We start from the raw sequence: 57,671 nt of genomic DNA on the forward strand, positions 1-57,671 counted from the left end.
GAAGCGGTAATTTCCTCGAAAAATACTCCAAACGGGTTAATCAGAAAGTGAGATTCGAGGCCCGGAATACGCACGGAAAGATGAGTGAAAATCGTATCATCCCAGCCGTAATGAGCGATTAGCCGGTAGGCTGCAGCCAAGTCGACACGTAATTGCCACTCTTCCTCACTGACCTTTCCCTTTAGTGAAGGCATGATTTCCAGTTGCATGATGCTCTCCTGTTTTCTTATTCGAGCCTCGATTCTGGATGAGCCTTACCGCAAAGACTGTCAATTTGTTTACACTTGGCGAATGAATACTATTGCGGCCATTTTAGATGCCTGTCCTCTGCTCTCCGGATTGCCAATTGAGGCCATGGAGCAGCTTGCGCAAGGAGCACAAGTACGGCGCTTCGGCACTGGGGATATGATTTATCCACCTGCCTCTTTACTGGAACGCCTGTCAATTATTGCCGAGGGGCAGGTACGTATTTGCTCGAGTAATATTTCAGGGCGCGAAGCCACACTTGCCATACTGGATTCCGGAGCCTGGTTTGGCGATACGGTATTTTGCCCTGGTACTCCCCGAGTATTTGGCGCCAACGCTCACAGTGACTGCACTATTGTGGATATTCAAGGCGAACAATTACGCGACTTGATGCGCCGCCATCCAGAGGCTTATCCAATAGTATTGGAACAAGTAAGCCTCCGCTTGTGGGCAGTAATGTCGATTATTCAGGACGACGTCCTGCGGGGTACCGAAGCAAGAGTTGCACGGCGCCTGTTCTTTATGGCACAGATGCATCATGGTAAGGATATTAGTGGCGCAGTGAGCTTTCGACTCACCCGTGAACTACTTGCCAACACCATGGGCATGACCCGGCAGGGAGTTCATCGCGTACTAAAAAATATTGAGTCTAAAGGGCTGATCGAGTCCTCTTACGGTCACATCAAAGTACCAGACTTAAGCCGTCTTCATGCCTATATTGAAGAACTTGATTAAATCACAGCCCGAGCAAACATTGGTTGGCCAGGCTATGACTGACAGAGTTTCTACCCAGCCTCTCCAATTTCTTCAGCCTGTTTATCACCTGCCCCTTCCATCTCCCGGGCTTTCTTGCGGCCATAAAGAGCCAGCAACATGCCCGATGGGAACATCAGGACGCCATAGACCGCAGAGGGCACCGACATTTCACTGGAGTGTAGAAGAGTCAAGGTTACCATCAGGCCAATAGTGCCATTTTTAATACCTAATTCAGTAGCTACCGCCAAGCCCTCACGGCTAGGCAAGCCACAAAGCCGGCTGGCCATTAAACCCAACAAAACACCCAGAATATTTAACAGGACTACTGAAGGCCCGGCCTGAGTCGCCAGCTCATCAATACGATCGCGCATGCCCCACACAAGCCCTACCACAAGAATCAGCAACACCAACGCGCCAAAGATGCTGACAATACCCTCTGCACGGCTGGCCAAGTGAGGATTCCAGGCTCGCACCAACATCCCGATAACTACCGGCAGCAATACGATGACTGATAACATCACGACAGTTTTCGCAAACGGCAGCACTATTTCCTGTTCAGCACCGAAGTAGGTTCGCAGTGCATAGTTAGTGAAAAATGGCAGGCTGAGGATAGTGATCAGGCTTGCAGACACAGTAAGAACAATAGACAGGGCTACATTGCCACGGGCGAGCAGGGTGAAAAGATTTGAGGTAGTGCCTCCCGGACATGCCGCGATAATAACGAGGCCTACGGCAATCGCAGGGGGCAGGCTAAGAAGCCAGCACAATGCGAAAGCAACAATCGGCATCAGGAGAATCTGGGTGATAGTACCCACCACCAAACCAGCGGGTTTCACAGTTACCTGATGGAAATCCTTGGCCGTCAGGGTCATCCCTATTCCGACCATAATAATAAACAGCGCAATCGGCAGACCGATTGAGATCATGGGTCCTGATTCCACACTAGCCTCCTGAGATTATTATTATTTTGGTAACCCGGTTAGTAGGTGGCCACTTGCTAGAGCGACACGCATGAAACACCTATGTAAAACCACTATTTCGAGTTACCAGATTTTATTTCGTATTTTTATTGTTTCGCTGTGCGATATTGAACCCTAGCACAGTCCACCGAAGAGTGCCGCCTCTGGTACACTGCCCAGCATTGATTTCAGGGCAGTCACACTTTTTATGTCACAGATTTTCCCTAGTGCACCAGTGGATCACTGGTCCAATTTACTATGGGCTGTGGGGAGTCCGGGTATTACTGGCTCACTTGAATCAAGTTTTTTACCCACAACATTGCCATGGTTGCCGGAGAAAAGACGAGAAAGGCTACTGGAGTATTTCGCTCAGTCACAGGTCAACAAGAAACTTTCACCGCAACTCGAGGCATTCCTGCAGCACTATAGCGAGCGCAAACCCACATCCCGATTGGGTGTGTACTTTGAGAGGCTGTGGGCCTTTGTCTTTGAACATCACCCCGACTACCAACTGCTGCACCACAACTTACCTCTGCGTATCGCTGATAAAACATTGGGTGAACTGGACTTTGTGGTACGACACCTCCCCAGTGATACTTGCGAACACTGGGAGGTTGCAGTGAAATTTTACCTGCAGCTACCTGGCCACTTTTGGATTGGCCCTGGGCTCAGGGATCGTCTGGACATCAAGCTGAGGCGTATGGCGGAGCACCAGCTGCCATTAATCCGGCGCCCTGAGGTAGTGTACCTTCTGCAAGATCTAAATTTAAAAATTGAACAGCAGTGGGCCTTGATACCCGGACGTTTGTTTTACGCATTGGAGGGCCCTGCTAAAGCCAGAGGGAAGCTATCAAAACGACAAATGCAATTCTGGTGGGCCGACCCGGATAGCTTCAACCTCTACTTAAGCACTTTCCCTCAATATCAATCTTTACGCTGGTTTTATTTATCTAAACCTACCTGGCTGGCTCCATTGCAACCGGACCTCACTAGCGAAAGTCACTCTGATGAGCTTCCGAAGGCTTTGGACAAAGCCCCTGTTGACCGCCCTCTCTGTGTTGCGGCAAAGGATAAAAGCGGGGAAGTCTGCCGCGGATTCATTGTTCCAAAACACTGGTATCCAGAGGCACTGGCAAGCCTGCCTGGCCACTGAAAACAGAGGTGAGTGTGGTGTACTCAGCGAGCAGCCCAAACAGCCTCTATCCGAAATATCCCTCCTAAAGTTGTCTCCTTTCCTTCCCTGTAACTCGCCTAAGGCAAACAATTTCCGATTACTTATTGACATAGATCAATTTATATTTACAATTTTCAGAAATTTCTGAAATTTAAGAATTCCATGAAACTTTCCAGTCAAGCCCAGGCGTTCGTACTGCATTTCGGCGAGATGGGCAGCCGGTGGGGCTTTAATCGTACTGTCGGCCAGATGTTTGCGTTGCTCACTATCCACCCATCGCCCCTCAATGCAGAGCAACTTGCCCAGGCTCTCAAAATCAGCCGTGGCAATGTGAGTATGGGGCTTAAGGAGTTACAGGCCTGGCGATTGATCGAACTGCACCACCAGCCGGGAGATCGCAAGGATTACTTCACCGCAGCCGGTTCAATCTGGGACCTGGCACGCACAGTCTTTGAAGAGCGCCGAAAACGGGAACTAGACCCAACCCTGAGCCTACTGCGCCAGCTGTTGCTCAATGAGCCCCAGGATGAGCAGGAAGCCCAGGCCCAGGAAAAGATCCAGGAGGTCTACAGCCTATTGGAGTTACTGGAGGAGTTTGCCAATACACTGAGCAAACTGGAGCATGATGACCTGCTTAAATTGATGAAGCTTGGCTCAGGCATCGTCAAGCTGCTGGAACTCAAAAGCAGACTTACAGGTGGAACGTCAAGCTCCGACTAAAAGTACGCCACGGCAATAAAAGAAATACATAGAAGTAGTCAGCCCGGGGATTGAGAAATCCAGCGGGCTACAGAAAAAGCGGTATAGGGATATACCGCCGCCGACCCAGCGTCGGTAACCGCTCAAAAAATACTGGCAGGTCCATACTTCTGCATTGGTGTTTTTTCGGGCACCCCCGGGTTACTCAGGAAGAGTACCCGGTTATCTGGTTAAAAATAGTTCCGACCAGCAGAGGCACCCATGCTAGATACTCTGATCCTCTCCAGAATACAGTTTGCCGCCAACATCAGTTTTCATATTTTATTTCCCACTATCACTATCGCTCTCGCCTGGATTATCGTCTTTTTCAAGCTCCGCTATGACCAGACGAATAATCCTGTTTGGATGCGCGCATATCGATTTTGGGTGAAGATCTTTGCCCTGACATTTGCCCTTGGGGTTGTCAGCGGTATTACCATGTCATTCCAGTTTGGCACCAACTGGCCAGGCTTTATGGCTCAAGTCGGTAATATCGCAGGGCCATTACTGGGTTATGAAGTACTCACTGCTTTTTTCCTCGAGGCCACATTCCTCGGTATTATGCTGTTTGGCATAAACCGCGTTCCCAGCAAAGTTCACACCTTCTCGGCATTTGTTGTAGCCATAGGCACAACACTCTCCGCCTTCTGGATTATCGCTCTTAACTCCTGGATGCAGACCCCTTCTGGCTTTGAAATGCGCGACGGTGTCGCTTACCCAGAAAGCTGGCTCGCAATTATTTTCAATGCCTCTTTTCCCTACCGCCTGACACATATGCTGCTGGCTTCGGGATTAACGGCAGCCTTCTTTGTCGCTGGAATCTCTGCCTATCGCATTCTGAAAGGCGACCCCAAACGCGCCCCGCGCCTGGCATTGAAAACCGGTCTGGTGCTGGCGGCAGTTCTCATTCCTATCCAGATTTTTGTGGGGGATTTACATGGTCTCAATACCTTTGAGCACCAGCCGCAAAAAGTGGCAGCTATGGAAGGTGTATGGGAAACGGAGAGAGGTGCGCCCTTACTGCTATTCGCAATTCCTGATGGCGAGGAGAAAACCAATCACTTCGAGATTGCCATCCCCAAAATGGCCAGCCTGATCCTAACCCACGAGCTGGATGGCGAAGTACGAGGTATTAATGAATTCCCAGGAGACCACCCCCCAGTAGCGCCGGTATTTTTCGCCTTTCGCATTATGGTGGGTGTAGGCCTGTTGATGCTCGCCGTGGCCTGGGGCGGCTGCTACCTGTTATGGCGGCGAAAAGAACTTCCTCGTTGGGCACTGAAAACCCTGGTGGGAATGACCTTTGCCGGCTGGGTAGCGACACTTGCCGGCTGGTATGTAACAGAGATCGGTCGCCAACCCTGGCTTGTTACAGGTGTATTAAAAACCGCTGACGCAGTCACCCAGCTACCTCCCTCTCATGTCGGCTTCTCGTTAACTCTTTACCTGATTGTCTACGTGATCCTTTTATACGCCTATATACACACCCTGAAAGTAATGGCCTTGAAGTCAGTCAAAGTGGAGGAGTTTGAGACACAAGAACCGCTCGCAGGAGGCAGCCTGACCAACCTGCCTCATTCAACCCAGAAGTCGACAAAGGGGGATTCACAATGAGTGAGGGGGCAACTTCCGCTGCCTATTGGCTGCCCGTAATTTTCATTGGCCTGATGGGGCTCGCAGTACTCGTGTACGCTATTCTCGACGGCTACGACCTGGGAGTCGGTATCCTACTTCCTATGGGCGAAGAGGATGAGCCTCAGCGAGACACTATGATCGCCTCAATTGGCCCCTTCTGGGATGCCAATGAAACCTGGCTGGTACTGGCTGTCGGCCTGCTGCTGATCGCCTTTCCAATCGCCCATAACCTAGTATTAATGCACCTTTATATTCCCGCGGCAATTATGTTGGTCGGGCTAATCATGCGAGGTGTGGCATTCGACTTCCGTGCCAAGGCCGCCGTAGGACACAAACTCGCCTGGGACCGAACTTTCAAAGCGGGCTCCCTCACCACCAGTCTCTCCCAGGGCTACATGCTGGGGCAGTATGTCATGGGTTTTACACCCGGCTGGCAGGCACAACTGTTCTCTGCCGTCAGTGCATTGGGTGTTACCGCCGCATACAGCTATATGGGCTCGGCCTGGCTGGTGTTAAAAACCGAAAATGAGCTACAGGCGCGCTCGGTGCGTTGGGCACGCAGGGCCGGTCGCGCAACCCTGCTCGGTGTTCTCTCGGTATCGGTAATCAACCCCTTGGTCAATCCAACCGTCTTTGATCGCTGGTTTACCTATCCGCTGGTAATGTTTGTGCTGCTGATCCCCACCCTTTGCTTCCTGGCCTTTATCTTTAATGATGTCCTGCTGGCAAGAATGCCGAAGAGTAATGACAGACATAGCGCTCTTCCCTTCACTATGGTGGTGATCATCTTCTTGATGTGCTTTATCGGCTTAGCTTTCAGTTTCTTTCCCGATATCGTGCCGGGACAGCTGAATATTTGGCAGGCGGCCAGCGCCACTGCATCACTCAAGTTCATTTTGGTTGGTGCGCTGATTGTTATACCAGTCATTCTTGCCTATACCGCTTTTTCTTACCGGGTATTTCGCGGCAAAGCAACCGAGCTTCACTATCACTGAAGAAATAGTTTCCACTTTCAAGGGGTAGCAACATCTATTCAAATAAAATTTGGTAGCGCGGAACTACCCCACAAATCAAACAAAATCCCCTTGCTCGCCGAAATTGGTACGATAATAATCATCAATTCCAGAAGACAATTTTTTACAAGGAAGTAAAGCGCATTTCTGGCGCTTTCAGATTGCGCTTGTCTAAGGGGGAGGTGAATTTGAACCAAATCGATCGACGGGCTATCAGCCGGCGCGACACTGCTAGTCCGCGCAAACCACAACGTAAGAACGGCCGCGAGAAATACGAGAAGCTTCTCGATGCGCTGGAAACCTTAATCGCTGAGCAGGATTCAACCGATATCAGCCTCGCAAACCTGAGCCAGGTAGCCGGGGTTCCTGCAGCATCTGTCTACCATTTCTTTCCCAGTGTGGATGCCAGCCTTACTGCCCTGGCAGAACGGCACTACAAGTCTTTCGGAGACGTAGTGCTGGGCCATTCAGACTTTTCACCTGCGGAAAGTTGGCAGGATATGCTCAATCAGCTGTGTGATCTGGTACGCAGCTACTATGAAGACAATATTTCTGCACTGAAGGTACACTACGGACCGCAATCCAGCTGGGCATTGCGTCAACTGCAAATGGAAAATAACTGGCGTTTGGCAGACACCTTGATAAAGAATCTGTCTCGCGAGTTTGAACTGCCTCCATCGCAGGATTGGCGCGACCGCTTTATGTGTGCGATCAATATCAATGACTCTTTCTGCTCCCAGGCTTACTCGCGTTTCGGAAGAATAACCGATGAGTCCGCGGCTGAAGGTAAGCGAGCGGCAGCCGCATACTTGAAGCTTTACCTGGGAGAACTGTTACAGAGGCGCCAACTGCGCTTCGCTCCGCTGGAGGCTTCGGCCTAAACAGTGTACAGGCCTCTTTTAGTAGAGGATTCTCAATCCACTCTTGCTTAAAAAATAAACCCGGCAACAAAATTGCCGGGTTTATTTTTGCCCATCACTTATTCGCCACATCCTATTCTTCAATTCCAACAAACTCAAAAACAAATAACCATCACAACCCAAAACCCCTAAATCATTAGCTTTCCAAAAACGAAGGCCTATTTGAAAAAGAAAAATATCATCAACTTCCCAGGTAAGATAAATCACGGAAACTTCTTTAAAAATCACTCGTTTATTACTACTTATTCTTGATTTTTCATCGATATCTGTCATCACAAATTGCCCATCTCAGCCCTAAAAGGGCAGTATTCAATCGACCCATTTGTGACCATCTGGACCCGAACTAGAATTCGTAGTGAAACTCTTACTGGATTAAGTGGAGGTTCTCATATGCCCATTGCCGCGCACGAGCTGGAATCGGACTTCCCAGAGTATGCAGAAACCATCAAGATACTTCTAAGGGATGACCTGCAATTCAAACTGGAGAACGACCTCTACCGAAAACTTGATAAACAAATTCGCGGTCTTCAAGACAGCGGGATAGGCACTGATGACGACCACTACTCCAGCCTAAAAAAACAGCGTGCTTATCTTAAGCAGCATCTCTATAACCGCATCACAGGAATGATTACCCATCATTAATTTGCGATGGCTATTGTCTGGACATTGCCGGCGCCATTCAGCACACTGAAATCACAAGCAATCAGAACAAGTTGATGGCGCCATGCAACTCTACCTGACTTATTCCTCTCCCTTTTCTCGAACTGCCCGTATTGTCGTTCATGAACATAAACTCCAGTCTGTTATCACTGAGCAATTTTCCCATCCATTTCACAATGAACAGGAATTAATCTCCAGCAATCCCCTTGGCAAAGTGCCCTGCCTGAATCTGGACAATGGCAGTGCCATTATGGACAGCGAAGTTATTTGTGCCTACCTGGACAAACAACTTGGAGATGGCCACCTGAGTAAAGCCATGGAGAATGACTGGGATCTGCGCACACTTTACAGCACGACCTCAGGATTGATGGAAACCCTGGTGCAGCGACAAATGGAAAAACTGCGTAAACACGAAGGATTGCACTCAGAGTTCTGGTGGCAACGTTTTAACGACGCAATCACCAGGGCACTGGACTTCCTTGAGTCAAATGTATCAAAGCTCCCCAAACAGCTCAGCCTGATCCATATTAACCTTGGCTCAGCCCTGTCATATCTGGACTTCCGTCATGATGATTTCGATTGGCGCAATGGACGACCACAGTTAACTGCCCTATCGGAAAACCTTGAAGCTCGTGAAAGCTTTCGTGCCACTCACTTGCACGAATAACCCTAGTTTCCACCCTCAGGCCAGGTTTCAATTCCTGGTCTCATAAATTCTTCTCTAAACTGTCATATCCTATCGATAGCCTGAGCGCTTTTTGAGGCGCCGCCATGTCAAATAGATCGAAGAGCCCTTCGTGGATACTTCTACACGGCGCCGCTGTTGTGGCGGTAACTTGTAGCCTTTTCAGTGGATTGCGTATTGCAACCCTGGATAAGCCTGCGCTTATTACTATTGCAGAGCTTCTCCCCCAAGGAGAGGTCCATACTGTTCACTTTGTCTCCGCAATTTTACTTTCCCTGGCCGCTGCAGGATATTTGATCTCACGCATCCCCTATTTTCGAAACCTGTCTGGAATATCGACGCCCAAGCCTATCAATTATCACAGACTAGTTACCTGGGGTGGTGTTTCCCTGCTTATAACTTCACTGTTGAGCGGTTGGATGCTGTTTAACGGCCTGGGCCCACTCCCCTGGTTTCGCTCGATTCACTTTTGTAGCGCCATCGGACTTGTCTTTTATATTTTTATGCACGGCGGTGTTTACCTTATGCAATTTGGCTTGCGTGCACTTCCATTTATCCTCAAACCATCACTGCCCAAAAGACAATACCTTCCTTTAGTTTCACTATCTCTAGGCACGTTCTCCCTTGGCTTTCTTTTAGTGGGAAGCTGGTATTTAATTCACGGATATTCCCATCACCCCCTGGCAGTCGCCGGGATTTCACCAAATACCATCATCAACATCGATGGCATGGCCTCAGAACCACAATGGCAACAGGCTCAAATACTCACCTTACGTACTGATGGTGGGGCCAATTTTTATAAAGGCCGCTCCGATGTGCAGTTAAAGGCCCTGCAAAATGGTCAGGAAATTTTTTTTCATATCACCTGGCAAGATCCCAATGAGAGCCTCGCCCACCTGCCCTTGAAAAAAACTACAGAAGGTTGGGAAATCTTGCAATCAGGCTATAAGATATTTGATGAAAAACGTCATTACGAAGATAAATTCGCAATACTCCTTTCTGAAAACTGCTCTTTCGCCGCAGCTGGCACCGCCCATTTGGGACAATCCCCACTGGCTGATAAACCCGCAAACTGGCACGGCAAAGGCTACCATTACAGTACCTCCGAGCAGGTACATGACCTCTGGCACTGGAAGGCAGTACGTAGCAATAAGATGCACCTGGCTGATGACAACTTTATCGGCAAACCGGATAAAGTGCGTCCCGGTGCACGTCGCTATACCGCAGGTTACCAGCAGGATAGCAAAGAGTCCGGTGCTTATAGAATGAACTGGAAATGGTATTCTCCCACTACAATCACCCCCAAGCGCCTACCTGCAAAAATAGATCAGCTGGCTCCCTATCAGTATTCTCTCCCCCACAGTCAAAGCCCGGATTGGACTATTTCCTGGTTCGATTACCAACCCTATTCTTCAAGTCACGACCAATTCCCATTGGGTACCTTGATGCCCTCGGTTCTGTATACCTCCAATCGCTTTGAGGGCGACCGTGCAGATGTCCGCGCTCGTGGTATCTGGCGCGATGGCCACTGGTCCCTGGAATTGGTGCGCAAACTGGATACCGGCTCTTCCCAAGATATTCCTATTGTGGACGGCATCTGCATGTGGGTCTCCGCCTTTGACCGTGCACAAATTGCCCATACTCGCCACAGCCGCGCCATTCAACTCAGCTTTGATAAAACCTTATGATACTTCGCCTACTTCTGGTCTTCGCTCTACCTTTCACACTGGTTGCGGCAGCAATAGTCCGTGCCCCACAAAATCCTGAGCCACCGGAACATTACTTGGTCAAGGTCAATATGCAGGGGGAGTTACTCGGCGCCTGGGAAGGTCCCTGGTCCTGCGTCTGTGACAAGCGTAGTGGTCTCTTATGGGAAGTAAAAACCGACAACGAGGACATCCACGATGGACGCTGGACCTACTCCTGGTTTATTGATAGCGAAGGCGTTGCCAATAATGGCGACTGCTACTTTGAGCTGAACCGCTGCGATACTGAAGACCTGATCCGGCACACTAATCGCGAGCGCCTGTGTCAAGCAGGCAACTGGCGCCTGCCCACTCTCAGTGAGATCAATACGATTATCAGCAAAGACAATAAACCGGGCAGTCCCACAATTGAGTCCGAGTACTTTCCAAAAACCATGCGAGGCGATTACTGGACCAGTGAAAATAAACAGAAACTGAGCGGTATTTACCGCTATTTAACAGTCGGCGGTACTGCTGTGAATTTTATTGGTGGGGACAGGGTCACAATTCCCTATCGTAATGCCGCATTCGTCCGCTTGGTAACCAGTCGTTCAACAGCCTGTCACAAAGCTCCTCAATAATGCCTGCGCGTTGCTGCCATGCAATCCACCCCCCCTCCAGGCCGCGACGCTCTCACAAAAATGGTCCCAATTTCCAAAGGATTTCTCTAATGAGACGATATTTTGGCAGTGCTCTTACAATCTCGGCGTTGTTACTTACAATGGGTGCCAGTGCCGCAACCAAACATTACAGGCTCTCTTGGGATGGTGATGCTTCCAGCAGCGCAGTGATTGGCTTTTCACCTGACGGCAGTAGCAATAACCCCTACCTAAACTATGGCTACTCCACCGACGAAAGTAACTGGAATAGTGCCTATGTCAGCAACAGCGAAAGCTTCGATGGCGGTATCACCAGTCACTTCGTGCGCTTACAGGATTTAAATGCAGACTCCCCCGTTTATTTTCGTATCTGTGATCAAGATGGCTGCGGGGATCGTTTTTGGTTCCGGACTGCACCTGCGCACAATTCCCCATTTGTAGTGGTTGCCGGCGGTGATACCCGAACTGGCCATACCACCCGCCGGCAGGGAAATGAGCTGCTCGCAAAAATTCGCCCCCTCGCCGTTATGCACGGTGGAGACTTTACCAACGCGAATAGTGCATCGGAAATGCGTGAGTTTCTGGACGACTGGGAGCTGACTTATTCCAGCGATAATATCGATGGTTACAGTTACAAACGCATCTACCCGTTAATTCCCACACACGGCAATCATGAGGACGATAATTATTCCACCATCTGCCAGGTCTTCGGCGTGGACTTTAATGGCGACGGTGACTGCACTCCCAGCGACACCTATGGTGCTGTGCAGGTTTCTCCCCTATTGCGTGTATATACCCTCAACAGCCAGTTCCAGAACAGTGGCTGGTCCTCCTATGCAACTGCCATGAATAACTGGCTTGAAAGTGACTTATCAGCATCAGGCAGTGCTGCCAGCTGGCGCTTTGCGCAATACCATAAGCCTTTATTTCCCCACTACACAGGCAAGTCTGACAACCCCACCCTGTTCAGCTGGTGGGCACAGCCTTTCTACGATTACGCCATGAACCTGGTAGTGGAGTCCGATACCCACCTCACCAAACTTACCGAGGCAGTCATCCCAAGTGGTAGTAACTTCTCCACAACCACTTCCGGCGGCACTGTCTATGTCGGGGAGGGCAGCTGGGGGGCTCCGGCCCGGTCTGCCAACGATGCCAAGTCCTGGACTATCGACATGGCCAGTATCCAGCAATTCAAAGTAATTCAGGTGAGTGCAGAGGAACTGGTGGTGCGTACTGCCGAATTTAACGATACCGCCAGCACCTTATCGCGAGAAGATCGCACCGCAGATCCACTGGTATTACCCAGTAATGTGAATTGGTGGAGTGCCAACCGTATCGGTGAGGCCATGACTTTAATACGCAACAACGCGGACCGCAGCGTTATTTCTGAAGATGGCAGCGGCAGCAACAACTTTATATTGCCAGTGACTGACGATGTGTTTATTTCTTCACGCTACTCATCCAGTAATTTTGATGGGGATTCCGGTGGGCTGCTTGCCGATGGCAGTGACTCCACTTTTGGTACCCTGTACTCGCTGATCAAGTTCGACCTCTCAGACCTCACCGCCTGTAGCTCGATCAATACCGCCACATTGGAGCTGAATGTCACCAATAGGTCCGGCAATACCTACGGTGTTTACCTGGCCGCAAATGATTGGCAAGAGGAGTCTGTAACCTGGAACTCCGTTGGCGGTTCCTCGGTGCGCGATGACCTGGCAGAGAGTTTTGTCCCGTTCTACACAGGTGTTGAGCGAATCGACCTGACTTCTTCAGGGCTTATAGAAAGCTGGATAAATAGTGGCAATACCGGCCTGGTTATCGCTCCCCGCTCAGGCAGCAACGGGGTCGACTTCACCTCCAAGGAAACCGGTACCTCGGCGAAGTTAACGGTTGAGGCCGACTGCACCACTATTGCCGGACCTCTACCCAAAGCTGTAAAAACCGATGATTTTACTTTGCTATGGCGTAACGAGATTAAAGTTCCGGTCAAACTTATCGAAGAGCCTGCCGAATTTAATCAGGGCCAGGGGATTGCCACTCACCTTCAAGCGGCCCTCCCTGATCATGGTGGGCGCACCTACCAAGCCGCCAAACATCAAACGCAGATCGGTGCTGCTCAAGGCGAGGCTGGCTGAGGGATCATCACTGTGCCGACCGGGATAGCCATGTAACACCCCGTTCTGCACCACGACCAGGTATTTCTCGCTGGTGTCGGTCATATCAATATTCAGGCGGATCTCCGCATCCGCCGCTTTCTCTCCGTTTAGTCGCACGGCCATGGCATCGAATAACAGCTGCAAGGGCACCCTGGCGACTATTTCCTCAGCCGGCAATACCTCTTCTCGAAATTCAACACCATGACGCAATTCTTTCGCACCTGAGAGGTAAAAATTGCGCCAAATACCGGATTCTGCCTGGTAACCCAGCTGCTCCAGGCTGTCGGCTAGCAGGTAACGGGCCTGGTCGTTATCCGGCTCGGCAAAAACCAAATGCTTCAGTACCATGGCCACCCAGCGGTAGTTACCGCGAGCAAAGTCCCGCCGTGCCCGCGCCATAATGCTTTCCTCCCCCCCCATATATTCCACATAGCGCTGAGCCGCCTCTTCCTGGGGAACCGGGTGCAGGTTAGCCGGATTGCCATCGAAATAACCTAAATAGCGATTGTATACAGCCTTGGCACCGACATTAACCGTGCCGTAATACCCTCGGTTAGCCCAGGCCTGTGAAAGGCTTTCAGGCAATTCCAGCCTCTCAGCAACTTCGATCATGTCATAGCCGTGATTGGCGAGGCGCAGCGTTTGGTCGTGGATATATTTGTACAGGTCCCGCTGCTTGGCGAGATAATCCATAGCCTCCCCTTTCCCCCAGGTAGGCCAGTGATGGCTACTGAATACTACTTCTGTCTCCCCACCAAACTTCTCCATCGCAAATTCAATGTAACGACTCCAGGCCAGGGCGTCTCTTGTTTTGGCACCACGCAGGGTATAGATATTGTGCAGTGTATGGTTGGCTATTTCACTCATACATAACGCTTTAAACTGGGGAAAGAAAAATACCATTTCAGTCGGCGCTTCCGCCCCCGGAGTATTAATAAACTCAATCTCCACGCCGTCAATTTTCATTTGTGCACCGGCTTCAGGGATTACAACCGTTGGTGTGGCAATGCCATGCTCACCATCGGATACCCGGTTGCCAAGCCCTGAAGAAACAAACCCATCAGGGCTTGAGGGCAAGAGGTCACCAAACTGGTATAAGGCGCGCCGTTGCATCACATTGCCAGAGCGCACATTCTCGCTGATCGCTTCCTCTGCAAATCCCTCTGGAGCAATAATATCAATCGAACCACTCTGCAGTTGCTCAGCCGTCAGGACCCCCGTCACCCCGGCAAAATGATCCGCGTGGCTATGGGTAAAAATCACCGCGCTGACCGGCCTCTCTCCCAGAGATTTATTGGCCAGGGCGAGCGCCGCAGACGCAGTTTCCGCAGATGTCAGGGGATCGATAACAATCCAGCCGTTATCCCCCTTTACCAGGGTCATATTCGCCAGGTCCAGGGAGCGCACCTGGTAGATACCATCCACCACCTTAAACAACCCATTGTTCAACGCGTTGAGCTGGGCCTGCCGCCATAAGCTGGGGTTTACCGTATGAGCAGAACTACCTTGCAGGAACTGCATCTGGGATAAACCATACACCTCACGTCCCTCAGTATTTTTAATCTGGGCGCCGGGAATAGTGGCAATAAATCCTCGTTTGGCCAGTTCAAAATCTGTCTTATCAGTAAATGGTAAGCGATCAGAAACTGTTTGGTTGTGGACGATAGTTGCCTTCGAGGCAGGCTTTATTTCAGCATTGAAGATATCAATACCGGCTTCGGGTTCACTGCCACAGGCAATGAGGAAAAGTGATAACAATAATATCAATGAACGCATAGAGGCTCCCCCAGGCTGGTTACGCATGACACTCCATTTCCATACTTAAGACAGGAGAGGGTAACCAGATACAAAATGGTCCCCCACTCTAATTCCCTGAAACCTCGGTGGAATTCTGCCAACGAAAGACAGAAAAAGTCACACCATTCAAAAGGAAAGCTATTTGTTGTTTTTGCCGCCGAAATTTAGTTGGCGCAAATTAAGCCAAATCCGCTGTAAGAACCTTGATATTCAAGCGACGAAATAAGTAGTAATTTATATTTCTTCAAGGCGGCAGAAAAAACCGTTACGACCAAGTCAACAAACAATAATTTCCAGCGCCCCTATAAATCAGCTTAAAAATGAAATACGCGAAATTTAACCCTGCTCTTGAGCAACCCTTCACGATTAACAAACAGGATTTAACCAGACGTTGAAAAGACAGGCATATACTGTGCGCTGGCACTTGAGATAGCAGAATAAAGGTAACCAAGTCGCCAATATAGTCTATATAACCCTTTTGACTCCGGCAGTGAAGGACTCACACCCGGTATAGAGCCGAGGTCTGCATTTCAAATGGTATGGAGATAATTTCAATGCTAATAAAAAGACCCCCACTCTGTGGCGCACTGATAATCGCCATGTCACTGCTGACGCTAAAATCCTTTGCCGCCAATGAGGAGGAAGTTGTGACTGATCCTGTAATTCGCCAAGGCCCTGTGGAGGGTCAGCCAAAGTCCAATCAGTTCTGGTGGCCCAACCAGCTGGATCTTAGACCCCTGCGCCAGCACTCACCCAGGTCCAACCCCATGGGGGATGACTTTAACTACGCAGAAGAATTTAAAACGCTGGATTTAAAAGCAGTCAAAAATGATATCGAGGCCCTGCTCAAAACCTCCCAGGACTGGTGGCCTGCAGACTTTGGCCACTACGGCCCATTTATGATTCGCATGGCCTGGCATAGTGCAGGCACTTATCGTATCGACGATGGCCGGGGTGGTGCCGGTGGTGGACAGCAGCGTTTCGATCCCCTTAACAGCTGGCCAGATAATGCCAATCTGGATAAAGCTCGCAGGTTGCTCTGGCCCATCAAACAAAAATACGGTCGCAAGCTGTCCTGGGCAGACCTGATGATTCTCACAGGCAATGTCTCACTGGAATCCATGGGATTTGAAACTTTCGGCTTTGCGGGTGGACGTATCGATGACTGGGAACCTGACCTGGTTTACTGGGGGCCGGAAACCGAGTGGCTCGCAGACGAGCGCTATACGGGTAACCGCCAGCTGGAAAAGCCGCTCGGTGCGGTACAAATGGGGTTGATTTATGTCAACCCTGAGGGGCCGAATGGCAAACCCGATCCGGTAGCTGCCGCCGTAGACATTCGCGAAACCTTTGGCCGTATGGCCATGAACGATGAAGAGACAGTGGCACTAATTGCCGGCGGTCACACCTTCGGTAAAGCTCATGGAGCCGTCAAGGCCGACTGCCTGGGACCAGAGCCTGCCGCAGCTCCCACAGAACAGCAGGGGCTCGGCTGGAAAAACAAGTGTGGTAAAGGCAATGCGGATGACACCATGACTTCTGGCCTGGAAGGTGCCTGGTCTGCAGCACCAATTACCTGGAGCCAACAATACCTGAATAACCTGTTCAACTTTAACTGGGTAAAAACCAAGAGCCCTGCAGGCGCGGTACAGTGGATACCTGATGATTCCGCTGCCGCCAATCTTGTGCCTGACGCCTTCGATAAAAACAAACGTCATGCGCCAATCATGTTTACTACTGATCTGGCACTGAAGTTTGATCCAAGTTACAAGGAAATTGCCCAACGCTTCCAGAAAAACCCTGAGGACTTTAAACGCGCCTTTGCTAAAGCCTGGTTCAAACTGACCCACCGGGATATGGGACCCAAAGCACGCTACCTGGGTATTGAAGTACCCGAGGAGGCCCTAATCTGGCAGGACCCCATTCCCAAAGTGGATTATCCCCTGGTCAATGACAGCGATATTGATAACCTTAAGTCGGCAATCCTCAACTCTGGCTTAACGATTCCTGAACTGGTGAGAACTGCATGGGGATCAGCTTCCACCTTCCGCGGCTCCGATATGCGTGGCGGAGCGAATGGAGCGCGCATTCGCCTGGAGCCACAAAAGCAGTGGCCGGTAAATGATCCCGCCGAATTGGCAAAGGTGCTGACGCAGTTGGAAAAAATTCAACAGGACTTTAATAGCAATCAATCCGGCGGCAAGAAAGTCTCGCTTGCCGACCTGATCGTGCTCGGCGGCTCCGCTGCCATTGAGAAAGCCGCTGCCGAGGGTGGAAACAATATCAAAGTACCCTTCAGGCCTGGCAGGGCTGATGCAAGCCAAGAGCAAACCGATGTGAAATCTGTTGCGGTACTAGAGCCCACCGCCGATGGATTCCGCAACTATTTCGCTAAAGATAACAGCAGAACGCCCACGGAAATGCTGGTGGATCGCGCTAGCCTACTCACCTTAAGCGTGCCCGAGATGACAGTCCTGGTAGGAGGAATGCGTGCGCTCAATGCCAATACCAGCGGATCTCCCAACGGGGTTTTCACCGATCGCCCCGGTGTACTCACTAATGATTTCTTTGTTAACTTACTGGACATGTCCACCGAGTGGAAGAAGTCTGAAAAGTCAGAAGGGCTTTATGAAGGCAAGGATCGTAAAACTGGCAAAGATAAGTGGACTGCCACCTCAGTGGATCTGATATTCGGTTCCAACTCAGAGCTACGAGCAGTGGCTGAAGTCTATGGTTCCAATGACTCCCAGGAAAAATTTACCCAGGATTTCGTCAAAGCCTGGACGAAGGTGATGAATCTGGACAGATTTGATGAAGTTAATCGATAGCTAAAATCTATTTTTTAATTAGTCCCTATTATCCATACCGGGCAGGTATGCCCGGTATGGATTTTGAATTAAGCCATAGAGTATTTCTATACATCCTGAGTGATCGGAAATTTTGCTCCTCTGTAAGTTGGCCCCTAAAAACAACTTCAAAGAAAAAATTAATCAGTAAAAAAGCCAGGGCTAGCCCTGGCTTTTTTACTGATTTACAAATCAATTATAGAAATTTAGCTTCTTTAGTCTGCCTTAACTATCATCGCGAAGGTGTTGATCAAAGAATTCCTTAATCATAGTGTACTGATGAATACGAGTTTGCTTGCCACGTAAACTATGCTTCTTACCTGGATAGGTCATAAGTTCAAACTGTTGGCCATTATCCTGCAACTGTTTAATCAGACGTGTAGTGTTGGTAAACAAAACATTGTCATCTGCCATCCCGTGATAAATCAGCAGAGGACCTTTCAGTCCATTCGAATAGGGAAATACAGAGGAAGCCTGGTAGGCCTCAGCATCTGTATTGGGATTACCCATGTAGCGCTCGGTATAGTGAGTATCATAAAGCATCCAATCGGTCACAGGAGCACCAGAAACGCCAGCTTTAAAATAATCTCCGGCCTTAAACATACTCATTAGTGCCATGTAGCCACCGTAACTGTGGCCATAGATACCAATATTATTGCTATCAACAAAAGGTAGTGTGCGCAGGAATTTAACACCTGTTACCTGGTCCTCTACCTCCGGGCCTCCCATATTTTTGAAAATGGGATTTTCAAACGCTGTACCCCGGTTTGCAGAACCACGGTTATCCAGAGAGAAAACGATGTAACCCTGTTGAGCCATAAATTGGTTGATGTGCTTGTCCCAACTATTGGTTACTACCTGAGCGTGGGGACCACCATAAACAAATACCATGACCGGGTAACGTTTACTCTCATCAAAATTGGCCGGCTTATATAGGCGGTAATTAAGCTTATGTCCCTGTGGAGCTTTGATAGTGCCAAACTCCGGAGTAATCCACTGCTCCATATAAGGAAATAAGGGATGCCCTTCAACAACAGCGTTCTCCTCCAGCCAGGTTATCAGCTCGCCACTTGAGCGGTGTAAACTTACCTGTGGAGGAGTAGTTATGCTGGTGAATTTATCGATGTAACCTGAACCATCCTCAGCAAACTCAATACCGTGCATACCACTGCGTGTGGATATTCTCTGAATACCCCCATCACCTTTTATTGGTACACTATAAAGGTGCCTTTCTATGTCAGAATCCTTACGGCCACTGAAATACACAACATCTTTCTTTTCATCCACAGCTTCCAGCTCATCAACTATCCAATCACCAACAGTTAATTGCTTCTGTAGTTTTCCATTTAAACTGTACAAATAGAGGTGCTTGAAACCATCTCGCTCAGATGACCAGATAAATTGGTCACTGTTTTCCAGGAAAAATAAATCATCGCTGAGGTTTACCCAGGTGTCACTGGATTCTTTTAACAGATTGCGGGTCTTGCCGTTATTGAGATCAAAAACACGAAGCTCAAGTTTCTGCTGATCCCGAGACTGCCATTGAAAAGTCAGTAAATTATCGCGAGCCCAATCTACTCGGGGAATATAAATATCCTGCTCTTCCCCCAGGTTTACCCAACGGGTTTTTCCAGACGCCACCTCCATCACACCCAGGCGAACCTTAACATTAGCTCGCCCTGCTGCGGGATAACGCTGGCTTATCATATCGATGCGATCTGCATATATCTCGCTGCGGATCACTTCATCTACAGGGGACTCATCAACCTGTAGGAAAGCAATATGGCGGTCGTCTGGAGACCACCAATAACCTGTCATACGATCCATTTCTTCCTGGGCAACAAACTCGGCCATGCCATTTTTGATAGGCCCATTTCCATCGCTGGTTAGCGCACGCTCTTTACCACTTTTCAGGTTGACGACAAAAATATCCTGATCACGAATAAAAGAGACATATCGCCCTTTCGGGGAAACACGAACATCGGTCTCAAAAGCTTCGGTTTCAGTCAAGCGCCGCGCGGATTTCTTATCCAAATTGTAATAATAAACATCTCCTGCCAGCGGAAATAACAAGGATTTCCCATCCTCAGACCAGCTGTATTCCATAATACCGCTGCCATAGATTCTTTGACGCTCACGTCGGGCTTTTTCCTCATCGGATAACACTTCATCGCCGCTGTGCAGGCTGTCAGATTTCACCAGGATACGGGACTGCCTATCGGCAATGTTGTACTCCCATAAATCGTAGCGGTTGTAATCTTCATCCCGTCCCTTCAGAAAAGTTACCCGACTACCATCGGGAGAGTACTCAAGGGCACGGGGCGCTGTGCCCCCAAGGGCCGGATCGGAGAATATTCGTTCAATAGTCAACGTATCCGCGGAACAGAGTCCCGCAAAGGTTGTGCAGCTAAGCAGGGCAAGCAGTTTTCTTTTCATAGAAGGGCTCTTTGTTTTAGTGTTTTATGCTAGGCGCAAATCTGCGGTGAGAAGGGCGTAAGACCGCTTTCTCTGCAAGCAACAAAGTCCTTGAATTCTACAATGTAATCTCCAGATAACGGAGGGGATCGAGCTCTCCTTCTGAATTTAACAGAGTGACAATCAAACCTTCTGTAATTGCCTTCCTTTACCGTCATTTACTCTGCACCAAGTATGTTTACAGTGCCTGAAGACAGTCTTGGAGCTGGCTTTTGCGAAACAAAAACAGTGAGAGATGTACCTTGTTTCTTCCATTAAAACAATTCTCACCTCCTTCCATAACAACTCGATCCCAAAGCGAGACTCTTCCCAATGACCACCGCGAACCCAATCACAATCGATTCACTTTCTTATCTAACTTTGAGGCAGACCCTGTAGTCGGGGCAGGCAAGATGATAGAGGGACCATCTAAGTGTGCGACGGTGAAAAGCGTAGGACCCTGCCAAAATGGGCAATTTAAACCCCAAAATAAGCAATCAAATAGCACAATAAGCCGTATATTGAACTCAAACCCCTGAATAAATTTTATTTTGAAAGAGTATTTTGGATTTCAGTGAACCATTGTGTGTGGCCGAATATTACTGGAAGCTTCTATCGAGATCTAAAATCGACCATACGCCCAGTATCATAGGTTGTCGGTGCCGATCTCCCCGTCTAAGTAACCTTTCCCTGATCCCCAGCTTGAAACTACCAAAACAAAACACTCTCCCTTGCATTCCAAGACGATCGGTCATATATTGAACATTAGTTAATAGACGACCGGTCTAATTTTAATGGCTCGACCACGTAAAAGCGGAAACACCAAAGAAGCATTGTTAGAAACAGGCACCGCAATGCTGACCAGCCAGGGATATCACGGCACTGGTATCAAGCAGGTGCTGGATACAGTAGGCGTACCCAAAGGTTCGTTCTACAACTATTTCCCCAGTAAAGAGGCCTTCGTAGCCAGCATTATTCACCGCTACGGCCAACAGATTGATGCGGAACTAGCGCAGACGAAATTAAACATGGATCAGGCACCCGGCTTGATCCAGCTTTGGTGCTGCTTTCAAAACCGTGTTCAGAACAAAGTAAAAGTTGGCCAGTCTTGTGCCTGTCTGCTCGGAGCGATGTCGGCCGAGGTAGCCCAGGCCAGCCCTCTTTGCCGTGAAGCCATTGAGTCTGTAGAGCACAGGTGGCTGGCAAATCTTCAATCGATATTACATTTGGCCCAAGATCAAGGAGATCTACGCAGTGACGTCCCCGCCGATAACCTTGCGACACTGTGTTATAGCGTTTGGCAGGGCAGTATTCTGCAATACCAGGTATCCGGTGATCCCAATGATTTACTCAGACAACTACGGACTTTTTTTAGCACCTTGGTGACGCAACAAGGAGCACAAACACTGGCCAGCATTAAAACTTACAGGCAGGACATTCATTTTGAAAAATAGCACTAGCGCCTTAAAAAACACCGATCGAGCTACACCTCTCGCTCGCCCACTGAGTATTCTGCCGGGAACCAGTGTGAAAAACCGCTTGTTTAAATCTGCTATGAGTGAGCAATTAGCGGATCCCAATCATGCCCCCACCAAGGAGCTGATTCACTTATATCGCACATGGTCAGAAGGGGGCACAGGTTTACTGGTCACCGGTAACGTCATGGTTGATCGTACCGCTCTGGGTGAACCGCGGAATGTGGTATTAGACGAGGAGTCAGACCTTTCTCTGTTCCGGAAATGGGCCGAAGCCGGGCGCCAAAACGGTACGCAAATCTGGATGCAATTAAATCATCCAGGCAAGCAAACACCCAACTTTTTAAGCACTGAACCCGTCGCACCATCTGCAATTCCACTGGCTAACGGCTTAGAGAAGACCTTCAACTGCCCTAGAGAACTCACCGAAAATGAAATAGTTATTATCATTAAAAAATTCGCCTGGGCCGCCGCACAGGCAAAAGAATTTGGATTTACCGGAGTTCAGATACATGCTGCTCATGGTTATCTGATCAATCAGTTTCTATCCCCTCACCACAATCGGCGAAATGATCAGTGGGGAGGTACCTTAGAAAATCGCATACGGTTTTTACGCGAGGTATATAGCGCTATTCGCGAAGCGGTTGGTGAAGATTTTCCGGTAGGCGTAAAACTCAATTCAGCAGATTTTCAAAAGGGTGGATTCAGTGAAGAGGAATCCATGCAGGTTCTAAAAGCCCTGCAGGATGAAGGTATTAACTTAATTGAAATCTCCGGCGGCAACTATGAAAACCCAAGTATGGTTGGTGCCAATGTGAAGGAAAGTACTATAAAGCGAGAGGCCTATTTTCTCGATTATGCAGAAAAGGCACGAGCACAGCTGCAAATTCCCGTCGTAGTCACCGGCGGCTTCCGTTCCGCAGCTGCCATGGAGGCCGCCCTTGTATCAAATGCCGTGGATATGATTGGCCTTGCCCGCCCATTAGCGGTTGACCCACGGCTATCGCACAAACTTTTATCAGATGGCAACCATAAGATAACATTGAAAAAGCTCACCACAGGTATTCCCAACCTGGATTTTATGGCTATGCTGGATGTCACTTGGTACGAACAACAGCTGGCCCTTATTGGCAAGGGAAAGCCAACGAAACCAAATATGAGTGCTTGGACCTCAGTATTAAAAACGCTGACTGCTGTCGGATTACTTTCTTTTCAGAGGCGACGAGCCTGATAAAACTTTATTGCGCCTGGGAGTACTATAGTTCCTCACCGTAAATCACAGCAGATAACTGAGGCAATACAAGGACGTACCGCCGCCGGCCAAAACCAGGGCGAGTTCGTGATAAACAAGGAGTTTTAAATGCCTGTAACAACATTTTGTTGTCAGATTATGGCTTTTCTACAGGTCTTTGTAACTGAGGACACCTTCCTAGCGCTTCAGAAAAATAAGCCTCTCCAGCTGCCGAAGAGACACTGTGCACCCTAAAATCAAACCCAAAAATTTACTCACTATCTCTCCTCTATAAATTGCCATAGAACTACAAAGCCGCTTTATTTTTGACGCTCTTATCCCATTTTCAAGCCACAGATCACAGTAAAAATAATCTGGGCAGGGCTCTACGCACATTTAAAAATACAGGTTTCAAGAATAACTTATTCAGGTAACAAGAAAATAACCTGTAAAGGCCCTTAAGAAAAGAAACACCTTATTGAAGTAATTGGCCTTAACAATTGTTTACTCTGCTTAACCGACATTTGTTCAGGGCGACGGTCATACTTGAACCGAATTACTCACAGGATAACAACAATGAAGGTTCAACTAATTGCCTTTATGGCGACGACCCTGCCCATCAGCGGTTGTAACTCCACCCCAGAGGCTCCCACCACAGAATCTTTTGTTACTAATATTACTGAAGTAGGCCACAAGCGCTTTGTATATAAGGCGAGCCTGGGGACCAGGCCACATGGCCGTGGAGGCCAGAACTCTGGTGGCCCAGGTATAGGAAGTGGAGCCAAGCCGCCGGGAGGCAAACACAGCTCAGGTAAATCTGGACGCAATAAGTCAACCTCAGGCGATATTAGGAAAATGGCTATGGAGCGGATGGAGCTTCTGCTAATCGAAAGCGGCTTCTGCCCTAACGGCTGGTTCCTGATTGAGCAGACATTCCACCAAAACCAGGCAGAAGTCCTCGGTGAATGTCGTGCAGCTGCACCTCAATAAAGGAAAATACCCAGGTAAATTCAATCAATAGCCAGTAACACTGCAACCGGGCCATTCTCCTATGCTCGGTTGCAGCATTGCCCTGCGTGTATTAACTGCCGATTTAGATTGCAGTTTTATCCCGCTTCAATAAGTAATCCGCGTGGAAACGCAGATGCTCTTCAATAAATGAGGCAATAAAGTAATAGCTGTGGTCGTACCCTGCATGATGCTCTAGCCGAAGCGGGTAATTACAAGCTCCTGCAGCCATTTGTAAAGCCTCAGGCCGCAGCTGCTGCTCAAGGAACTCATCATCATCGCCCTGGGATACAAGTATCGGCACATGAGTTGTAGCTCGGCCCAGCAGCACACTCGCGTCGTACTCCTCCCAACTAGTGGTATCTGCCCCCAAATAAGCTCCCAATGCCTTCTCACCCCAGGGACAGGCAATAGGATTGCAAATAGGACTAAAAGCCGAAATTGAGGTATAACGCTCAGGGTTGCGCAAGCCTATTACCAGGGCTCCGTGCCCACCCATAGAATGACCACTGATTGCACGACGCTGACTCACCGGGAAGTGAGCTTCAATAAGTGCAGGAAGCTCATCCACAATATAATCGTACATTCGGTAGTGCAGCTTCCAGGGTTGTTGAGTGGCATTGACATAGAAGCCAGCCCCCTGCCCCAGATCATAGGACGGATCATCGGCCACATCCTTGCCGCGAGGGCTCGTATCAGGAATAACCAGTACGATACCCAGCTCTGCGGCCAGGCGCTGGGCCCCCGCTTTCTGGCTGAAGTTTGTATCGGTACAAGTGAGTCCAGATAGCCAATAGAGCACCGGATAGCGATATTCAGGGTCAATTTCCGCTTCCTGTGGCAAAAAAATAGAAAAGTGCATTGGGCAATTTAAAACATCGGAATCATGCTTATATTGCCGTTGTGAGCCATCGAAAGACCTGGTGCTGCTGACAAGTTCAATAGTCATGGTAACTCCGCTCAAGCTTCACCATAGTGAATAACACTGCGTATACTTTTACCTTCATGCATCAAATCAAATGCATGGTTTATTTTTTCCAGCGGCATGGTGTGGGTAATAAAATCATCCAACTTAAACTCACCAGCGAGATAACGCTCTACATAGTCCGGTAATTCCGAGCGCCCCTTTACCCCTCCAAAAGCCGTGCCTCGCCATACCCGCCCTGTTACCAGTTGGAAGGGGCGAGTACTAATTTCCTGTCCAGCTCCTGCCACACCGATAATTACCGACTCCCCCCAACCTTTATGGCAGCACTCAAGGGCAGAGCGCATTACGTCTACGTTGCCGATACACTCGAAGGAATAATCGACACCACCATCGGTGAGGTCGACGATCACCTCTTGAATCGGCTGCTCATAATTCCGGGGGTTAATGCATTCAGTGGCGCCGAGTTTTTTTGCCAGGGCAAACTTCTCCTCATTCACATCTATGCCAATAATGCGCTCTGCACCCGCCATTTTGGCACCAATCACGGCGGATAAACCAATCCCGCCAAGCCCAAAAATAGCAACGGTCGAACCCGGTTCTACTCTGGCAGTATTCATTACCGCGCCCATTCCGGTAGTGACACCGCAGCCAAGCAGGCAAACCTCCTTCAACGGCGCTTCCGGATTAATTTTTGCCAGCGAAATCTCTGGAAGGACTGTGTACTCCGAAAAAGTGGAAGTACCCATATAGTGATAAATGGGTTGTCCGTTGATAGAGAAACGCGTGGTGCCATCGGGCATCAGCCCCTTACCCTGGGTAGCCCTGATTTTCTGACACAGATTGGTTTTACCAGACAGGCAGAATTTACATTCGCCGCACTCCGGCGTGTACAAAGGAATCACATGGTCACCAACTTTCAAGCCAGTAACCCCCTCCCCTACTGACTCGACAATACCTGCACCCTCGTGGCCGAGAATCGCAGGAAATACTCCTTCAGGGTCTTCGCCAGACAGAGTAAAGGCATCGGTATGACAAACTCCAGTAGCCGTCAGCTTGATACGTACCTCTCCCTTCTGGGGAGGCATCACATCAACTTCCTCTATAGAAAGTGGCTCACCTGCCTTCCAGGCCACCGCAGCTTTACAGCGAATAGTCTCCGCACCCATAGTATTTTTCCTTGGTCATGCTCATTGAATTCAGCAAGGGGCCAGGATAGCCCGGCGCTGGAATAGAGGCAAAGAGGAACAGGGTCAAGGGCAAGCAGATAAAAGGGGGGGGGCTAGGTCTAGCTTCACGGATTGGTTAGTTTTCCACCAGCTCTAATACCTGGGCCTTAAGCTATTTCTCTTTGTCGTTTACGCCACTGTAGTGGTGAGCTGCCATGTAAGGTACGAAAGGCTTTGGAAAAAGCACTGGTGTCGGTATACCCCAAGCTCGCAGAGAGCAGCCCAATATCAATACTGGAAGCGCGCAGATGCCACCGGGCGGTCTCCATACGCGCCTCCTGGAGCAATTGTTTGAAAGAAGTACCCGCCTCACTCAAACGTCGCTGCAATGTACGCACGGGCGTATCCACCAACTGCGCGACCTGAGCCAGACTGTGCTGCTGGGCTCCCAGAGTTTGCAATATCAAAGTACGTATCTGAGAAGCAATATCCCCCTCATATCCCTTGATCAATCCTTGGGTAAACTCTTCAAAATAATTCACCAGGCTCTGGCTAGGGGCATTGAGGGGTCGCTGAAGTAATTCAGCATTAAATGTCAGGCAATCGCCCTGTTGGGCAAACAGGACTTCCGCCTGAAAATAGTCCCGGTATCGTTGCCTGGAAGAAATTGGGGCATGGCAAAACTGTACCTGTAGCGGGCGGATATCTTTACCGGCCAACTCCTGAAATAAGCGGCAGGCGGCACCCATAGCGAGTTCGCTGTACTGCTCCGCAGCGCCAAGCCCACCAGAATGGCTGACTCTCTGTGCCATCAACAGACCATCCCGCTCCGATATTCGCCAGTGATCCGCCTGGTTATGTAGCACCATGTAGCGGTGGCTCACTGTCAGGGCAGCATCCAGGCTCCCTTCATTGAGTAATAGCTTTCCCAGTACCCCAAGCATGCGCAAACCCTGCATCTCTGCCAAACGCAAACCAAAATCTTCACACTGCAGTTCTTCCACACAGAGATTCAGTAAGTCGACAAGGGTCGCGATAGAAATAAGGATATCCGGGCGGCGCACACAGTCTGAAGGTAGGCCAACGCTTCTCAGGAGGGCAGCGGGATTCCCACCCATTTGCGGCACCAGAGTATTGAAACCCGCAAGTGTGCCGCTGCGAATCTCATAAGTGGGCTTCATCGTTCCATCCCCACAGCTTCAACCTCTGCTTTATTGACCACTATCTTCCACAGTGTTTAGCCGCGCCATCAATATGGCCCCGGATCGCGAGCACACAGGGAAAAAGAAATCGGGTAAATTAGAACTGGCATGATATCAGGCCAAATGCCTTCGGGTAACAGAGTTACTTATGGGGATAAATATCCTTACCGATAGAAAAACTAGGCAGCTAAAAGAGATGTCAGCCGCTTTTCTTCACAAATTTCGTCAGAATCACGATACGCTGCCCCTCAACACGTCCCTCAATATGCTCGGGGTTATCGGTAAGGCTGATGCCGCGCACAGCAGTACCGCGCTTGGCCACAAGGCTGGAGCCCTTTACATCCAGGTCTTTGATAATGGTGACATTATCACCGGCCTGCAGTATTGCACCATTGCAGTCGCGATGCACGAGTAGCTCCCCCTCTTCCGGAAAAGTACCCGCCTGGGCCCAATTAACCAGGTCATCATCCAGGTAGAGCATTTCGAATAAATCTTGAGCCCAGGTCTCGACAGATAGACGCTTTAGCAGCCTCCAGGCCAATACTTGCACAGCAGGTTCCTGACTCCACATACTATCTACGAGGCATTGCCAGTGGGCACTGTCTAAATGTGCTGGGTTATCCAGTTGCTCCCGGCAAGTCTGACACAAAAGCACCTGTGGGTTTGCCTGACCCACTGACTCAGCTACCTCATAGACCGCTAGGTTTTTTTGTGCCTTGCAGAGTTCACATTGACCGCCACTGCGCTGTTGCAACTGTTCCTGAGTGATCATGGTTGACCTCAAAAAAGTGCGCAGTATAAGCGCTAATTCGCCCATATGGGCAAACGACGTGGCTATCGAAACTTTGGAATAGCGAGGTGAAAAAAGTTAGCCTGGAGAAATGATAGGGGAAAGGCACATAGCTCTAAGACCGGTATCAACAGGGACCCACGGCCCCTGTTGATAATCCTTCGCTAGTAGCGAGCTCTAATGGTGTGCTGAGATCGCCGAGGCAAAATGGCCACCCTGCTTACTGGCAATGGCCGAAGTAATATCACCCAGGCTAAGAATACCCACCATACGCTTTTCACTGTTCAGTACTGGCATACGGCGAAGTAGCTGCTGCTCCATTTTGTGTACAGCTGAGAGGAGGTCATCTTCCTCCCAACACCACTCAATGCCTTCAGTCATCACGTCGCGGGCAGTTAGCGAGGACAAATTACCACCCTGCACTACACCTCGACATACAATATCGCGGTCAGTAACCATGCCGATCAGGCGATCATTTTCTCCAATCGGGACGGCACCTATATCTTCATCACGCAGGATCTTCGCCACTTCCTGTAGCGGGGTGTCTGGAGTACACCAGGTAGCTCCCTGGTGCATTGCCTGTTTTACTTTCATCACGTACCTCCGCCAATTTCTTAAATATATTCAATGGGTGGCGGCATGGCCGCCACCCATTAGAAAATCAGTGCACTTCAATACGCTTTCGTTGTGGGGGATGCCCCTCATGCTTGGGCACCGTCAGGGTCAGAATACCGTCCTTAAAGTTTGCGTCGATCTCACTCTCACGCACATCATCACCCAGGTTAAAACTGCGTAAAAACTTACCGTAGCGCCGCTCTTGACGAAGCACACGGCCATCTTTTTCTTCCTTCAGTTCGCGATGTACTTCTGCCTCAAGGGTCAGGACACCATTTTCAAGAGTCACATTGATATCGTTCTTACCAACACCTGGCAATTCAGCGCTTATTTCATACTTGTTTTTACGTTCACTCACGTCGATACGCGGAGAGAAGAAACCCTCCCGCTCATTGGTAATGCCACGGCTGGGTGAGAGCATCTGTTCAAACATATTGTCCAGATCCAGTAGGGACCCTCTCGGTATCAGACTCATAATCACAACCTCTTTGCTTCCACTATGTCGCAGGAAGCGCAAGCTCGCTCCTCGGACCCGGCTTGCGCCTCTCACATCTTGACTTCATTCTAGGTAATTCAGCGACACTCGGTAGGAATAAGTGCCCACAGTAGCCATCGCAAATAGCATTAAAAAATATTTTTTATTTACTTTTTATCTATATGGGAATTGCTGGATATCTTGCAGTTAAGGATATTAGTCAGTGGCATCGAATTTAACTACGATAATTACAGGTAAATTAAAGAGGATAAGCGCATGGCTCTAGCATGGGTCCTCGTGGCCAACCAGTCGCAAGCCAGGATTTTCGAAGCAAAAAAACGCGCCGGAAACCTCCACGAAATCGAAGCTCTCCTCCACCCTGAATCCCGCTTATCGGGCCGCGATCTCGAAAGTGACGCCCCTGGACGCACTTTTGACAGCCGTGGCAAGGGTCGCCACACCATGGGTAATTTTTCCGATCTACGCCATCGCAACGGTGAGAAATTTGCCAGAGAGATTGCTCATACCTTAGAGCGGGGGCGACAGGAGGGACGCTACGAAAAACTTTATATCGTAGCCGAGCCATATATGGTGGGTAGCCTACGGGATGCTCTCAAGACTCCAACCCGCGCTACCATTGCGGGTGAGACCGGTAAGAACCTGGTAGAAAGCCAACCAGAAGAAATTCGGGCCCAACTGCCCATCTGGTTGTAATTAAATTTTGTAGCAGAAAAATAAGGGGCTACTTGACTAGCCCCTTTATTGTTTTTCTGGAAAAATCAGACTCTGCCGCTATCGGCAAGCAATTTACCAATCAGCATATCTTTTTCTCGCCACAGCTCATAGACCCATTGATTGAATTCAGCACGAAATACCTGATCATTTACGTAGTCCGCAAGAAAGAACCTTTCCGGAATACGAATCTGCTCAACACGAACAATCACCCTCTTTACTTTCCCACCAAGGAAATCAGCAAATGACGGGATACCATCCGGGTAAACTATGGTTACATTTAACAGGCGGTTTAGTTGCTTACCCATACTTTGCATTGCGAAAGCGATACCCCCGGACTTAGGCTTGAGCAGATGGGCAAAGGGAGATCCCTGCCTGTCGTGTTTGTCTTGCGTAAAACGTGTTCCCTCAAGGAAATTCATAATACTGGTGGGGGTTAATTTAAAGCGTTCACAGGCTTTTTTTGTCGCCTCCAAATCCTTACCGCGCATTTCCGGGTGCTTCTTCAGGAACTCCTTGTTATAGCGTTTCATAAAAGGAAAATCCAACGCCCACCAACAAACCCCCATCACCGGAACCTTGATCAACTCCTGTTTTATGAAAAATTTCAGGAAAGGAATTTTTCGATTGAAAATGGACTGCAGCACAAAAATATCCACCCAGCTCTGGTGGTTTGACGTCACCAGATACCAACCATTCTTATCCAGCGACTCATCGCCCTGTACGTCCCACTGGGTTTTCTGGGTGAGTTTCATCCAGCCTTTATTCAGAGTGAGCCAGGCTTCAGCACAAGAAATAAAAATGATCGCAAAGAACTTGCGCAGCGCAGCAAAGGGCAAAATCAATCGCAGGACCACAAAAAATAATATGGGTATGAAGCACAGAATGGTGCCAATGGCCAACAGAGTCGAGGCCAATATCAGCAAAACAATCGAGGGAAGAAAATTTAACATCTTGCGATTCTTTAATAATTGAATAACGAATGAAGTAATTTACCGCAGCTCCCTCAAAGAACCACATAGTTTCACTCTTGAGCTGACCGAGGCTAACCGGTCAATTCAAGCACTTGGTAGACCACTTCCTGTGAATAAATCCGTTTTACCGGACACACTTATAAGTTGCCAACCTCAATCATCATGGCTGTGTACATTTTTAGATTCAGACGGAATTGTTCCACAGTGATAAATTCATGCTCAGAATGGCCCGTATAAGCACTGCCCGGCATGGAGGGACCAAAACTGACTGCATTCGGCAGCAGTTTGGCATTGGTAGAACCACCTATGGCGACAGGCTTGGCATCTTCCATACCAGTAAAATGGCTGAAAACATCCAGCAATGGTTCAACATGAGGCGCATTGTCTACCCGGTAGGGATTACCCAGGGAAACCTGAGTATCGGCAAATATTATGCCGGTCCGTTCCTGCCAACTTGATAGTGCAGAATGAATTTCTTTTTCCAACTGGGTAGCACTTTTACCCGTGGGGCGGCGCAGGTTCAGGTAACTGGTGAGCCCATTTTCAGTGACTTTCACCATGGTAACAGAAGCGGTCATTGGCCCCATAAATGTATCGTTATAGGCGATATCCCCAAATTTCTCTGCCTCAATACCAGTGCCTACCAGGTCATTCAGGTAACGTACAGTTGCTCCAGCAGCATTAGCCGGCCATTCGTGCACACTAAGAAGATCGGCCAGGAAGGCAATTGCATTGACTCCATGTTCCGGCTCAGAGCTATGGGTGGCTTTTCCACGAGCAGTAACAACTAGCTTGTTTTCACTTTGCGATATTTCAAAAGTCGCTTGGGAGTGTTTGGCTGCTCTGGTGCGAACCGCCTCAACCAGTTCCGGGGTGACATTAGCCAGGGTGGCTCGGGCTTCGTCCGGCACTTGGCTGCGGAAATAACCACCGGAAAAATCCTCAACATAGGGCTTGGCAAAGTCCGCCGGCAAACTTCCAAAAGTGCTAACCTGTATTTCACTCCACCCTTTTTCTGCGGTCACTACCGGGTAGCTAGCATCAATTGTGATGTTGTAAGCGGGAATTGGGTAAGTTTTCAGAAAGTGTCTCAAGGGCTCCCAATCAGACTCTTCAGCCAGGTAAATAAGAAGCTCTATCCTGCGCTTAATAGGCGAGCCCTGGTCCTTAATTGCCTTCATGGCATAGAGTGCAGTTGCGATAGGCCCCTTATCGTCTTCACTGCCTCGGGCAATCAGCTTGCCGGGTTCACTTTCACTATCGAGATAAAAAGGGCTCTTTTGCCACTTCTCAGGGTTTGCCGGCTGTACATCCCCATGAGTAACAATACCGACCTTTTCAGGCCCCTCACCCAAGGCCACTACCAGTACATGACCATAGTCCTGGTATTCAAGCCCTAGCTCCTTCGCTTTTAACTCCAGCACCTTTTTAAATCCTACAAAAGCGGGGTTATCAGCCAAGGGGGTTTCCTCACTTGCAACAGTCTCGAAGCGCACCAGGCTCGCGAGGGTTTTTGTCATGGCCCCTTCGTATTTTTCGACTGCGTAGTCCGCGGTGTCCTGAGCCAGGGAAGAAACTTCAGCCTCTGCTCCAGCAGATAAAAAAGCTGGTAAAAGCAATAACAAGAGAACAGGCTTCAACCTCATAATTCCCCCAAGTGAGTAAAAGCGCCATTGTACATCTCCTCTTATTAGCATGACTCACCTTTTCACCCCAGTCCCAGTGGTATTTATCACCACACGACAACCACCCATCCCCGGCTTGGAAGTACTGACTGCTAAACTATTCAGTGACCATGGGCCCAAACGGGTAACCTAAGCCTGTCTCCCTTTGCTTGCATTCCCATTTAATGAGCCAGCCAGATCCCTGGCTTCAGGGAGGGGGTAAGAAGCAGGCAAATACTTCGGACTATCTATTTCCTAAAATCCTTACCCCACCCGGGAGTAGTGCATGGGAACCGCGATTGGCAAACATTTCCACCGCAAGCAATGGCTGAGTGTTCAACAGGCTGTCAATCACTTGAGCGCCCTCTCGGAGGAGCCCCTAACCAGCGCTCATTTAGCGGACCTTGCTGAGGAGAAGCTCCTTGACCTTTACTGGTATCGCCCTGGGCAAAAGTTAATGTTCCTGGATCAAATCGGCAGCCTCGAACTGGTGGAGCCCCTGCGCCTTTGTACGGATAATCAAAGTGATTGGCGGGCAATTGTCGGCGTATTACGCCACAACCCCGCTCTGCCAGCATATGAACAAGATACCCCCCTGCTTGAAGACGCCCAAGGTAATCGCCTTCGGATTACTTTCGATCATCATCAACTACCTGAACCCTATAGCAGCCGTTGGTATCCCAACCTGGCTGAACTGGTACTCAAACGCAGTGACCTGGAGCAGCTGGAACCCCGTCTGTTCTCACCTCAGGAGGCCAGTATCAACCTGGAGCGCGACTTGCTACTCGACGTTATTTGGCAACTGGAACAACTGGCCCTGGATGGCGAGGAGCACTCTACTAGCTGGCTGGCTGAGCAGCTCGCCAGACGCTCAACATCCCTGGACCGTAATGCCTGTGAGAGGGTTCTTCTAGCCGCGGAACGCGAGCGGACGCAAAGGCAGGCGCATTAGTAAAAATCACTCGAAATACCAATACCACTTGAAGTAACCACTTTTGACCTCCCTCGCAGAGTCTCATTCCAACCATTGGTCATAAGCGACAAAGGCTGTACCCTAGCGCCAGTCATAATAAAGCAATACCAGAGATCTCCGGAGGTAAGCCGTGCAGGCACGGAATAACCAGACTCGCTATGGCTGGGCTGCCATCGCTTTGCACTGGTTGATGGCACCAGCCATCATCGGTCTTTTTGCCTTGGGTTGGTGGATGAGGCAGCTGTCCTACTACGATCCTTGGTACCAGCAGGCGCCAAATATTCATAAGAGTATCGGTGTGTTGCTATTACTGCTGCTGGTGTTACGGCTCTTTTGGCGCCTGATCAATGTTACGCCACAAGCAGAACCCAATACGCCACGCTGGCAAACACTTGTGGCTAAGGGAGCACACCAACTCATTTACCTCCTCCTGTTTGCCATTATGTTTTCCGGCTACTTGATCTCCACCGCTGACGGGCGAGCCATTGAGGTTTTTGGCTGGTTCAGCCTGCCGGCCACTATTCAAAGCATTCCCAACCAGGAAGATATGGCCGGTAGTGTGCATGAAGTTCTGGCTTGGAGCCTGATTATTCTGGTAGCCATTCACGCCTTGGCAGCACTGAAGCATCACTTTATCGACCATGATTCCACCTTGCTGAAAATGCTAGGACTATCCAAAGATTCTGAGCAATCAGAAGAACAAGCCCCCATCACAACCACAAAAAAGGAAACAGCCTTATGAAGAAGCTCACTGCACTTTTATTCGCAGCCCTACTCGGCACCACAGCCCAAGCCGCCGAATATAAAATCGATACTAAAGGTGCCCATGCTTTTGTACAGTTCCGCATCAAACACCTAGGCTACAGCTGGTTGTATGGCCGCTTCGATGATTTCGACGGCTCTTTCTTTTACGACGATAAAGCGCCAGAGAAATCTTCGGTTAACGTCAATATTGATGTTACCAGCCTCAACAGTAACCATGCTGAGCGCGACAAGCACTTGCGCGGGACCGATTTCCTAAACACTGAAAAATTCCCCTCAGCCACCTTTAAAAGCACCAGCTTCGAACCTCTCGCAGATGGCAAGGCTTTGTTAAAAGGTGAACTTACCCTGCACGGCATTACCAAGCCAATTACGATCGACGTAACCAATATTGGCGGTGGTAAAGACCCCTGGGGCGGCTACCGTCAGGGCTTTAGTGGCACTACAGAGTTCGAACTGAAAGACTTTGGTATCGATTACAATCTGGGCCCTGCCTCCCAGAAAGTAGAGATGATTCTGGATATTGAAGGCATCCGTATCTAAGTCCAGACACAATCGCCCAAATACATACAAAGCCAGGGCTCCATAAGCCCTGGCTTTGTTATCACCAGTCTCACTTATCTTTTCAGCCCATCAATTTAAATATCCATCACGAGCTATTTACCAGTGCAAAAAATTAGCATTGTGACAACTGTAATTTAGTCCCAAGTAGCACCTAACCGGTCGATTCAAATTTGAAATTGCGTACTTATTAGGCAGGGTGGCAGGAATTGCCGCTAAGTTGGCATTCTTGATTCGCGGTGATTCTATTAGGTTAGTACCAGTTATAGCTTGGATTTTACTGTAGTAAGTTTGTACAAGTGCTGCTCAGATAAAGATGGCCTGTGGCTTCGAGAGCTTAGCTGGTAGCCCTGATAAGAGAAAGAAGTGCAAATTTTTATTCGATTTCAGCCTCCCCCAAGCTGCAAATAGCAGTAGAAATTCAAACCAGTCCACACTGAGCAAGCACAAATGATTACGGCGCTTTTGACGTCAGAACAACTTTTCAGCGAAAATAGCGGCAATTAGTATCAATCATTGCAATCGTTCCTTAGATCGGTATAAATGGAACGATTATACAGAGCAACTTCAACCTCATAGTGACCACTCACTTAGAGCAGGATTTTAGCACCGGATAAGCTGCCCATCACACTGCCAATATCCGTGGCGGTAGCGGCAATCAACTTGGTTTACTGCAGCTTTCTAGCTGGCGCTTAAAGAGATAAACCTCATTACCTCAGGTTTTCTCTTACTCACTTGAGTAAGTGCTTACCATGTTTTAAGCCTGCTGGAGCCAGATTCGCAAGAAGTTTGAGCATTCTTGCCAGGGTAAAAAGGACAAAAAAATGGCTTGCCTACAGCACCCAGATAGGGAACAACCAGTATATTTAATGGCCCACCACACTATTGGTCGCCGCCAGGGCGCAGTGGACACCCGTATCACCAGTGCTGAGATTTCCGGTATTCACTCGGCAATCCAATGGACCGGCACCCATTGGAATATTCGTGATCTCAGCCGCAACGGAACCTGGCTCAACGGCCAACAACTGGTTCCCGCCAAGAGCTATCCACTACAGACAGGTGACAAGATTTGTTTCGGCCGGGCTGACAACCCAGCCTGGATTATCGAGAATCTTGATGCGCCAGAGAATCTACTCATTGACCTGCAAACCGGGGAAGCACAACCTCTTGAGCAATACCACTTGCTCCCTGATGAGAGTGAACCATTGGCAAGCTTACACTTCAGTCCCGTAACTGCGCAGTGGCAATATGAGTTCACTGGCAATTCCGCTGAAGTCGGCAACAAGAAGCTAGTGAACCATGGCGACCGCATCGACTGCGGCCTTAACAGCTGGCAGTTATTTCTGGCAGATAATCAAGGCGCCACCAAGGAGCTATCCCTACAACAGCTGTCGATCACCGACTTCGGCCTGCGCTTCTCAGTCAGCTCTCACGAAGAGCATGTTCAGCTACAGCTGCAGCGAGAGGGAATGAAGCAATCCCTGCCTGCACGGATCCACAATTATCTGCTGTTATACCTTGCCCGAGCACGCTTCAGGGACATGCAAAACGGCCTAGATATGGATTCGCAGGGCTGGGTCTCGATCCAAGTAGCTACCCACGAGCTGGGTATTACTGTCAATCATCTAAACACCCAGATCTTCCGTGCACGCAAACAGATTTCCGAATCCCTGCCGGACGCAGTTGATACTTCAAACCTGGTTGAACGCCGCTCTTGGGAGATCCGTATTGGCTGCCACCAGTTTGAGATATATAAAGGTACCCAACTGGAAGCAAAGGCTGATTTACAGGAGGCATAACTTGATGCTTACGAGGATAGTTAGGACCAACTATCCTCTCCATCATTAATAATCAGGAACATCCTTGCAAAAGCACCCTTACTCCTGGCAAATCTATAATATCAATTTAACATCTCTAGCTTCCAGACTTTAGGCTGCTCAATACCGGAAAGCATAAAAGCTATCCAGTTTCTACTGTCGAACTCCAAGTCCATTACCAATGTACCCACACCAAATAGAGGCTAGCAAGCCTAATAGTTGATACTTTGTCTTAATCCATTAGAAGCCAACTTACAGCCTTTCAAACCAAAAGATATGGAATAACGTGAACCATTTCCTTCAGAAAGGGGGTAGATAGCTTCACGAAAATGTTCTATCAGGTAGAATGGCTCATCCATCCGAGAAGAACTAGATACAATGGACGTAGTTGCGCTGGAGAAAACTAACGAATACCAAGGCCGTTACAGGGTTGAGCGCACCCTAGGGGCTGGAGGTATGGGGGTTGTTTACCTCGCTGAAGATATCAAACTCGGACGCAAAGTCGCTATCAAGCAGTTGCGCTCAGATATGACAGGTAATTCAGCTGAAGCTCGTTTTCGTAGTGAGGCACAATTATTAGCCAAGCTTAATCACCCAAATATTGTACGTTTGTACGATGTTATTGAGGAAGAACATAAAATAGCTCTTGTCATGGAGCTGGTTGAAGGGGTCACTCTCAAGGAGTGGATGCGCGAACACACCCCCACACTGGCAGAAAAGCTTGAGTTACTAATGCAAGTATCTCTCGGGCTTGATAGGGCACATAGCCTCGGTATTATTCATCGAGATCTCAAACCAGAGAATATACTAGTCACTATTGATGGCGTTGCCAAAATAACTGATTTTGGCATCGCCAAAACTCTCGACTGCGACCAGCAACTGACCAGGGAAGATCATATTGCAGGCAGTGTGCAAGCTATGTCCCCTGAGCAGCTACAAGGAATTCCTCTGGATGCACGTAGCGATTTATTTAGCTTAGGTAGTATTGCTTATGAGTTACTCTGCGGTTGTAAACCTTTTGAACGAGGTAGTATGAGCGCATTGGCTTTCGCTCAGCAAATCACAACCAAACCCCATATACCACCTCAACAAGCTTGGCCTGGTATCCCGAAAACTCTTGGCGCACTTTTGGATAGACTTCTTGGAAAGCGTCCAGATCTGCGACCAGATTCTGCACAACAAGTCTATGAAGCCCTGGAAATAATTTGCAAATACGGCATTGATGCCAATACTAAACAATACTCTGAAACCGTCACTCAACTACTAATCAAACCACGTAAAAAGCATGGCCGTATTATTGCTGCCTTAATGGGATTAGGACTATTGACGATGTCTAGTCTTTGGGGGTGGTATTACTATTCGCAGCTGCCTCCTCAGTATATTGCCGTTTTGCCTGTGAATTTAAATGGTGATATCCATGGCAAGAAAGACTCTGATATGCTACTGAAGGCAATGGTTCGGCAAGCCTTAATGAGTTCCGCTACTCAGCTTAAATCTAGCGCCATAGTTAGTTTTACTCCGGAAGAAAACACTAATCAAGAACAACAACTAGAAGATTTACACAATCGAGGGGTGACAACCGCATTAGCAGCTCAGCTTAACTGTCTTCAACTACGCTGCAATATTGAAATACAAAGAATAAGTACGGCCGATGCAGAAATTCAAAAACAAATTAGCTTTGTTTTCCTAAGCGACAAGCATCAAGAGGCTCAATACACTATTGGTAATAGCACCCTAGAGCTATTCCCAGCCAGCTATAGGAAAAATTTAAACCGTGAAGTGAAAATGGAGTCCGATGACTACAAGCACTACCTATCAATTCTTTCTAAAGATACCTCCAATATAGCTATTACAAAACTTGATCTAGAAATAGTTGAAAACCTTATTGGAAAATATCCTCAAAACACCAATCTATATGCACTATATGCTAGGCTGGCTTCTCGCATGCATAGCATTAATAATGACAGCAAGTTCCTCACGACAGCTTTAGGTATTATTGCTAGTGCAGAGGGATCAGGGGCCGAAGAAACAGCCCTGCTTGAAGCGAAACTACTGATTAAAGCTTCTGGAACAGACAAGAAAGGTTTTGAGGCCACGCTTAAGAAGCTTCAGGCTAAAGGCCATCCATCTGCCCACTTACTAGTCCAGTTTGCACGTTTTCAATATACACAGGGCAATTACGATCAAGGACTAATTTATGCAAAAGAGGCTGCAGCTATGTCTCCGTCAGCCCGCAATCTCTATTTTGTTGCTATCAATCAGTTAGCAATAGGTGACTACGAATCCACAAGAAAAACAACAGTAAAATTAATTGAAAATTATCCCGGTTACTGGCCTGCTTACGCAATTCTTGGAGTGATAGAGTTGGAAACTGGTAATTTAACTCTCGCAGAAAAAGCGATCACTTCAATACCAGAAGATATGCGTTCATGGAGAACTCAATCCAACTTAGGAATTATTTTCTTTTTACAAAAAAAATACTCTGAAGCACTAAAAGTATATCTTAGAATATTAGAAATTTCCCCCAACAATATTCAAATGCATGGTCAAGTTGCTGAAACCTATCTGATGCTAAATGACCGAAAAAATGCAGAAAATAATTTTGATCAAGTGTTACAGCTAACTCTTAATAGCACTGAATTGAGGGCTAGGCGGTGGAGAGCTGAAGCGCTAGCAAACTTGGGGAAAACCTCAGATGCAATAGCTCTAATTAAAGAGCTACTACGTGAGTCTCCTGACGACACTTATGTCAAGTACTCAGCCGCTCAAGTGTATGCTCTTGCGGGAGAGTGGCAATCTGCGGGCTACCACTTAAATGAGCTATTAGCTCTAGGAATGAGTAAAGAGTGGTTCTCATTACATGCATTCAAAGAGCTATGCTCTCAATCTCAAGAATTCAAAGATTCTATTTGCCTGTACCACTAGGAGGATAAGGATCAACCCCAGCTTCAGGATCCCCGGAAACAAAATGCATGCCAGTCTCTGAGTCAACACACATCCATAAAAAGTTAAACCGATCAGGAATTTGCTCTCTATCCCTGATCTTGATAATCAGTGTTGTGTAATCCCCATCCGCTTCCTTGGCACGAGCACGGAACTGGTGACGGAAATCCGGGCTCAATGCAATAATGCCATCGAGTTTATGATTTTGCTTGTAACGAACAAATTCTAACTCTCGTCCAGGCACTTCCGTAAGATCCAGAGAAATCCTTAGGGTAACTACACCCCCCTTATGAATCTTAAAGAGCATATTCCCAAAGTGTTCTTCCGGGTTAGCTGCATTGTAAAGAGGCCAATACTGAGGCTCGCCATCCTTCTGCTCTCTGGGCCGTAAAACCAGATCCAGCTTTAACCCTTCTTTAGGTACCTCGCACTCCAGTACGGGTAAGTCGGCACAAGCGACCATTATTCATCCCTCTCGTAAGAATTTGTTATTTGGTGTCACCAAAAGACGTTTTATCTCATGTAAACTACGTCTGTGACCGCGCAATCATAACCGGTACCGGTTTAAAAAAAAGCCGGCAGTACTGATACTACCGGCCCGGAATGATGGTCCCAACCATCGACGGTTACAACAACACTATCAAGAGCAAAATTTGGCATCCGTGCCCCGGGCAAGCTCATCCAAAAGTTCCGACTAAGACTCTGCACCTGTCGGTTCCAGCTCGACCGTTCAGCTTGCGCTGAATCCTTTTAATCCCACGCTTGCGAAAACGTGAGAAAACCAAATCCATCCGAAGTTATGTTGCGGGGGCTGCCGATCCATGGCAGGGGAACTGCTTAACAATCTCCCGCCCCCCTCAACTGGAACCTACTTTACGGATTTGAGAATTACAGGTCTATCACGCCCAATTACAGAAAATTACGCGCCAAATGTTTTATACGTCGGCATAGGCTGTTAGAGTCGCGATATAACAAAAAGCATCGCTTAGTGAGGATACGATGGAAGCGAATCTCGAAGATGTAAAAATTCTCTCTCCCCGCCGCAACAGTACTGAAGCCACAAATATTGAGGAGTTGGCGCGTGAACAATTACAGCATTTCTGCATCGATTCAGACTCAGAGCACGGCCAATTACTGGAGCAAACTGCAGCACTGCTATATCAGGCCCAGGGGAATCTGAACCAACTGTGGAGCCAGGTTACAGACACCCTGCAGCGCTTGGATCGCTCAGATAAAATTGCTTATTTCAATGCCAAGCGCTTTATGAGTTTCCAACTGGCAAAACTGCTGGATACTCTACAAAACCCATTGCGGGCTAGCTTTCAAAGTCTGCAGGGAGACGATTTCAATATCACCACACGTGGTGGTTATCCACTATTCGACAATATTCCAGCGATTTTTTCCGCAACCCCGGTGATCGCACGCACTGCCACCTACATCTATGCCTGTACCGAGTGGGTAGATGACGCCTTTCGCGGCCGCGAACCCAGCCACGACATTTACTCACGCCTGCTCAACCCGACTTCTATCTCCCTCGCCAATGCCATTGTGGACCTAGAGTGCGGTCCTGCAGCAAACGAATATATGGCCTGGAACTTTAACTCTGGCATGGCAGCCATTGATGCACTGCTTTCCAACCAGCTGCGCCGCGACGATATATTGATTGTCTCGCGTAATATCTACGGCGGCGTACACCAGCTGCTTCAAGATTTTTACGCTCGAAAAGACAAGCTAGCAATCCAGCTGGTTTGGTTTGATGGCACTAGCGGAGAGGATTTTAAAAAGCTTTTAAATGAGACCCAGCAGAATTATGCCGATAATCTTGCTAGGGGGGCGAAGATCCACACCTATATCGAATCACCCTGTAATCCACACGGTATCATGTTGGATGTACCGGGTATCTGTAAGATGGCACATCGGGAAAATATCCTCGTAAGCCTGGATGCCACCTTGGCTACCCCCTTTCTGTATCAACCATTACGCCGGGAGGACCGTGAGGAGCGCCCGGATTTTGTTGTGCACTCCTATACCAAGGATATTGGCGGCACCGGCGCTGCAACAGCTGGCGTGGTTATTGGGGAAAATCACCGCATGTTTATTCCCAAGGGGGATAGTGCCAAAGGGCTCAACTGGGACCAGTGCATGTTCTGGGATGTATATTATATTAAAGGCGCTTTCCTGGATGCGGATAAGGCATGGGAAGTGCACTGCGGCATGCGTACCCTGGAAATGCGTATGCTTACCAAATGTATCAATACATTGAGCCTTAGCCATTTCTTTGCCAGCCACAATAAAATCCGCGTGAATAGCCACGCGGTAGAGAGTCACCCGAATTCAAAAATGCGCGAGTCATTAATGCGCTATGAGTTCCCAACACCGTTGTTCAGTATTGATATGGAGGCGGCACAGATTCCCACCGCGGCCTTCAAGAGCTTCTTTGATGCATTGGAACCGGCCTTTGGGCAAATGGTGAGCCTGGGGCAAACCAATACCATGGTACTCTGCCCTGCACTTACCTCTCATTCGGAGCTCTCTCCTGAAGCGATGGAAGCAGCAGGCATATTCCCAACCACCATCCGTATTTCAGTGGGGGATGAAAATATGGCACAGCTCGCAGCCCACGTGATTAATTGCGCACGTCTACATCTGGACCCTGTGAGTCCAGGGTTCAGTGACGGCTTTATCTCTCCGGAGGAGGCCGATGCACTCTTTACTCACTTCTATATGCAATCCCACCAGAAGGTAGTGGAAGCACAACCGAAAATTGCCGATTACCTGTAAAGGAAATTGATTTAAGGGAATGAATGAAAGTGGCGCAGCCGGTAACTACCGTTGCGCCGCGCTTGTTGCACTACCCTATATCCCGTAGTATCACTATTTCTGTCCATAATTTAATCAAACAAAAATGCCGAAAATTTCCGCATGCCTTCTGGCCTGGGTACTTTGTTGCCTTTCTGCAATGGTGCTGGCCCAGGGATACGAGCAGCTTTACAGCGACTACCGCGGCAGCCTCTACCAGATTCGCCTGATCGAAAAATCCTCCAACTCCAAAGCCGGTCTCGGTTCCGGGTTCCAAATCTCAGCTGATGGGTTACTTGCCACCAATTACCATGTAGTCGCTCAGGCCGTCAGTGATCCTGAAAAATACACTCTGGAGTATCTATCCACTGACGGCACTAAAGGCACTCTGGAGTTGCTGGATATAGATGTAGTGAACGATCTGGCCCTACTGCGCCAGGACAATCCAGGTAAGGAGTATCTTCAACTTGCCACCGACACCCCCAAGAAGGGTGAAACCATTGTTTCACTCGGCAACCCTTTGGATCTGGGTATGACACTGATTCCAGGCACCTACAATGGTATTGCCGGCGGCAGTTTTTATGATCGTATCCACTTCGCCGGTTCCATCAACCCAGGAATGAGTGGCGGCCCAGCAATCAATACCCGAGGCCAAGTGGTAGGTATTAATGTCGCCACTGCTGGAAATCAAGTGAGCTTCCTGGTACCAGTAGATAAGCTATCCACGCTAGTAGAGCACTACCATCAGCGCGACGAAGCCCTGGACTTAAAGGCTGTGACGTACCAGCAGCTTGTCGACAACCAGCAGCGAATTATCAACTCCATCCTGCAGGCCGACTGGAAACGCCGTTCACTTGGTGAAGCAAAGGTAGTTGGGGAAATCGTGCCGGCCATTAAGTGCTGGGGCAATACGCAGGATGATGACGATAGCCCTATAAAGCGCATCGACAAGGGCTGCACTGGGCAAGATGTTATTTTCCTTTCTGACGAGTTCAATACCGGCAGAGTGGAGTATGAATTTTTCTGGCTGGAGGCCGACAACTTGCTGCCTGCACGCTTTTACGCAGAATATGAACAACAAATGAGCACGTTTTATCCTGGCAACAGCGCTGGCGAAGAAGACGTAACTAATTTCCACTGTCGCCAGGGCTTTACTTCGCAACCGCGTACTGGCAATGGCCCGGTATCAAAACCAGACCGCAGTAAAAAACCACTGATTGCGCGTACCAGTTATTGCGTAAGACGTTATAAAGATTTTCCCAATTTATATGACATCTTCTTTCTGAGCCTCAGTGTGGACCAGAAAAACCGTGCACTGGTGAGCCACTTTACCCTCTCTGGTTTTACCCAGGAGTCCGCCGACGCCTTTACCGAGAAGTTCACGAGCGAGATCCAATGGCACTGATTATTGAAGAACTCAACCGTGCCCATCGGGTACAAATGCGTTACTGCATGGATGGGGAAAAATTCACTCTGGGTCGCGCTTTCAGCAACGATGCTATCCTAGAAGATATTCACGCCGATGGCCGCCACGCTGAAATACGCCATGAAGAAGACGGCAGCTACGTTCTGCATGACCTTAATTCAGTTAATGGCAGCCAGCTATTAGGTAACCTGCAGGACAAGTCGGTCAAGCCTGGAGAAATCTCCTCACATCAGATTACCTCTGGGGATATAGTGCAATGTGGCAAATCCCGGCTGCGCCTGTTCTACTCTGATGATGCTGTGCCAGCAGCTACCCCACTGCACTCTCTGGAAAGTTTGTTTTCAGGCCTATCCCGCCCCTTGAACGCCATATTGCTAGTATTGGCTGTGGCCTGCTCCACTGTGCTACTCAGTTACCTCAACTATGCACGTAGCTATGAATGGACACTTGCCATCAATATATTGGCAAGTGCTACCATCGGCCTGGTGATTTATGCCGGTGCATGGGCTTTCATTGGCAGAGTGGTAAAACATGAAACCCACTTCTTTGCCCACCTGTCTATCGCCGCTATAGGCGCCCTAAGCTATACCGTTTGGGAGTGGTTCAGTGGGGTGTTGAACTACAACTTCGCTATCGGCGATATGATGGAGGCTCTCGACTTCCTCGTGCTCGCGATCATTCTGCCAGCCATGCTCTGGTGTGCCTGCTACCTGGCCACCAATCTTGGACGCGGCTGGCGTTGGGCTGTATCGATGGTATTACCCATCGGCTTTTTAGGACTCAGCCTGGTTGAAAGCCTCAGCAAGCTCAATGACTTCAGTGAGGCACCGGAGATTTCCACCGAACTCAAGTACGATAATATGCTGCTACGTAAACCGGTGCCGATGCAGGATTTTATCGCCGGCTCAACAGCACTATTTGATATTCCCATCGAGAAAGAAGAGTCGGAACCGGGGAACATGGACAGCTCTACCGCAGAAGACACAAGCAGCAACGCGGAGGTTGGGCAATGAACAAGTCATTTTGGAGCCCTGGACTGGAGCAACTGGAACCTTATACTCCAGGCGAACAAGCCAATAGTAAAAACCTGGTCAAGCTCAATACTAATGAGAACCCTTACCCTGCCTCGCCGGGGGCGCTCTCACTATTAGCACAAGGCGATTTCGCTGATGCTCTGCGTCGATACCCGGATCCAGAATCCCTTGAGTTACGCGAAGCTATTGCGGAGCGCTACGATCTCAATAGCAATCAAATATTTGTAGGCAATGGCTCAGATGAAGTCCTTGCGCTGAGTTTCTACAGTTTTTTCCGTCGCAGCGACCCTCTGCTATTCCCCGATATCACCTACAGCTTTTATCCGGTGTACTGCCAGCTTTTTGATATAGAACCTAAAACCATCCCTCTACGCGAGGATTTCACCCTTGCTGTAGAGGACTATGCCGGTAATGCCGGGGGTATCATTATTCCCAACCCCAACGCACCAACTGGCCGCTACTTACCACTCGATCAAATCAAAGAGTTATTGCGCCTGCATTCAGAACGGGTAGTAATTATTGACGAAGCCTATATCGATTTTGGCGGAGAAAGTGCCACCCAGTTGATTGATCAATACCCTAATTTATTGGTGATCCACACCCTATCCAAGTCCTATGCCTTGGCCGGCCTGCGCCTCGGTTTTGCAATGGGACAGGAACATTTGATTGAGGGATTGCTTCGCGCCAAGAACTCCTTTAACTCTTATCCAATAGACTCCATTGCCCAACAGGTTGCAACCGCCGCAATACGCGATCGCGCCTGGCATGCAGATAACTGCGGCAAGGTCATCGCTACGCGCCAGCGTAGTGGGGCAGCCTTACAGGAGCTGGGCTTCCAGGTCGTGCCTTCCAAGGCAAATTTCATTCTGGCGAAGCCACCGGAGCCAGGGGCTGAAGCCCTATACCTGGCACTGCGTGAGCGGAATATCCTGGTGCGCTACTTCAACAAGCCCCGTATCAGTGATTACCTGAGAATTTCCATTGGCACAGATGATGAAATGGACCAGCTTATACGGAACTGCAAAGAGATACTTGCGTCACAGAGCTAGCAGGCAACCTGTCTATACTCGTCGGGTCCGCTTAACTGCGATCCGACTACAGTGACTTACCGGTAACATGGGAACTATGTACTTTCCATCAACGTCCCCCTCCATCAAACACCCCAGGTTGATTGCCCGCGCCCTGGCCATTACCTCAATCGTTCTCAGCAGCATCGCCCAGGCCAACCCCTGGGAATATACTGAAAAGCCCAGCGCTCAGGCGGCCTCCAGCATTGGCACCTACACCAATGGCTGCCTTGCGGGGGGAGAAACCCTGCCCTTGCGCGGTGAGGGTTATCAACTGGTGCGCACAGGCCGCGAACGCCATTTTGCGCACCCGGATACTATCGCCTTCCTAAAAGACTTTTCGCAAAGTGTGGCACAGAATGATCTGGGCAGAATCCAGATTGGCGATATGTCCATGGCCCGCGGCGGCCCCTTTGGCAGCGGTGGGCATAGCAGCCACCAAACCGGCCTGGATGTGGATATCTGGTACTCCCAGGATCGGCGTGCTGCCAAGCGACCACTCACGCAGTGGGAGCGCGATAATATCTCCGCTATTCCTCTGGCAGATGCAAAAAAACATCGCCTTATTGACGAAAACTGGGATGAGCGAGTCCCCAAAATCCTGCGTATGGCAGCAGAAGACCAGAGGGTGGAACGTATCTTTGTACATCCCACAATCAAGCGCCAGTTGTGTGAAGTTGTGGGCAGGGATAACGAATGGCTCCGCAAAGTGCGCCCCTGGTGGGGACATAACTATCACTTCCATGTACGCTTGGCTTGCCCCGAGGGAAGCAGCGATTGCAAACCCCAGGCACCGGTGCGAACAGATCCCTGTGGCAACGACCTGGACTGGTGGTTTAGCGAGGAATTCTACGCAATACTAAACGGCACCAAGCCCCAACCGACAAAGCCCAAACCTAAGACGATGCCGCAGCAATGCCAGCAGGTACTATTGGCACCCCCTGCCGGCACCACGACGGAATAAATCTATGATCAACACTTTGCTTATCTGTGGCGGTGGCGGCAGCGAGCACGAAGTGTCCCTGCGTACCGCGGATTTTATTGAAGCGCAGCTGACACAAGCCGAAGATATTGCCCTGAAGCGGGTGGAAATGGATGCAAGTGGCTGCCTCACCGATAAACAGGGCCGGGTTTACCATATCTTTTACGACCGCAAGATTCGTGATGAAGAGGGCAATGCCTGGAACGTCGATTACGTTATTCCCTCCATCCACGGTTACCCCGGTGAGACAGGCGACCTGCAATCCCAGCTGGATATGTTTGGTATCCCCTACTTCGGGTCCGCACCTGAAGCCAGCAAAATTTGCTTTAACAAAATCAAAACCAAGATGTGGCTGAGTGCGCTGGGAATAGACAACACACCCTATCTTTTTTTGCACAGCATGGAAGCTGAGGAGCTGAATAAAGCTCACGCAGCGCTGGAGGAGTGGGAGGCGATATTTGTAAAGGCCTCCAACCAGGGTTCCTCAGTAGGTTGCTTCAAAATTACTCGCAAGGAAGAATTAGTAAGCGCAATTGAAGAAGCCTTTACTCTCTCCCCCTATGTTTTGATAGAAAAAGCCTTGAATGCGCGTGAACTGGAAGTGGCGGTCTATACCTTTGAGCAAGAACTAATCGCCACTCGTCCCGGCGAAGTACGCGCTCCATCAGATACTTTTTACACTTATAAAGAAAAATATGCTGCTGGCAGCCGCGCTGAAACTTTTATTGAAGCGGAGGGACTGAGCGAAGAACAACTGGAATGGATTCGAGAAGTTTCGATGCGTACTTTTAAAGCCTTAAAGCTAAAAGATTTGTCCCGTATCGACTTTTTCCTGACCGATAATAACGAGCTTTACCTCAATGAGGTAAACACTTTTCCAGGTATGACACCCAACTCCATGTTCCCAAAAATGATGGAGAACTATGGCCACGATTTTACCGAATACCTGACAGGCCTGATTCGTGCTGCAGTATCTGAATCGATACAGGATCGGTAGTTAGAAAATAGTTATTAACCGTTCGAAATCTGAAAAACCAAAAGGGGCAATAGGCCCCTTTTTATATCTGACATTTATTTTACTTTTCCAATCTATCTGCCAATCAGAGGTGTAACCATCCCTGCTGCCTGCGCCGAGAGAACTGACCACGCAAGAATTCCATTTGGTCACCTCGAATACGCTCACTGTTAATTAGCGCCAGGTATTCCGCCGCATTTGGGCAAAATGGCAATGCCAATAATTCCATATCAATGTCTTCCAACAAATGACTTCCTTTGTGCTGATTACAACGCCTGCAAGCTGTTACCACATTTTCCCAGGAATCCAAGCCTCCTTTGGATACAGGCATAACATGATCACGGGTCAGATCGATAGATTTAAAGGGCACGCCACAGTACAGGCAGGTGTGAGCATCACGAAAAAATAGCGCCCGGTTTGTCAGTGGAGGTCGGATGCGCGGGCGCGCCATTCTGGCACCACCACAGGCAATGATTGCCGCCAGATCCAATGTGGAACGCTTACCGCTACGATTGAAACCACCACGTACCCGCTGCACAATCCCCCCGAGTGACCATGTGACCAAATCCCGCACATACAGGCAGGAAGCCTCCTGCCATGTAAGCCATTCCAGTGGCTGCCCTGCCAAATTCAGGCGTAAAATTCTTGCTTGCATGACCTCGCCTCCCCGCAGTCAAACGGAAAAACCCGACTCGTACCGAAAGTCATCACAGCCAGCAGGCTAAATAATTTTAAAAATTGGCTGTTTGTATACAGGCAACCTTGATAGGCCGGATAGAAAGGTTTGGGATGGGATTCAATCTGTAAGAGAGATTTCAGTGTTGAAAAAATAAAAACTATGACAGGAAAAGTGCAATAACCTGCAAATAATTTCACCGACAAGAAAACAGCACCCCAACAACTCGATGATGTCTGGGGCAAAATGGGCACTGCTGAAAGTAGATTACTGAATGCGCCACCCTCCGCCAGCCCGAGCAATTTTGGCCGGCCTATCATTATTAAAGCGGATAAATATTACAAATTCCAGACAGCTGAAGCCACCATCAAGAGTAAACTCACTCTCTTAAACCGTCCGAGGAGTGGAACAGAAAAACATTAATAGATTTTATTTAAATAAAAATGTGAGGAAGTTTGGGCACAATAATTAAAACACCGCCCAGGCAATCCGGCCCGGGCGGTGCGTCTCACAGGATGGTGCCCATATCCTTAGGGCGAGCGGCGCAATCCATTTATCCTTTGCCGCAGAGGTGCAGTCCCTTTTGCGTCCCTGCCAGTTAATTATGGACATCAAGCGAGAAAAAAGTAGGGGTAATCTGCTGAAATTTGTGTAAGACATATCTCACAAAGTGAAATATTTCCTTCACAAAGGAGGGGGAGACCCTGTAGACACGCTGTGGTAAAACAAGGGTAATTAGGTGAGCGCGGCCACTATAAACACCTTTATTTCAAGTGCAATCCAATTAGGGAAAATAACGTTGAAATATACGCTAATTTTTTTGCTTATCTTTACCACTGTAGTTTCAGGCGCCTTATCCGCAGTTGCTTCAGGAATAAGTGTTCCTTGGCGCCAACTTTTTGGTGGCATTAAAACTACCGAGCAGCAGGTTTTAAGTGGGCTCTCAAACGCTCAGGGATACAATCTTCAACTATTTGCCGACGATGTTCCCGGGGCACGCTGGCTGGTGATCACCCGCTCAGGCGACATCCTCGTCTCGCAGCCAAAAAAGGGACAGGTATCTCTGCTATCCCCAGACCGTAACGGCGACGGACAAGCGGATGCCCAGCGGGTATTAATCGATAACTTAAACCGGCCCCACGGTCTAGCTCTACATGAAAACTGGCTTTATATCGCAGAGAGCGATGCCGTTGGGCGGGTTCCACTCGATCATTCCGATGGGCGCCTTGCTGGAAGTTACCAAAGGATTATCGAAAACCTGGAGGACAGCGGTCACTGGACCAAAACCATTGAAATGGGTCCAGACGGCTGGCTTTATCTGAGCAGCGGTTCCAGCTGCAACGTCTGCATCGAGAAAGACCCACGGCGCGCCACGATAATGCGTATGCGGCCAGATGGCAGTGACTTCAAAATCCTTGCCACTGGACTTCGCAATAGCGTTGGATTCGACTGGTCCCCAAAAGATGGCGGTTTATATGCCACAGACAATGGCCGCGACTGGCTCGGCGACGACCTCCCACCCGATGAGCTCAACCTAATTCGGCCAGACAAGTTCTATGGCTGGCCCTATGCCTATGGAGACCGGATACCCGACCCAGATTTCATTGGTGATGAAAACCCGACAGTAAAAGAGATGATCGCATCCTCAGTTCCTCCGGTACACGAATTTGCCGCACACAATGCGCCGTTGGGTATTCGCTTCCTGCGCAGCCCGGAGCAATCGGAAGACTACCGGGGGGCAGCTCTCGTAGCCCTGCACGGCTCTTGGAATCGCAGCGTCAAAGACGGTTACAAAGTGGTATCCCTACACTGGGATGAAAGTGGGGATATCACCCAGCGGGATTTCCTTTGGGGGTTTCTCAGTGACGATCGCAAAGAAGTTTCTGGTCGACCAGTGGCCATTGCTGAAGATAGCCAGGGCTCAATTTATATTACCGACGACTACGCCGGGGCGATTTACCACCTGTCTCCCGGTAGCACGCTAAAAGCCTCGGCCCCCTATCCTCTCAAGGTCACTAATAATACTCCCAGAAAACCACCTACAATAGACTCCGACGCCGCTCGCGAAGGCAAAGCCCTCTACCAGGATCATGACTGCGCTCATTGCCACCAACAACAAGTGCTCTTGAAAGAGCTGAGCAAAAAATACACTTTGGAGACACTTGCCAGTTATTTCGATGCACCGACACCTCCTATGCCTAGATACAACTTTACGGATCAGCAGAAAAAAGCACTGGCCCATTACCTGTTATCTCTCGAGGCCCTGAGATAGCTCATCTACTGGGAAGCGAGTGCACTCTAATTGACCCTTGTCGCGCCAGCGGCTAAGGTTGCCTCGGAATTAAGAGGCGATGCTATGGCGGCAAAGAAAAAATCAGCAACTTTTGAAGAAAGCCTGGAGGCCCTGGAAGAATTGGTGGAACGCCTTGAGGCCGGAGACCTGCCTCTTGAAGAGGCCCTGGCTGACTTCGAACGTGGAGTAAAGCTCACCCGTGAGTGCCAGAAAAAACTGGCCAGCGCCGAGCAGAAGGTCAAACTGCTGATGGAAGAGAGCGGTAATATTCGCGAGCTACCATTCGATACCGATGATTCCGCGGATGATGCCTGAGTGAGTAGTAAAACCGCACCCGTAACACTGCGGGCCTTTCTCCATGATGCAGCCACAAGGGTTGAAGCACGAATCAAGGAAGTCCTCAAGCAACCTGCCCCCAATGCCGAAAAACTCTTTGAGGCTATGCGCTATGCCGCATTGGGCCCAGGCAAACGCCTGCGTCCGGCCCTGGTATATGCCAGTGCCAAAGTCTTTTATGGAGTAGATTTTGATCCAGCTAAATGTGATGCAACCGCGGCGGCCCTAGAGTGTATTCACGCCTACTCCCTGGTCCACGATGACCTACCAGCAATGGATGACGACGATCTGCGCCGGGGCCGCCCTACCTGTCATATCGCCTTTGACGAAGCCACAGCAATCCTTGCCGGCGATGCACTTCAAACCCAAGCATTTGAACTGCTACTGGCAGATAACACTGAGCCTGCACTCAAGTTACAACTTTTACAGGAGCTGACGACAGCGTCTGGCAGCCGGGGAATGGTTGCGGGCCAGGCTATCGACCTGGACTCTGTAAACAAAACCCTTACTCTGGAACAACTGGAGCCTATGCATCGCCTGAAAACTGGCATGCTGATCTGCGCCAGTGCACGAATGGGTGCTCTACTCGGTGGCGCCAACAGTGTCCAGCTACAAACTATTAGTCACTATGCGCAAGCTATTGGCCTGGCTTTCCAGGTACAGGACGATATCCTCGATATCACTGCAGATACTGAGGTTTTAGGTAAGCCCCAGGGTGCAGACGCGCTGCTGAACAAACCTACTTATGTCTCCCTTCTTGGCGTAGATGGCGCTCGGGAGAAGTTGCAGGGACTGCACAACCAGGCCCTTGATGCCCTGGTTACACTGCCTGGCGATACCTCATTACTGCGAGAGCTCGCTGATTATATCGTCCAGCGCAGCCACTAGAGTGGGGCGTCCGTCTCCCTTTGGGATGCAATATGCCTGTCACGGGCATACAATCCCCCTCACTATCATTATCTGTAGCCATTGATACGATTGATGCTCGAAGACATTCCACGCTCACGCCCTCATACGCCGCTGCTCGACTCTATCGACGAGCCAGCCCAACTGCGCGCGCTTGACGAACGCCAGTTGCCCGAACTCGCCAACCAGCTGCGCGAATACCTGTTGTACTGTGTCGGCCAAACCGGCGGACACTTCGGCGCCGGTCTCGGCGTGGTGGAACTGACTATCGCCCTCCACTATATCTATAACACTCCAGAAGACCGCTTGGTGTGGGATGTAGGCCACCAGACCTACCCGCACAAGATTCTCACAGGTCGCCGCGAACAGATGCTCACCATGCGCCAGCAGGGCGGCCTATCAGGCTTCCCCAAGCGCAGCGAGAGCCCCTACGACACTTTCGGAGTCGGTCACTCCAGTACCTCTATCGGCGCGGCCCTGGGTATGGCCCTGGGCTCCCCCGATGAGCGTAAAGTCGTAGCGGTTATCGGAGACGGCGCCATGACCGCAGGTATGGCCTTCGAGGCGCTCAATCACGCATCTCATACCGGTCGGGATATGTTGGTTGTTCTCAATGACAACAGTATGTCGATCTCGAAAAACGTCGGCGGACTGGCCACCTATTTTGCCAAGATCCTTGCCAGCAAGACCTACCTCAATATGCGCGAGGGCAGCCGCAAGATCCTGTCTGCGATACCCAAGGCCTGGCAGCTGGCACGACGTACAGAAGAGCACGTCAAGGGCATGATTACCCCTGGTACACTTTTCGAGGAACTGGGATTCAACTATGTCGGCCCACTGGACGGCCATAATATGCACGATCTGGTGCACACCCTGCGCAACCTGCGCAGCCAGCCAGGTCCCCAGCTACTGCATATAGCCACTACCAAGGGCAAGGGCTTCGGTCCGGCGGAGGCCGACCCTGTCGGATACCATGCACTGAACAAACTGGAACCGGAGAGTAAAGTTCAAGTTGCAGTGCCAGGCAAAAAGAAGCTGCCCAAATATCAGGATATCTTCGGCCAGTGGCTGTGTGACACTGCCGCCCAGGATGAGCGGCTTATAGCTATTACACCCGCCATGTGTGAGGGCTCCGGCATGGTGGAGTTTTCCAAACGTTTTCCACAGCGCTTCCAAGACGTAGCCATTGCCGAGCAGCACGCTGTTACTCTCGCCGCCGGCCTCGCCTGCGAGGGCCAAAAGCCGGTTGTAGCCATTTACTCTACTTTCCTGCAGCGCGGCTATGACCAAATGGTGCATGATGTTGCCATCCAAAACCTGGATGTCACCTTCGCCATCGACCGCGCCGGCCTTGTTGGTGAAGATGGCCCAACCCATGCAGGCAGCTTCGATCTGACCTTTATGCGCTGCCTGCCCTATCTCGCCATCGCAGCGCCCAGCGACGAAAACGAGTGCCGCCAGTTACTGTATACCGCCTACTGCCACAATGGCCCCGCCGCTGTGCGTTATCCGCGCGGTACCGGCATGGGCGCTACGATCGAAGAAGAGATGCGAGAGCTTCCCATCGGCAAGGGCCGTTTACTCCGCGAGGGCAGCGGCGTGGCGATATTGAATTTCGGTACCCTGCTAGCCCCCGCTATGGCAGCTGCGGAGCGCCTTGGCGCCACTCTCGCCGATATGCGCTGGGTCAAACCATTGGATGAGTCGCTCATTGACGAGCTGGCGGATAGCCACCAATTGCTGGTGACCATCGAAGAGAACACCATTGCCGGTGGAGCCGGCAGCGCAGTGCTTGAGTACCTTAATACTACTGCCAGAACCATGCCTGTATTGCAGTTAGGTCTGCCAGACCAAATTATCGAGCACGGTAAGCATAAGGACCTGCTTGCCGGAATCGGTCTTGATGCTGCCGGAATTGAAGAGCAGATACATCGCCGACTGCAGATACTTAACCAACACAACTTCAAGGGGCGCACGGCAGCGGCCAACTAATCGGGTTCGTTCCAGGACCTTCCCAGTCCAACGAACCAATAACTTCAATTGTGTGTCCAGCTTTATTCAGGTACTGCGGGCGCGACCGGGGCTTTTTACTGGCCCTTTTTCTATCAATTTCTGCTTGGATTCGGGGGAAAGATGTCGTTTTTTAAAAAAGCCCTTGTCACTTCCATAGGCCTGCTTGCCAGTTTCAGTGCTACCGCCATGGACCAGAAAGCTTTCAGAAAGGCCTTTAAAGCCCTTCCCTCTGAGAATGCCTCGGAGCAGTTGATAGCTTTGCAAGACTTCCGCTACCGGTGGATTATGGAAAGCTATCCCAGCATGGCCACCTACGAAGGCTACCCCGGACAGAATGACCGCTGGGTGGACAACTCAAAGAGAGGCATCGAAGTTCGGCAGGAACAGACCCGTCGACTTTTAGGTGCTACTCGCAATCTAGATGCCAGCGAGTTGCCCGAAAAGCAACAACTGGACTACCAGTTGCTTTACCAGGATTTACTCGGTGAAGTAAAAGGCTTCCAGTTTCCCGATCACCTACAGCCTGTGACCCATATGAGCGGTATCCAGCGCAGCGTGCCAGCTGTGCTAATTAGTATGCCGCGCCGCTCGGTGGCCGATTACGAGGATATCCTGGCTCGATTGGAGAAGCTGCCAACCCTGGTTGAGCAAACCCAGGAATTGATGCGTGAGGGGCTCAGGAGGGAAATTACTCCACCACAGATTACCCTGCGTGATTTACCGAGGCAGATCCGCGCCCTGATTCCAGCAATTCCGGAACAGAGCCCGCTGCTCAAGGTCTTCGCAGACATGCCAAAGGGCATTCCGGTTGCCAGGCAACAGAGCCTGCGCCAACGTGCTCTGGATATTTACAACAAGCAGTTAACGCCGGCCTGGCGGAAAATGGCTGAATTTATCGAGCGTGACTATATCCCCGGTGCGCAGAAAAATATCGCTCTTAGCAGCCGCAATGACGGCCTGCGCTGGTACGCCTATAAGGTTGAGCAAAACACTACTACAGAACTAAGCCCTGAGGAAATCCACCGCATAGGCTTGGCCGAAGTCAAGCGTATCCGTGCAGAGATGCAAGCTGTCATGCAAAAGACTGGCTTCCAGGGAGACTTCAAGGCCTTTACCGAATTCCTGCGCACTGATCCACGCTTTTACCACACCAGCCGTGAGGCCCTGTTAAGAGACTACCGGGATATTGCCAAGCGCATCGATGGCGAGCTGCCCGCGCTGTTTGGCACCCTGCCCAGATTGCCCTATGGAGTTAAACCCATTCCCAGCTACTCGGAGCAGTCACAAACCACGGCCTATTACCTGCCAGGCTCCAACGAGGCTGGCCGCGCAGGTATTTTCTTTGCCAACACCTACAACCTGCCCAGCCGGCCCAAGTGGGAAATGGAGGCGCTGACGGTACACGAGGCAATGCCTGGCCATCACTTACAGATTGCCCTGGCCCAGGAGCAAAGTGATATTCACCCACTGCGACGTATGGCTCTCTATACCGCTTTTGTGGAAGGCTGGGGCCTCTACTCCGAGAGCCTCGGATATGACCTGGGTTTGTACAAAGATCCCTATAGCGAGTTTGGTGCACTGACCTACGATATGTGGCGCGCCGTGCGCCTGGTTGTAGACACCGGCATGCATCAACTGGGCTGGAGTCGTGAACAGGCAATTGGTTATTTTATGGAAAATAGTGCCAAGCCTCTGCACGATGTCACCGTGGAAATTGACCGCTACCTGGTTTGGCCAGGACAGGCACTGGCCTATAAATTAGGGCAGTTAAAAATTAAAGAGCTACGTGCAAAAGCAGAAGAAGAGCTAGACAATAATTTTGACATCCGCAGCTTCCACGACGTCCTTCTTGGCGCCGGCGCGCTGCCCTTAAATATTCTCGAGACACGAATGAACAGCTGGATTGAAAGTCAGGGCTCTGCATCGGCTCAGGCTTCTCCCCCAGCAACATCGCAAGCATCGGCGGGCTAGAGAAACTAAAAGGGCAGGAATTCCCTGCCCTTTTTTTATGACTGAAGTCTCCGCTAAAAGCCCTCTAATCACCACTCGGAAGATACTGACAAATATATTGAGCGTGGCTCCCCTGGAAAGTATCTGTCCCCAACAAAGCTGCTGTAGTCCGCTCGCTCTGCGTAGGCCTTATTGGTAAGGTTTAACGCCCTTATAGAAAGAGCCCAGCGATCAAATACCCACTCGGCCCGCAGGTTCAATAAATTGTGCCCGGAATATTCATGCTGATTTTGGGGATCTGTGAAGTAGCGCGCCTGATGTAACCATTCCAGCTCAGCGGTTATCTCTTGCCGGGGTTGCCATTGCAGGCGATAGCTACCGAAAGCCCTGGGGGCTGAATCCACAAGATTACCATCCAGTAACACTCCCTGCAGCTCTCGCTCATCACGGTAGCGGTGCTCCGCATAACTGGAGGATGTCTCCAGTCGCCAGCTCTGGGCAAATGCATAGCCAAGCGCCATCTCCACACCGCGATGTGAGGTTTTCCCACTGGATTGGTTAAAGTACTCCGTATCCCGAAAAATTACATTGCGCTTGCGCATTCCATAAGCCACAAGTTCATAGGAAAGGTGCTCTTTAAGAATTCGCACCCCCAGTTCAATACTGCTGATTTGTTCAGAATCCAATTCGGCAACAGTTTGTTCTCGCTGTAAACGATAAAGTTCTGTTGCTTGGGGAACCCGATGTCCTTGGGCCATATTGACAAAAAACTGCAAGCCAGGTTTGAGATCGTAAGTAGCTCCTAGTTTGGGCGACCAATTCTGGAAGCTGTCTTTGCGGTCTTCTGGCCGGCTAAACCTACAGCCACCAAAGCCACAAGGGAGACCATCCTCGGCCGTACGGCCAGACAGCATTTTATTGTTGTAGTCATACTGTACCGATTCTAAACGTACGCCGCTGTAGAGCTTTAAAGTATCGGTAGCATTCCAGGTAGCCAAAGTAAAAGGGGCAACGCTATAAGCATCTACTTGATAGTCATAGTGCTTACCTACGGGGATAGTCTCCCGTAAAAAAACCGATCCCTCTGTTGGCTCTTTCTGGAGTTCTCGTAAATAGCCTTGGGTAAATTCCATATCTAGCCCCATTACTATTTCCAGGTTGCCTGCCCTGGTAAAGAAATAGCTGCTTCGCAGGCCGATACTCTCCTGGCCATTTTCTTCCAACGCCTGCCCCGGTAAATAGTGCTGTAGAAAACGCATATCTGTTTTTCTAAGGTAAGGGGCCAGTGATAGCTTTTTTCCCGAGCCCAAATCAATATCGAGAGTAGAGTAAAGCCGTACCGCGGAGGCATCGCGGAATGCTTCTGGGTTCGGGTTTTCCCTGTCCCTCCGATCATCTCGATAGACATTGTGTCCTTCGATATAACCCGCTGTTTCCTGATTTAAATTCGTGACTGCCAGACGAGAACGGATCTG

The 57,671-nt window shown here is 49.6% G+C and carries 47 protein-coding genes and 1 pseudogene (2 of these 48 only partly in view); 32 read left to right on the forward strand and 16 right to left on the reverse strand.

The window, feature by feature from the left end:
• Nucleotides 1-209: the 5' end (the start) of a class II aldolase/adducin family protein gene (locus ACJJJB_RS15840; protein ID WP_445365136.1), read on the reverse strand. The gene continues 559 nt to the left of window position 1, outside the view; 209 of the gene's 768 nt are visible here — the first part of the coding sequence; it begins with the start codon at nucleotides 207-209; the stop codon falls past the left edge of the window.
• On the opposite strand from ACJJJB_RS15840, the gene ACJJJB_RS15845 reads away from it, so the two are divergent.
• The gene (locus tag ACJJJB_RS15845) at nucleotides 193-981 is read left to right on the forward strand and encodes a Crp/Fnr family transcriptional regulator (protein WP_353375675.1); all 789 of its coding nucleotides are present in this window, start codon (nucleotides 193-195) and stop codon (nucleotides 979-981) included. The genes ACJJJB_RS15840 and ACJJJB_RS15845 overlap by 17 nt on opposite strands.
• Before the next feature lie 50 nt (nucleotides 982-1,031).
• Here ACJJJB_RS15845 and ACJJJB_RS15850 read toward each other — a convergent pair whose 3' ends face one another.
• Nucleotides 1,032-1,943: a bile acid:sodium symporter family protein gene (locus ACJJJB_RS15850; protein WP_026305232.1), complete on the reverse strand. Its 912-nt coding sequence runs from the start codon at nucleotides 1,941-1,943 to the stop codon at nucleotides 1,032-1,034.
• Between the two features lie 226 nt (nucleotides 1,944-2,169).
• On the opposite strand from ACJJJB_RS15850, the gene ACJJJB_RS15855 reads away from it, so the two are divergent.
• The 5 genes from ACJJJB_RS15855 (at nucleotide 2,170) to ACJJJB_RS15875 (ending at nucleotide 7,402) form a co-directional block, all read left to right on the forward strand.
• On the forward strand, nucleotides 2,170-3,114 hold the full coding sequence (locus tag ACJJJB_RS15855; RefSeq protein WP_445365137.1) for a DUF1853 family protein: 945 nt from the start codon (nucleotides 2,170-2,172) through the stop codon (nucleotides 3,112-3,114).
• A gap of 183 nt (nucleotides 3,115-3,297) precedes the next feature.
• Nucleotides 3,298-3,855, forward strand: coding sequence for a GbsR/MarR family transcriptional regulator (locus ACJJJB_RS15860; RefSeq protein ID WP_020414562.1), 558 nt, complete (start codon nucleotides 3,298-3,300; stop codon nucleotides 3,853-3,855).
• A gap of 240 nt (nucleotides 3,856-4,095) precedes the next feature.
• Nucleotides 4,096-5,487 (forward strand): cytochrome ubiquinol oxidase subunit I, encoded by a 1,392-nt coding sequence (locus tag ACJJJB_RS15865; RefSeq protein WP_020414561.1) that lies wholly within the window; start codon nucleotides 4,096-4,098, stop codon nucleotides 5,485-5,487.
• The gene (locus tag ACJJJB_RS15870) at nucleotides 5,484-6,503 is read left to right on the forward strand and encodes a cytochrome d ubiquinol oxidase subunit II (RefSeq protein WP_020414560.1); all 1,020 of its coding nucleotides are present in this window, start codon (nucleotides 5,484-5,486) and stop codon (nucleotides 6,501-6,503) included. Before ACJJJB_RS15865 ends, ACJJJB_RS15870 begins: the two co-directional genes overlap by 4 nt.
• Before the next feature lie 206 nt (nucleotides 6,504-6,709).
• Nucleotides 6,710-7,402, forward strand: coding sequence for a TetR/AcrR family transcriptional regulator (locus tag ACJJJB_RS15875; RefSeq protein WP_157533611.1), 693 nt, complete (start codon nucleotides 6,710-6,712; stop codon nucleotides 7,400-7,402).
• A gap of 81 nt (nucleotides 7,403-7,483) precedes the next feature.
• Here ACJJJB_RS15875 and ACJJJB_RS15880 read toward each other — a convergent pair whose 3' ends face one another.
• Nucleotides 7,484-7,714, reverse strand: a complete 231-nt coding sequence (locus tag ACJJJB_RS15880; RefSeq protein ID WP_445365138.1) for a hypothetical protein — start codon at nucleotides 7,712-7,714, stop codon at nucleotides 7,484-7,486.
• A 117-nt stretch (nucleotides 7,715-7,831) separates the two neighbouring features.
• On the opposite strand from ACJJJB_RS15880, the gene ACJJJB_RS15885 reads away from it, so the two are divergent.
• From ACJJJB_RS15885 to ACJJJB_RS15905, 5 genes and pseudogenes are all read left to right on the forward strand, one after another.
• Nucleotides 7,832-8,083, forward strand: coding sequence for an HP1242/YdcH family protein (locus ACJJJB_RS15885; RefSeq protein ID WP_020414557.1), 252 nt, complete (start codon nucleotides 7,832-7,834; stop codon nucleotides 8,081-8,083).
• A gap of 82 nt (nucleotides 8,084-8,165) precedes the next feature.
• Nucleotides 8,166-8,768: a glutathione S-transferase family protein gene (locus tag ACJJJB_RS15890; protein WP_353375672.1), complete on the forward strand. Its 603-nt coding sequence runs from the start codon at nucleotides 8,166-8,168 to the stop codon at nucleotides 8,766-8,768.
• Between the two features lie 104 nt (nucleotides 8,769-8,872).
• Complete coding sequence (locus ACJJJB_RS15895) at nucleotides 8,873-10,474, forward strand: ethylbenzene dehydrogenase-related protein (RefSeq protein WP_445365139.1); 1,602 nt, start codon at nucleotides 8,873-8,875, stop codon at nucleotides 10,472-10,474.
• A complete protein-coding gene (locus ACJJJB_RS15900; RefSeq protein WP_020414554.1) occupies nucleotides 10,471-11,112 on the forward strand; it encodes an Lcl C-terminal domain-containing protein in 642 nt (213 codons plus the stop codon). Before ACJJJB_RS15895 ends, ACJJJB_RS15900 begins: the two co-directional genes overlap by 4 nt.
• Before the next feature lie 140 nt (nucleotides 11,113-11,252).
• Nucleotides 11,253-13,010: pseudogene (locus ACJJJB_RS15905) on the forward strand (DNRLRE domain-containing protein); the annotation flags it as partial.
• A gap of 78 nt (nucleotides 13,011-13,088) precedes the next feature.
• On the opposite strand, the gene ACJJJB_RS15910 reads toward ACJJJB_RS15905, so the two are convergent.
• On the reverse strand, nucleotides 13,089-15,062 hold the full coding sequence (locus ACJJJB_RS15910; protein WP_445365140.1) for an alkyl/aryl-sulfatase: 1,974 nt from the start codon (nucleotides 15,060-15,062) through the stop codon (nucleotides 13,089-13,091).
• A 575-nt stretch (nucleotides 15,063-15,637) separates the two neighbouring features.
• On the opposite strand from ACJJJB_RS15910, the gene katG reads away from it, so the two are divergent.
• A complete protein-coding gene (gene katG, locus ACJJJB_RS15915) occupies nucleotides 15,638-17,911 on the forward strand; it encodes a catalase/peroxidase HPI (protein ID WP_020414551.1) in 2,274 nt (757 codons plus the stop codon).
• A gap of 243 nt (nucleotides 17,912-18,154) precedes the next feature.
• On the opposite strand, the gene ACJJJB_RS15920 is transcribed toward katG, so the two are convergent.
• Nucleotides 18,155-20,365, reverse strand: a complete 2,211-nt coding sequence (locus tag ACJJJB_RS15920) for a S9 family peptidase (protein ID WP_282952439.1) — start codon at nucleotides 20,363-20,365, stop codon at nucleotides 18,155-18,157.
• Nucleotides 20,366-21,177: 812 nt separating this feature from the next.
• On the opposite strand from ACJJJB_RS15920, the gene ACJJJB_RS15925 reads away from it, so the two are divergent.
• From ACJJJB_RS15925 to ACJJJB_RS15935, 3 genes are all read left to right on the forward strand, one after another.
• On the forward strand, nucleotides 21,178-21,837 hold the full coding sequence (locus tag ACJJJB_RS15925; protein WP_444900963.1) for a TetR/AcrR family transcriptional regulator: 660 nt from the start codon (nucleotides 21,178-21,180) through the stop codon (nucleotides 21,835-21,837).
• Nucleotides 21,827-23,089 (forward strand): NADH:flavin oxidoreductase/NADH oxidase family protein, encoded by a 1,263-nt coding sequence (locus tag ACJJJB_RS15930; RefSeq protein ID WP_353375667.1) that lies wholly within the window; start codon nucleotides 21,827-21,829, stop codon nucleotides 23,087-23,089. The genes ACJJJB_RS15925 and ACJJJB_RS15930 overlap by 11 nt, the downstream gene beginning before the upstream one ends.
• Before the next feature lie 576 nt (nucleotides 23,090-23,665).
• The gene (locus ACJJJB_RS15935; RefSeq protein WP_445365141.1) at nucleotides 23,666-24,079 is read left to right on the forward strand and encodes a hypothetical protein; all 414 of its coding nucleotides are present in this window, start codon (nucleotides 23,666-23,668) and stop codon (nucleotides 24,077-24,079) included.
• Nucleotides 24,080-24,182: 103 nt separating this feature from the next.
• On the opposite strand, the gene fghA is transcribed toward ACJJJB_RS15935, so the two are convergent.
• The 6 genes from fghA to ACJJJB_RS15965 form a co-directional block, all read right to left on the reverse strand.
• Nucleotides 24,183-25,046 carry an S-formylglutathione hydrolase gene (gene fghA, locus ACJJJB_RS15940; protein ID WP_353375665.1) on the reverse strand — a complete coding sequence of 288 codons (864 nt, stop codon included), beginning with the start codon at nucleotides 25,044-25,046 and terminating at the stop codon, nucleotides 24,183-24,185.
• Nucleotides 25,047-25,057: 11 nt separating this feature from the next.
• A complete protein-coding gene (locus ACJJJB_RS15945; protein WP_282952436.1) occupies nucleotides 25,058-26,191 on the reverse strand; it encodes an S-(hydroxymethyl)glutathione dehydrogenase/class III alcohol dehydrogenase in 1,134 nt (377 codons plus the stop codon).
• Nucleotides 26,192-26,358: 167 nt separating this feature from the next.
• Nucleotides 26,359-27,372 carry an AraC family transcriptional regulator gene (locus ACJJJB_RS15950; RefSeq protein ID WP_020414544.1) on the reverse strand — a complete coding sequence of 338 codons (1,014 nt, stop codon included), beginning with the start codon at nucleotides 27,370-27,372 and terminating at the stop codon, nucleotides 26,359-26,361.
• A gap of 220 nt (nucleotides 27,373-27,592) precedes the next feature.
• Complete coding sequence (locus ACJJJB_RS15955) at nucleotides 27,593-28,165, reverse strand: PhnA domain-containing protein (protein ID WP_445365142.1); 573 nt, start codon at nucleotides 28,163-28,165, stop codon at nucleotides 27,593-27,595.
• 195 nt (nucleotides 28,166-28,360) lie between these two features.
• Nucleotides 28,361-28,777, reverse strand: coding sequence for a CBS domain-containing protein (locus ACJJJB_RS15960; RefSeq protein WP_020414542.1), 417 nt, complete (start codon nucleotides 28,775-28,777; stop codon nucleotides 28,361-28,363).
• A 67-nt stretch (nucleotides 28,778-28,844) separates the two neighbouring features.
• Entirely contained in the window at nucleotides 28,845-29,273 is a 429-nt protein-coding gene (locus tag ACJJJB_RS15965) for an Hsp20/alpha crystallin family protein (protein WP_020414541.1), read from the reverse strand.
• A 276-nt stretch (nucleotides 29,274-29,549) separates the two neighbouring features.
• Here ACJJJB_RS15965 and ACJJJB_RS15970 point away from each other — a divergent pair, with 276 nt between their 5' ends.
• Complete coding sequence (locus ACJJJB_RS15970) at nucleotides 29,550-29,987, forward strand: host attachment protein (RefSeq protein ID WP_020414540.1); 438 nt, start codon at nucleotides 29,550-29,552, stop codon at nucleotides 29,985-29,987.
• Between the two features lie 65 nt (nucleotides 29,988-30,052).
• Here ACJJJB_RS15970 and yihG read toward each other — a convergent pair whose 3' ends face one another.
• Nucleotides 30,053-30,958: a 1-acylglycerol-3-phosphate O-acyltransferase, YihG family gene (gene yihG / locus ACJJJB_RS15975; protein WP_445365143.1), complete on the reverse strand. Its 906-nt coding sequence runs from the start codon at nucleotides 30,956-30,958 to the stop codon at nucleotides 30,053-30,055.
• A gap of 158 nt (nucleotides 30,959-31,116) precedes the next feature.
• Nucleotides 31,117-32,625 carry a dipeptidase gene (locus ACJJJB_RS15980; protein ID WP_445365144.1) on the reverse strand — a complete coding sequence of 503 codons (1,509 nt, stop codon included), beginning with the start codon at nucleotides 32,623-32,625 and terminating at the stop codon, nucleotides 31,117-31,119.
• A 304-nt stretch (nucleotides 32,626-32,929) separates the two neighbouring features.
• Here ACJJJB_RS15980 and ACJJJB_RS15985 point away from each other — a divergent pair, with 304 nt between their 5' ends.
• The 5 genes from ACJJJB_RS15985 to ACJJJB_RS16005 all read left to right on the forward strand — a co-directional run bounded on the left by ACJJJB_RS15985 (nucleotide 32,930) and on the right by ACJJJB_RS16005 (nucleotide 39,681).
• Nucleotides 32,930-33,595, forward strand: a complete 666-nt coding sequence (locus ACJJJB_RS15985; RefSeq protein ID WP_445365145.1) for a hypothetical protein — start codon at nucleotides 32,930-32,932, stop codon at nucleotides 33,593-33,595.
• Between the two features lie 151 nt (nucleotides 33,596-33,746).
• Complete coding sequence (locus ACJJJB_RS15990) at nucleotides 33,747-34,358, forward strand: cytochrome b (protein ID WP_353375661.1); 612 nt, start codon at nucleotides 33,747-33,749, stop codon at nucleotides 34,356-34,358.
• A complete protein-coding gene (locus ACJJJB_RS15995; protein ID WP_020414535.1) occupies nucleotides 34,355-34,921 on the forward strand; it encodes a YceI family protein in 567 nt (188 codons plus the stop codon). Before ACJJJB_RS15990 ends, ACJJJB_RS15995 begins: the two co-directional genes overlap by 4 nt.
• Nucleotides 34,922-35,763: 842 nt before the next feature.
• Entirely contained in the window at nucleotides 35,764-36,738 is a 975-nt protein-coding gene (locus tag ACJJJB_RS16000) for an FHA domain-containing protein (RefSeq protein WP_282952431.1), read from the forward strand.
• A gap of 396 nt (nucleotides 36,739-37,134) precedes the next feature.
• Entirely contained in the window at nucleotides 37,135-39,681 is a 2,547-nt protein-coding gene (locus tag ACJJJB_RS16005; RefSeq protein WP_282952430.1) for a serine/threonine-protein kinase, read from the forward strand.
• On the opposite strand, the gene ACJJJB_RS16010 is transcribed toward ACJJJB_RS16005, so the two are convergent.
• Nucleotides 39,662-40,162 (reverse strand): hypothetical protein, encoded by a 501-nt coding sequence (locus ACJJJB_RS16010; RefSeq protein WP_282952429.1) that lies wholly within the window; start codon nucleotides 40,160-40,162, stop codon nucleotides 39,662-39,664. The two genes, ACJJJB_RS16005 and ACJJJB_RS16010, sit on opposite strands and share 20 nt — an antisense overlap.
• 536 nt (nucleotides 40,163-40,698) lie before the next feature.
• Between ACJJJB_RS16010 and ACJJJB_RS16015 the strand changes: the two genes are divergently transcribed.
• The 6 genes from ACJJJB_RS16015 to ACJJJB_RS16040 all read left to right on the forward strand — a co-directional run bounded on the left by ACJJJB_RS16015 (nucleotide 40,699) and on the right by ACJJJB_RS16040 (nucleotide 48,004).
• Nucleotides 40,699-42,480, forward strand: a complete 1,782-nt coding sequence (locus tag ACJJJB_RS16015) for a trans-sulfuration enzyme family protein (RefSeq protein WP_020414532.1) — start codon at nucleotides 40,699-40,701, stop codon at nucleotides 42,478-42,480.
• A 124-nt stretch (nucleotides 42,481-42,604) separates the two neighbouring features.
• Nucleotides 42,605-43,903: a S1C family serine protease gene (locus ACJJJB_RS16020; protein ID WP_282952428.1), complete on the forward strand. Its 1,299-nt coding sequence runs from the start codon at nucleotides 42,605-42,607 to the stop codon at nucleotides 43,901-43,903.
• Nucleotides 43,894-44,937 (forward strand): FHA domain-containing protein, encoded by a 1,044-nt coding sequence (locus ACJJJB_RS16025; RefSeq protein ID WP_020414530.1) that lies wholly within the window; start codon nucleotides 43,894-43,896, stop codon nucleotides 44,935-44,937. Before ACJJJB_RS16020 ends, ACJJJB_RS16025 begins: the two co-directional genes overlap by 10 nt.
• Complete coding sequence (gene hisC / locus ACJJJB_RS16030; protein ID WP_020414529.1) at nucleotides 44,934-46,007, forward strand: histidinol-phosphate transaminase; 1,074 nt, start codon at nucleotides 44,934-44,936, stop codon at nucleotides 46,005-46,007. Before ACJJJB_RS16025 ends, hisC begins: the two co-directional genes overlap by 4 nt.
• A 76-nt stretch (nucleotides 46,008-46,083) precedes the next feature.
• Nucleotides 46,084-46,989, forward strand: coding sequence for a penicillin-insensitive murein endopeptidase (gene mepA / locus ACJJJB_RS16035; protein WP_445365146.1), 906 nt, complete (start codon nucleotides 46,084-46,086; stop codon nucleotides 46,987-46,989).
• A 4-nt stretch (nucleotides 46,990-46,993) separates the two neighbouring features.
• Nucleotides 46,994-48,004, forward strand: a complete 1,011-nt coding sequence (locus tag ACJJJB_RS16040; RefSeq protein WP_444900959.1) for a D-alanine--D-alanine ligase — start codon at nucleotides 46,994-46,996, stop codon at nucleotides 48,002-48,004.
• Nucleotides 48,005-48,107: 103 nt separating this feature from the next.
• Here ACJJJB_RS16040 and ACJJJB_RS16045 read toward each other — a convergent pair whose 3' ends face one another.
• A complete protein-coding gene (locus ACJJJB_RS16045) occupies nucleotides 48,108-48,677 on the reverse strand; it encodes an HNH endonuclease (protein ID WP_353375656.1) in 570 nt (189 codons plus the stop codon).
• A gap of 820 nt (nucleotides 48,678-49,497) precedes the next feature.
• Here ACJJJB_RS16045 and ACJJJB_RS16050 point away from each other — a divergent pair.
• The 5 genes from ACJJJB_RS16050 to ACJJJB_RS16070 all read left to right on the forward strand — a co-directional run bounded on the left by ACJJJB_RS16050 (nucleotide 49,498) and on the right by ACJJJB_RS16070 (nucleotide 56,217).
• On the forward strand, nucleotides 49,498-50,970 hold the full coding sequence (locus ACJJJB_RS16050) for a DUF7133 domain-containing protein (protein ID WP_445365147.1): 1,473 nt from the start codon (nucleotides 49,498-49,500) through the stop codon (nucleotides 50,968-50,970).
• Nucleotides 50,971-51,054: 84 nt separating this feature from the next.
• A complete protein-coding gene (locus ACJJJB_RS16055) occupies nucleotides 51,055-51,306 on the forward strand; it encodes an exodeoxyribonuclease VII small subunit (RefSeq protein WP_020414524.1) in 252 nt (83 codons plus the stop codon).
• Nucleotides 51,307-52,215 (forward strand): polyprenyl synthetase family protein, encoded by a 909-nt coding sequence (locus ACJJJB_RS16060; RefSeq protein ID WP_020414523.1) that lies wholly within the window; start codon nucleotides 51,307-51,309, stop codon nucleotides 52,213-52,215. It begins immediately after the preceding gene.
• Between the two features lie 93 nt (nucleotides 52,216-52,308).
• Nucleotides 52,309-54,225 carry a 1-deoxy-D-xylulose-5-phosphate synthase gene (dxs, locus tag ACJJJB_RS16065; protein WP_353375654.1) on the forward strand — a complete coding sequence of 639 codons (1,917 nt, stop codon included), beginning with the start codon at nucleotides 52,309-52,311 and terminating at the stop codon, nucleotides 54,223-54,225.
• 141 nt (nucleotides 54,226-54,366) lie between these two features.
• Nucleotides 54,367-56,217 carry a DUF885 domain-containing protein gene (locus tag ACJJJB_RS16070; protein WP_445365148.1) on the forward strand — a complete coding sequence of 617 codons (1,851 nt, stop codon included), beginning with the start codon at nucleotides 54,367-54,369 and terminating at the stop codon, nucleotides 56,215-56,217.
• A 68-nt stretch (nucleotides 56,218-56,285) separates the two neighbouring features.
• On the opposite strand, the gene ACJJJB_RS16075 is transcribed toward ACJJJB_RS16070, so the two are convergent.
• On the reverse strand, nucleotides 56,286-57,671 hold the 3' portion of the coding sequence (locus ACJJJB_RS16075; RefSeq protein ID WP_445365149.1) for a TonB-dependent receptor. 690 nt of this gene lie beyond the right edge of the window; only the last 1,386 of its 2,076 coding nucleotides appear in the window; its start codon lies off the right edge, out of view; its stop codon occupies nucleotides 56,286-56,288.

The sequence above is a fragment of the Microbulbifer variabilis genome (assembly GCF_052468405.1).

Bases quoted from the DNA above. Each gene is read 5' to 3' on its own strand.
- ACJJJB_RS15845 (WP_353375675.1), top strand. From the start codon at position 193: ATGATTTCCAGTTGCATGATGCTCTCCTGTTTTCTTATTCGAGCCTCG.
- ACJJJB_RS15855 (WP_445365137.1), top strand. From the start codon at position 2,170: ATGTCACAGATTTTCCCTAGTGCACCAGTGGATCACTGGTCCAATTTA.
- ACJJJB_RS15860 (WP_020414562.1), top strand. From the start codon at position 3,298: ATGAAACTTTCCAGTCAAGCCCAGGCGTTCGTACTGCATTTCGGCGAG.
- ACJJJB_RS15865 (WP_020414561.1), top strand. From the start codon at position 4,096: ATGCTAGATACTCTGATCCTCTCCAGAATACAGTTTGCCGCCAACATC.
- ACJJJB_RS15870 (WP_020414560.1), top strand. From the start codon at position 5,484: ATGAGTGAGGGGGCAACTTCCGCTGCCTATTGGCTGCCCGTAATTTTC.
- ACJJJB_RS15880 (WP_445365138.1), bottom strand. From the start codon at position 7,714: ATGACAGATATCGATGAAAAATCAAGAATAAGTAGTAATAAACGAGTG.
- ACJJJB_RS15885 (WP_020414557.1), top strand. From the start codon at position 7,832: ATGCCCATTGCCGCGCACGAGCTGGAATCGGACTTCCCAGAGTATGCA.
- ACJJJB_RS15890 (WP_353375672.1), top strand. From the start codon at position 8,166: ATGCAACTCTACCTGACTTATTCCTCTCCCTTTTCTCGAACTGCCCGT.
- ACJJJB_RS15895 (WP_445365139.1), top strand. From the start codon at position 8,873: ATGTCAAATAGATCGAAGAGCCCTTCGTGGATACTTCTACACGGCGCC.
- ACJJJB_RS15900 (WP_020414554.1), top strand. From the start codon at position 10,471: ATGATACTTCGCCTACTTCTGGTCTTCGCTCTACCTTTCACACTGGTT.
- ACJJJB_RS15910 (WP_445365140.1), bottom strand. From the start codon at position 15,062: ATGCGTTCATTGATATTATTGTTATCACTTTTCCTCATTGCCTGTGGC.
- katG (WP_020414551.1), top strand. From the start codon at position 15,638: ATGCTAATAAAAAGACCCCCACTCTGTGGCGCACTGATAATCGCCATG.
- ACJJJB_RS15920 (WP_282952439.1), bottom strand. From the start codon at position 20,365: ATGAAAAGAAAACTGCTTGCCCTGCTTAGCTGCACAACCTTTGCGGGA.
- ACJJJB_RS15925 (WP_444900963.1), top strand. From the start codon at position 21,178: ATGGCTCGACCACGTAAAAGCGGAAACACCAAAGAAGCATTGTTAGAA.
- ACJJJB_RS15935 (WP_445365141.1), top strand. From the start codon at position 23,666: ATGAAGGTTCAACTAATTGCCTTTATGGCGACGACCCTGCCCATCAGC.
- fghA (WP_353375665.1), bottom strand. From the start codon at position 25,046: ATGACTATTGAACTTGTCAGCAGCACCAGGTCTTTCGATGGCTCACAA.
- ACJJJB_RS15945 (WP_282952436.1), bottom strand. From the start codon at position 26,191: ATGGGTGCGGAGACTATTCGCTGTAAAGCTGCGGTGGCCTGGAAGGCA.
- ACJJJB_RS15950 (WP_020414544.1), bottom strand. From the start codon at position 27,372: ATGAAGCCCACTTATGAGATTCGCAGCGGCACACTTGCGGGTTTCAAT.
- ACJJJB_RS15955 (WP_445365142.1), bottom strand. From the start codon at position 28,165: ATGATCACTCAGGAACAGTTGCAACAGCGCAGTGGCGGTCAATGTGAA.
- ACJJJB_RS15960 (WP_020414542.1), bottom strand. From the start codon at position 28,777: ATGAAAGTAAAACAGGCAATGCACCAGGGAGCTACCTGGTGTACTCCA.
- ACJJJB_RS15965 (WP_020414541.1), bottom strand. From the start codon at position 29,273: ATGAGTCTGATACCGAGAGGGTCCCTACTGGATCTGGACAATATGTTT.
- ACJJJB_RS15970 (WP_020414540.1), top strand. From the start codon at position 29,550: ATGGCTCTAGCATGGGTCCTCGTGGCCAACCAGTCGCAAGCCAGGATT.
- yihG (WP_445365143.1), bottom strand. From the start codon at position 30,958: ATGTTAAATTTTCTTCCCTCGATTGTTTTGCTGATATTGGCCTCGACT.
- ACJJJB_RS15980 (WP_445365144.1), bottom strand. From the start codon at position 32,625: ATGAGGTTGAAGCCTGTTCTCTTGTTATTGCTTTTACCAGCTTTTTTA.
- ACJJJB_RS15985 (WP_445365145.1), top strand. From the start codon at position 32,930: ATGGGAACCGCGATTGGCAAACATTTCCACCGCAAGCAATGGCTGAGT.
- ACJJJB_RS15995 (WP_020414535.1), top strand. From the start codon at position 34,355: ATGAAGAAGCTCACTGCACTTTTATTCGCAGCCCTACTCGGCACCACA.
- ACJJJB_RS16000 (WP_282952431.1), top strand. From the start codon at position 35,764: ATGGCTTGCCTACAGCACCCAGATAGGGAACAACCAGTATATTTAATG.
- ACJJJB_RS16005 (WP_282952430.1), top strand. From the start codon at position 37,135: ATGGACGTAGTTGCGCTGGAGAAAACTAACGAATACCAAGGCCGTTAC.
- ACJJJB_RS16010 (WP_282952429.1), bottom strand. From the start codon at position 40,162: ATGGTCGCTTGTGCCGACTTACCCGTACTGGAGTGCGAGGTACCTAAA.
- ACJJJB_RS16015 (WP_020414532.1), top strand. From the start codon at position 40,699: ATGGAAGCGAATCTCGAAGATGTAAAAATTCTCTCTCCCCGCCGCAAC.
- ACJJJB_RS16020 (WP_282952428.1), top strand. From the start codon at position 42,605: ATGCCGAAAATTTCCGCATGCCTTCTGGCCTGGGTACTTTGTTGCCTT.
- ACJJJB_RS16025 (WP_020414530.1), top strand. From the start codon at position 43,894: ATGGCACTGATTATTGAAGAACTCAACCGTGCCCATCGGGTACAAATG.
- hisC (WP_020414529.1), top strand. From the start codon at position 44,934: ATGAACAAGTCATTTTGGAGCCCTGGACTGGAGCAACTGGAACCTTAT.
- mepA (WP_445365146.1), top strand. From the start codon at position 46,084: ATGTACTTTCCATCAACGTCCCCCTCCATCAAACACCCCAGGTTGATT.
- ACJJJB_RS16040 (WP_444900959.1), top strand. From the start codon at position 46,994: ATGATCAACACTTTGCTTATCTGTGGCGGTGGCGGCAGCGAGCACGAA.
- ACJJJB_RS16045 (WP_353375656.1), bottom strand. From the start codon at position 48,677: ATGCAAGCAAGAATTTTACGCCTGAATTTGGCAGGGCAGCCACTGGAA.
- ACJJJB_RS16055 (WP_020414524.1), top strand. From the start codon at position 51,055: ATGGCGGCAAAGAAAAAATCAGCAACTTTTGAAGAAAGCCTGGAGGCC.
- dxs (WP_353375654.1), top strand. From the start codon at position 52,309: ATGCTCGAAGACATTCCACGCTCACGCCCTCATACGCCGCTGCTCGAC.
- ACJJJB_RS16070 (WP_445365148.1), top strand. From the start codon at position 54,367: ATGTCGTTTTTTAAAAAAGCCCTTGTCACTTCCATAGGCCTGCTTGCC.